Annotated in this window: 52 protein-coding genes, 1 tRNA gene and 1 pseudogene; 42 read left to right on the forward strand and 12 right to left on the reverse strand. The window is 42.6% G+C overall.

Annotated features, from left to right (window positions below; genetic code table 11):
• Positions 1-204: 204 nt before the first annotated feature.
• From deoC to KTE19_RS01695, 20 genes and pseudogenes are all read left to right on the forward strand, one after another.
• Positions 205-906, forward strand: coding sequence for a deoxyribose-phosphate aldolase (deoC, locus tag KTE19_RS01600; protein ID WP_249778454.1), 702 nt, complete (start codon positions 205-207; stop codon positions 904-906).
• 24 nt (positions 907-930) lie between these two features.
• Complete coding sequence (locus KTE19_RS01605; RefSeq protein ID WP_217341460.1) at positions 931-2,124, forward strand: phosphopentomutase; 1,194 nt, start codon at positions 931-933, stop codon at positions 2,122-2,124.
• 14 nt (positions 2,125-2,138) lie between these two features.
• Positions 2,139-2,855: a purine-nucleoside phosphorylase gene (deoD, locus tag KTE19_RS01610; protein WP_217341461.1), complete on the forward strand. Its 717-nt coding sequence runs from the start codon at positions 2,139-2,141 to the stop codon at positions 2,853-2,855.
• 42 nt (positions 2,856-2,897) lie between these two features.
• A complete protein-coding gene (locus tag KTE19_RS01615; RefSeq protein WP_217341462.1) occupies positions 2,898-3,845 on the forward strand; it encodes a sugar-binding transcriptional regulator in 948 nt (315 codons plus the stop codon).
• Positions 3,846-3,940: 95 nt separating this feature from the next.
• Positions 3,941-5,241: pseudogene (locus KTE19_RS01620) on the forward strand (pyrimidine-nucleoside phosphorylase).
• A gap of 378 nt (positions 5,242-5,619) precedes the next feature.
• Entirely contained in the window at positions 5,620-6,066 is a 447-nt protein-coding gene (gene fabZ / locus KTE19_RS01625; RefSeq protein WP_003625233.1) for a 3-hydroxyacyl-ACP dehydratase FabZ, read from the forward strand.
• 29 nt (positions 6,067-6,095) lie between these two features.
• A complete protein-coding gene (locus KTE19_RS01630; RefSeq protein WP_217163640.1) occupies positions 6,096-6,563 on the forward strand; it encodes a MarR family winged helix-turn-helix transcriptional regulator in 468 nt (155 codons plus the stop codon).
• Positions 6,560-7,543, forward strand: coding sequence for a beta-ketoacyl-ACP synthase III (locus KTE19_RS01635; protein ID WP_217163638.1), 984 nt, complete (start codon positions 6,560-6,562; stop codon positions 7,541-7,543). The genes KTE19_RS01630 and KTE19_RS01635 overlap by 4 nt, the downstream gene beginning before the upstream one ends.
• Before the next feature lie 58 nt (positions 7,544-7,601).
• Positions 7,602-7,844 carry an acyl carrier protein gene (locus KTE19_RS01640; protein ID WP_054747143.1) on the forward strand — a complete coding sequence of 81 codons (243 nt, stop codon included), beginning with the start codon at positions 7,602-7,604 and terminating at the stop codon, positions 7,842-7,844.
• A gap of 9 nt (positions 7,845-7,853) precedes the next feature.
• On the forward strand, positions 7,854-8,771 hold the full coding sequence (locus KTE19_RS01645; protein ID WP_217163635.1) for an ACP S-malonyltransferase: 918 nt from the start codon (positions 7,854-7,856) through the stop codon (positions 8,769-8,771).
• Entirely contained in the window at positions 8,771-9,502 is a 732-nt protein-coding gene (fabG, locus tag KTE19_RS01650) for a 3-oxoacyl-ACP reductase FabG (RefSeq protein ID WP_056983178.1), read from the forward strand. The genes KTE19_RS01645 and fabG overlap by 1 nt, the downstream gene beginning before the upstream one ends.
• 21 nt (positions 9,503-9,523) lie before the next feature.
• A complete protein-coding gene (fabF, locus tag KTE19_RS01655) occupies positions 9,524-10,753 on the forward strand; it encodes a beta-ketoacyl-ACP synthase II (RefSeq protein WP_217163633.1) in 1,230 nt (409 codons plus the stop codon).
• Positions 10,754-10,756: 3 nt separating this feature from the next.
• The gene (gene accB, locus KTE19_RS01660) at positions 10,757-11,227 is read left to right on the forward strand and encodes an acetyl-CoA carboxylase biotin carboxyl carrier protein (protein ID WP_217341463.1); all 471 of its coding nucleotides are present in this window, start codon (positions 10,757-10,759) and stop codon (positions 11,225-11,227) included.
• 4 nt (positions 11,228-11,231) lie between these two features.
• Positions 11,232-11,648, forward strand: coding sequence for a 3-hydroxyacyl-ACP dehydratase FabZ family protein (locus KTE19_RS01665; RefSeq protein ID WP_013855209.1), 417 nt, complete (start codon positions 11,232-11,234; stop codon positions 11,646-11,648).
• 13 nt (positions 11,649-11,661) lie between these two features.
• Complete coding sequence (gene accC / locus KTE19_RS01670) at positions 11,662-13,041, forward strand: acetyl-CoA carboxylase biotin carboxylase subunit (protein ID WP_217341464.1); 1,380 nt, start codon at positions 11,662-11,664, stop codon at positions 13,039-13,041.
• Positions 13,022-13,864: an acetyl-CoA carboxylase carboxyltransferase subunit beta gene (locus KTE19_RS01675; protein ID WP_013855211.1), complete on the forward strand. Its 843-nt coding sequence runs from the start codon at positions 13,022-13,024 to the stop codon at positions 13,862-13,864. Before accC ends, KTE19_RS01675 begins: the two co-directional genes overlap by 20 nt.
• The gene (gene accA, locus KTE19_RS01680; protein WP_013855212.1) at positions 13,857-14,627 is read left to right on the forward strand and encodes a carboxyltransferase subunit alpha; all 771 of its coding nucleotides are present in this window, start codon (positions 13,857-13,859) and stop codon (positions 14,625-14,627) included. The genes KTE19_RS01675 and accA overlap by 8 nt, the downstream gene beginning before the upstream one ends.
• 25 nt (positions 14,628-14,652) lie before the next feature.
• Positions 14,653-15,411 (forward strand): enoyl-ACP reductase FabI, encoded by a 759-nt coding sequence (gene fabI / locus KTE19_RS01685; protein ID WP_217341465.1) that lies wholly within the window; start codon positions 14,653-14,655, stop codon positions 15,409-15,411.
• 47 nt (positions 15,412-15,458) lie between these two features.
• Complete coding sequence (locus tag KTE19_RS01690) at positions 15,459-16,448, forward strand: biotin--[acetyl-CoA-carboxylase] ligase (protein WP_003630368.1); 990 nt, start codon at positions 15,459-15,461, stop codon at positions 16,446-16,448.
• Positions 16,449-16,521: 73 nt separating this feature from the next.
• On the forward strand, positions 16,522-17,064 hold the full coding sequence (locus KTE19_RS01695) for a biotin transporter BioY (RefSeq protein ID WP_217341466.1): 543 nt from the start codon (positions 16,522-16,524) through the stop codon (positions 17,062-17,064).
• Positions 17,065-17,228: 164 nt separating this feature from the next.
• Here KTE19_RS01695 and KTE19_RS01700 read toward each other — a convergent pair whose 3' ends face one another.
• A complete protein-coding gene (locus KTE19_RS01700) occupies positions 17,229-18,044 on the reverse strand; it encodes a hypothetical protein (RefSeq protein ID WP_217341467.1) in 816 nt (271 codons plus the stop codon).
• Positions 18,045-18,157: 113 nt separating this feature from the next.
• Complete coding sequence (locus KTE19_RS01705; RefSeq protein ID WP_217341468.1) at positions 18,158-18,763, reverse strand: TMEM175 family protein; 606 nt, start codon at positions 18,761-18,763, stop codon at positions 18,158-18,160.
• Positions 18,764-18,779: 16 nt separating this feature from the next.
• Here KTE19_RS01705 and KTE19_RS01710 point away from each other — a divergent pair, with 16 nt between their 5' ends.
• Positions 18,780-18,968: a hypothetical protein gene (locus KTE19_RS01710; protein ID WP_217163618.1), complete on the forward strand. Its 189-nt coding sequence runs from the start codon at positions 18,780-18,782 to the stop codon at positions 18,966-18,968.
• Here KTE19_RS01710 and KTE19_RS01715 read toward each other — a convergent pair.
• The 3 genes from KTE19_RS01715 to gntK all read right to left on the reverse strand — a co-directional run bounded on the left by KTE19_RS01715 (position 18,965) and on the right by gntK (position 22,681).
• Positions 18,965-19,522, reverse strand: coding sequence for a hypothetical protein (locus KTE19_RS01715; RefSeq protein WP_217341469.1), 558 nt, complete (start codon positions 19,520-19,522; stop codon positions 18,965-18,967). The genes KTE19_RS01710 and KTE19_RS01715 overlap by 4 nt on opposite strands.
• 180 nt (positions 19,523-19,702) lie before the next feature.
• On the reverse strand, positions 19,703-21,064 hold the full coding sequence (locus tag KTE19_RS01720; protein WP_217341470.1) for a gluconate:H+ symporter: 1,362 nt from the start codon (positions 21,062-21,064) through the stop codon (positions 19,703-19,705).
• Positions 21,065-21,118: 54 nt separating this feature from the next.
• Positions 21,119-22,681 carry a gluconokinase gene (gntK, locus tag KTE19_RS01725; RefSeq protein ID WP_217341471.1) on the reverse strand — a complete coding sequence of 521 codons (1,563 nt, stop codon included), beginning with the start codon at positions 22,679-22,681 and terminating at the stop codon, positions 21,119-21,121.
• Between the two features lie 308 nt (positions 22,682-22,989).
• On the opposite strand from gntK, the gene KTE19_RS01730 reads away from it, so the two are divergent.
• Positions 22,990-23,835 (forward strand): MurR/RpiR family transcriptional regulator, encoded by an 846-nt coding sequence (locus KTE19_RS01730; protein WP_217341472.1) that lies wholly within the window; start codon positions 22,990-22,992, stop codon positions 23,833-23,835.
• A 31-nt stretch (positions 23,836-23,866) separates the two neighbouring features.
• The gene (locus KTE19_RS01735; protein ID WP_217341473.1) at positions 23,867-24,625 is read left to right on the forward strand and encodes a GH25 family lysozyme; all 759 of its coding nucleotides are present in this window, start codon (positions 23,867-23,869) and stop codon (positions 24,623-24,625) included.
• Between the two features lie 70 nt (positions 24,626-24,695).
• On the opposite strand, the gene KTE19_RS01740 is transcribed toward KTE19_RS01735, so the two are convergent.
• Positions 24,696-25,043 (reverse strand): DUF4828 domain-containing protein, encoded by a 348-nt coding sequence (locus KTE19_RS01740; RefSeq protein WP_217163608.1) that lies wholly within the window; start codon positions 25,041-25,043, stop codon positions 24,696-24,698.
• A gap of 123 nt (positions 25,044-25,166) precedes the next feature.
• On the opposite strand from KTE19_RS01740, the gene KTE19_RS01745 reads away from it, so the two are divergent.
• From KTE19_RS01745 to KTE19_RS01755, 3 genes are all read left to right on the forward strand, one after another.
• The gene (locus KTE19_RS01745; protein WP_217163606.1) at positions 25,167-26,168 is read left to right on the forward strand and encodes a Gfo/Idh/MocA family protein; all 1,002 of its coding nucleotides are present in this window, start codon (positions 25,167-25,169) and stop codon (positions 26,166-26,168) included.
• 16 nt (positions 26,169-26,184) lie between these two features.
• On the forward strand, positions 26,185-27,480 hold the full coding sequence (locus KTE19_RS01750) for a DEAD/DEAH box helicase (RefSeq protein ID WP_217163604.1): 1,296 nt from the start codon (positions 26,185-26,187) through the stop codon (positions 27,478-27,480).
• Between the two features lie 49 nt (positions 27,481-27,529).
• A tRNA-Arg gene (locus KTE19_RS01755) sits at positions 27,530-27,602 on the forward strand.
• A 566-nt stretch (positions 27,603-28,168) separates the two neighbouring features.
• On the opposite strand, the gene KTE19_RS01760 is transcribed toward KTE19_RS01755, so the two are convergent.
• Genes KTE19_RS01760 through KTE19_RS01770 form a run of 3 tightly spaced genes read right to left on the reverse strand, consistent with a single transcriptional unit; the run spans position 28,169 to position 29,721 of the window.
• Positions 28,169-28,318 carry a hypothetical protein gene (locus KTE19_RS01760; protein ID WP_217163964.1) on the reverse strand — a complete coding sequence of 50 codons (150 nt, stop codon included), beginning with the start codon at positions 28,316-28,318 and terminating at the stop codon, positions 28,169-28,171.
• A gap of 13 nt (positions 28,319-28,331) precedes the next feature.
• Complete coding sequence (locus KTE19_RS01765) at positions 28,332-28,772, reverse strand: GtrA family protein (protein ID WP_217163963.1); 441 nt, start codon at positions 28,770-28,772, stop codon at positions 28,332-28,334.
• A gap of 1 nt (position 28,773) precedes the next feature.
• A complete protein-coding gene (locus tag KTE19_RS01770; RefSeq protein ID WP_054748565.1) occupies positions 28,774-29,721 on the reverse strand; it encodes a glycosyltransferase family 2 protein in 948 nt (315 codons plus the stop codon).
• Positions 29,722-30,021: 300 nt separating this feature from the next.
• On the opposite strand from KTE19_RS01770, the gene wecB reads away from it, so the two are divergent.
• Positions 30,022-31,155: a non-hydrolyzing UDP-N-acetylglucosamine 2-epimerase gene (wecB, locus tag KTE19_RS01775; RefSeq protein WP_217341474.1), complete on the forward strand. Its 1,134-nt coding sequence runs from the start codon at positions 30,022-30,024 to the stop codon at positions 31,153-31,155.
• Between the two features lie 13 nt (positions 31,156-31,168).
• Complete coding sequence (locus tag KTE19_RS01780; RefSeq protein WP_217341475.1) at positions 31,169-32,113, forward strand: YihY/virulence factor BrkB family protein; 945 nt, start codon at positions 31,169-31,171, stop codon at positions 32,111-32,113.
• Positions 32,114-32,152: 39 nt separating this feature from the next.
• Here KTE19_RS01780 and KTE19_RS01785 read toward each other — a convergent pair whose 3' ends face one another.
• Positions 32,153-32,602, reverse strand: a complete 450-nt coding sequence (locus KTE19_RS01785; protein WP_217341476.1) for a flavodoxin — start codon at positions 32,600-32,602, stop codon at positions 32,153-32,155.
• 86 nt (positions 32,603-32,688) lie between these two features.
• Between KTE19_RS01785 and KTE19_RS01790 the strand changes: the two genes are divergently transcribed.
• The 8 genes from KTE19_RS01790 to KTE19_RS01825 all read left to right on the forward strand — a co-directional run bounded on the left by KTE19_RS01790 (position 32,689) and on the right by KTE19_RS01825 (position 42,924).
• Positions 32,689-33,489, forward strand: a complete 801-nt coding sequence (locus tag KTE19_RS01790) for a RecX family transcriptional regulator (protein ID WP_217163955.1) — start codon at positions 32,689-32,691, stop codon at positions 33,487-33,489.
• A gap of 94 nt (positions 33,490-33,583) precedes the next feature.
• Positions 33,584-34,135: a nucleoside tri-diphosphate phosphatase gene (gene ntdP, locus KTE19_RS01795; RefSeq protein WP_217163953.1), complete on the forward strand. Its 552-nt coding sequence runs from the start codon at positions 33,584-33,586 to the stop codon at positions 34,133-34,135.
• A 265-nt stretch (positions 34,136-34,400) separates the two neighbouring features.
• Complete coding sequence (locus KTE19_RS01800) at positions 34,401-35,510, forward strand: AI-2E family transporter (protein WP_430681866.1); 1,110 nt, start codon at positions 34,401-34,403, stop codon at positions 35,508-35,510.
• Between the two features lie 121 nt (positions 35,511-35,631).
• A complete protein-coding gene (tagD, locus tag KTE19_RS01805) occupies positions 35,632-36,042 on the forward strand; it encodes a glycerol-3-phosphate cytidylyltransferase (protein WP_008856956.1) in 411 nt (136 codons plus the stop codon).
• A gap of 454 nt (positions 36,043-36,496) precedes the next feature.
• Entirely contained in the window at positions 36,497-37,345 is an 849-nt protein-coding gene (locus KTE19_RS01810) for a hypothetical protein (protein ID WP_217341477.1), read from the forward strand.
• Positions 37,346-37,357: 12 nt separating this feature from the next.
• Positions 37,358-39,379, forward strand: a complete 2,022-nt coding sequence (locus KTE19_RS01815; protein WP_217163949.1) for a CDP-glycerol glycerophosphotransferase family protein — start codon at positions 37,358-37,360, stop codon at positions 39,377-39,379.
• A 512-nt stretch (positions 39,380-39,891) separates the two neighbouring features.
• Positions 39,892-41,472 carry a peptide chain release factor 3 gene (locus KTE19_RS01820; protein WP_217341478.1) on the forward strand — a complete coding sequence of 527 codons (1,581 nt, stop codon included), beginning with the start codon at positions 39,892-39,894 and terminating at the stop codon, positions 41,470-41,472.
• Between the two features lie 24 nt (positions 41,473-41,496).
• Entirely contained in the window at positions 41,497-42,924 is a 1,428-nt protein-coding gene (locus KTE19_RS01825) for a C69 family dipeptidase (RefSeq protein ID WP_217341479.1), read from the forward strand.
• A 236-nt stretch (positions 42,925-43,160) separates the two neighbouring features.
• On the opposite strand, the gene KTE19_RS01830 is transcribed toward KTE19_RS01825, so the two are convergent.
• Both KTE19_RS01830 and KTE19_RS01835 read right to left on the reverse strand, forming a co-directional pair.
• Positions 43,161-44,303 (reverse strand): MucBP domain-containing protein, encoded by a 1,143-nt coding sequence (locus tag KTE19_RS01830; protein WP_217341480.1) that lies wholly within the window; start codon positions 44,301-44,303, stop codon positions 43,161-43,163.
• 154 nt (positions 44,304-44,457) lie between these two features.
• Positions 44,458-46,704, reverse strand: coding sequence for an ATP-dependent Clp protease ATP-binding subunit (locus tag KTE19_RS01835; protein WP_217163941.1), 2,247 nt, complete (start codon positions 46,702-46,704; stop codon positions 44,458-44,460).
• 149 nt (positions 46,705-46,853) lie between these two features.
• Here KTE19_RS01835 and KTE19_RS01840 point away from each other — a divergent pair, with 149 nt between their 5' ends.
• The 6 genes from KTE19_RS01840 to KTE19_RS01865 all read left to right on the forward strand — a co-directional run bounded on the left by KTE19_RS01840 (position 46,854) and on the right by KTE19_RS01865 (position 53,126).
• Positions 46,854-47,063, forward strand: a complete 210-nt coding sequence (locus tag KTE19_RS01840; RefSeq protein WP_217163938.1) for a hypothetical protein — start codon at positions 46,854-46,856, stop codon at positions 47,061-47,063.
• A 132-nt stretch (positions 47,064-47,195) separates the two neighbouring features.
• A complete protein-coding gene (locus KTE19_RS01845) occupies positions 47,196-47,462 on the forward strand; it encodes a phosphocarrier protein HPr (RefSeq protein WP_217163936.1) in 267 nt (88 codons plus the stop codon).
• Between the two features lie 303 nt (positions 47,463-47,765).
• A complete protein-coding gene (locus KTE19_RS01850) occupies positions 47,766-48,950 on the forward strand; it encodes a glycosyltransferase family 4 protein (RefSeq protein ID WP_217163935.1) in 1,185 nt (394 codons plus the stop codon).
• Positions 48,951-48,973: 23 nt separating this feature from the next.
• A complete protein-coding gene (locus KTE19_RS01855) occupies positions 48,974-49,996 on the forward strand; it encodes a glycosyltransferase family 4 protein (RefSeq protein WP_217163933.1) in 1,023 nt (340 codons plus the stop codon).
• A 2-nt stretch (positions 49,997-49,998) separates the two neighbouring features.
• Entirely contained in the window at positions 49,999-51,027 is a 1,029-nt protein-coding gene (locus tag KTE19_RS01860; RefSeq protein ID WP_217163931.1) for a lysylphosphatidylglycerol synthase transmembrane domain-containing protein, read from the forward strand.
• Positions 51,028-51,062: 35 nt separating this feature from the next.
• Positions 51,063-53,126 carry an LTA synthase family protein gene (locus KTE19_RS01865; protein ID WP_217341481.1) on the forward strand — a complete coding sequence of 688 codons (2,064 nt, stop codon included), beginning with the start codon at positions 51,063-51,065 and terminating at the stop codon, positions 53,124-53,126.
• Positions 53,127-53,467 lie beyond the last annotated feature (341 nt).

A 53,467-nucleotide genomic window follows, 5' to 3' on the forward strand; every position in this document is an offset into this window, starting at 1 on the left:
TTTGTTTCTTTTGAAATCTTAGTCATAAAAAATACCTCCAAAGCTAAAGTTTTTACTTTAACTTTGGGGGTATAGGTCAAAAAACTGCGAATTTCAACCTCTTTTTCTTATCGGGCGAAAATCGGTGAATTATGTACATTTTTTCATAAAAGTGAACATTATTTCACCATATATCTTTACATATGTTCTTGGTTCCTGTAAACTATGCTTGTAATAATAAATGAAAGGGGTTACATTACCGTGACAACAGACTTAACTACTGCCCAATTAGCAAAATACTTGGACCATACCAACCTGAAACCTGACGCTACTGAAGAGAGTATCCGTGAAACCTGTCAGGAGGCGGTGAAATACAACACAGCTTCCGTTTGTGTGAATTCTCACTGGATCCCACTGGTTGCTGAAGAGCTCAAGGATTCAACGGTTAATCCAATCACGGTTGTGGGCTTCCCATTAGGCGCAACCAACACTGAGACTAAAGTATATGAAGCAATTACCGCGATTGACCAAGGTGCTGAAGAAATCGATATGGTTTTAAATGTCGGTGAATTAATTGGCGGTAACGATAAATTTGTGACTGAAGATATTCAAAAAGTTGCCGAAGCCGTTCATACAAAGGGCAAACTGCTTAAAGTAATTCTAGAAACTTCGTATCTTAACAACGACCAAATTGTGATTGGCTGTCAAGATTCCGAAACAGCTAGTGCCGATTATGTTAAAACGTCAACTGGCTTCAGTTCAGCAGGGGCCAAGCTTGATGACGTTGCCTTGATGCGCAAAACCGTTGGTGATCGCCTGGGTGTCAAAGCATCTGGTGGCATTCACTCACGCGAGGAAGCTTTAGCAATGATTGATGCTGGTGCCAGTCGTTTAGGGGTCAGCGCAACCGTTAAAATCTTATCTTAAGAGACTGCATGGGGAGGCTTATCTATGAGTACAAAGAATTATAAACGGGTATTTGGAATTGTAATGGATTCAGTTGGAACCGGTGCCGCACCCGATGCAGCCAAATTTGATGATGTTGGCTCAGACACCTTGGGGCACGTTGGAGAAGCTTATAAAGGCAAGTTACAGATTCCCAACCTGCAGCAATTAGGGATTTCCAACTTGCGGGACCAACCGATTGAAGGGGTTGCCAAAGTTGACCAGCCAATTGGTTATTACGGCAAAATGCAAGAAATCTCAGCAGGCAAAGACAGCATGGACGGTCATTGGGAAATGATGGGGCTGCCCGTCAACAAGCTGCTGAACACATTTCCAAATGGGTTTCCAGCTGATATCTTAGAAAAACTGGCCGCCTTCTCTGGCCGCAAAATTATTGGTAATCGGCCGGAATCAGGAACCAAGATTATCGCGGAGCTTGGCGAACAACAGATGAAGACGGGCGATTTAATTGTCTATACTTCTGGTGATTCGGTTCTGCAAATTGCCGCTCACGAAGATGTGATTCCACTAAAGGAATTGTATCGGATTTGTGAGTATGCCAGAGCATTGGTCAATGGGCCAAAGTACACTGTTGGTCGGATCATTGCCCGCCCATACGTTGGCCCTGATAAAGATCACTTCACCCGAACAGCCAACCGCCATGATTTTACCTTGGAACCAACTGGTAAGACGGACTTGGATTATTTACAAGCTGCTGGCGTTCATACCATTGGAATTGGGAAGATCAATGATATTTTCTCAAGTCATGGAATTGATGAAGGCTACCATAATGAAAGCAACATGGATGGAATGGATCACGTCGATCATGTGATGGCTGAAGACTTCACTGGATTTGCTTTCACTAATTTAGTTGATTTTGACGCAATGTATGGTCACCGCCGTAATCCGATTGGCTTTGGTGAAGCCTTGATGGACTTTGACAAACGACTGGGAACGGTTTTGAAGAACCTAAAGGACGATGATTTACTAATGATTACGGCTGATCATGGGAACGACCCAGGCTTTAAAGGAACTGATCATACCCGTGAGGAAGTGCCACTACTCGTTTATTCACCATCCCTGAAGAATAGTGGTTCATTGGGCGTTCGAAAGACGTTTGCTGATTTTGGCGCAACCGTTCTTGATATTTTTAACGTGACCGGCAACCCAGCTGGAACGAGTTTTCTTAACGAGATTTAAACGGAGGTAATCATATGAGTACACACATTGGCGCCACACCTGGTGAAATCGCCGATACAGTCTTAATGCCCGGTGATCCACTGCGCGCAAAATTTATTGCTGAGACTTATCTGGATAATCCGGTTCAGTATAGTCACGTGCGAAACATGTTTGGCTACACCGGCACCTACAAAGGTAAAAGGCTCTCTGTCCAAGGTTCTGGCATGGGGATTCCATCGCTGGCAATCTACACGACTGAGTTGATCAAGGAATATGGTGTCAAGACCATCTATCGAGTAGGTAGCTGTGGCGGGATGAGCCCAGATGTTAAGATTCGCGACGTCATTTTGGGCCAGGCTGGCACGACTGATTCATCGATTATTCAAAATACGTTTGGCCCTGGCCTATACTATTCACCAATCGCTGACTTTGGGTTGTTGGATTCCGCATACCATACTGCTCAGAAAATGAACATTAAAACGAAGGTTGGCAATATTTTTGCTGCTGATCGTTTCTATAATGATGAGCTGGATATTCATAAACTCATTGACTATGGGGTTTTAGCAACTGAAATGGAAACGTCTGGGCTCTATTTGTTGGCAGCTAAGCACCATATTCGCGCCCTCACGATCCTGACGGTTAGTGATCATTTACTCACTGGCGAGGCATTGTCGGCCAAAGAACGGGAAACGTCATTTGATGAGATGACCAGATTATCATTGGAAACCGCTATTAAGAACATGAACAATTAAACAAATCGATCGAAGTCCAAAACGATTCGGAGAGAAGCGACCATGACAGAGATTAGGGATGTCACCAAATTAAAGCAGAGTTTGCAAGTAGCTGAACTTTACTATCAGGATAATTTAAGTCAGTTACAAATCTCGAAACAATTAGGGGTTTCTCGGCCAACGGTTTCCCGGTTGATTCAGTATGCCAAGGACAACGGGTTGGTGAAAATCCAGATCATTAATCCATTGGTAGATTCTCAGGTGTTAGGCCAACAGTTGGCAGAAAAATACGGGGCCCAGTTTCACGTTGTGCCCAACAACTACGCGGGGATGGCTTCACTTTCTGATAGCGTTGGTAAATTTGCCGCCGATTATTTGACATCAGTGGTTGAACCTGGTGACGTCATTGGAATTGGCTGGGGTCATACCATTCATGCGGTGACCAAACAGGTTGAGGAGCAGAATGCAGCTGGTGTTCAGGTTGTTCAACTCAAAGGGAGTATCAGTCATTCTCAGGAGAAAACTTGGGCGTACGAAAGTGTCAATGAGTTGGCACGGGCTTACCACACCCAGCCTGAATACCTGCCGTTACCCGTCATCTTTGATCATAAAGTGACCAAGGACATGGTCGAAAGCGATCGGCACATCAAAAGCATATTGGACCTCGGCCGCAAAGCCAACGTTGCTTTGTTCACGGTTGGCACGGTTCGATCTGAAGCGTTAATTTTTCAATTGGGGTATTTTAACAAACAGGAAAAAGCTCAATTGCAGAAAGAGGCCATCGGTGACGTATTTTCACGGTTTATTGATCGAGATGGCAAAATTGTCAGCCAGCAAATTGATGATCGCACAATTGGCATTCAGCTTGATGACTTAAAGACAAAGAAGTATGCAATTCTGGTGGCAACTGGGAACCGAAAAGTTGCTGGGGTGCACGCGGTGTTGAAAGCAAATTACACAAATTGTGTCATTATTGATCAAAGCTTGGCACAGTTATTGTTGGATTATTGACTAAGAGTCGGGGGATTATTAAGTGGGGGACTTGATAATTTCCCGGATTTTGATAATAGCAATATGTAAACGGTTACTTGGAAGGAGACTTCGTTATGAGAATGGTTGATATTATTCATGCAAAACGTTCAGGAAAAGAACTCACTGAGGAGCAAATTCAATATTTTGTTGACGGCGTGGTGTCGGGCGAAATTCCTGATTACCAAACCAGCGCCTTATTAATGGCGATCTTCTTTAAGGGAATGACGAGCGAAGAGCAGTCGACCTTAACGATGAAAATGATGGAATCCGGCGATCATCTAGATTTGAGCAGCATTCCTGGTGTCAAAGTCGACAAGCATTCCACTGGTGGGGTGGGAGACAAAACAAGTATTCCTTTGGCAGCGGTGGTGGCCGCTTTAGGGATCCCGGTACCCATGATCTCCGGTCGGGGCCTCGGCCATACCGGTGGGACCCTGGATAAACTGGAAGCCATTCCAGGCTATCAGGTTGAAATGAGTGAACGGGATTTCATCGAACAAGTAAAAAAAGACCATTTAGCCATTATTGGGGCGACGGGAAATATTGCGCCGGCCGATAAGAAGATCTACGCCTTACGTGACGTAACCGATACGGTTGATTCAATTCCACTAATTGCCGGTTCAATTATGAGCAAAAAGATTGCTTCTGGGACCGATGCCTTGGTGATTGATGTTAAAACTGGTGCGGGCGCCTTCATGAAGACATTGGAAGATTCTAAAGCGCTTGCCAGGGCCTTGGTTGACATTGGCAAAGGAGTTGGCATGCAATGTATGGCACTGATTACCGACATGAACCAACCATTGGGGAATGCGATTGGCAACTCACTTGAGATTGAAGAATCAATTGATTTATTGAAAGGTAATGGCCCAGCCGATTTGGAAAAATTAATTGTCACCATTGGCGGTTACATGGCAGTCATGGGTGACAAAGCTAAAACGACTGCTGAAGGGCAGAAAATGTGTGAGGAAGTCATTCATAATGGCCAGGCCTTAGCCAGCTTCGAAGCGATGGTTAGGGATCAGGGTGGTGATCCCAATGTTGTCAACGACCCAAATGGGGTCTTGCTCCAGGCTAAATACCAAATTCAATTACCTGCCAAAACATCAGGTGTGGTTGCTAAAATTGTTGCCGATGAAGTTGGCGTTGCCAGCATGTTACTCGGTGGCGGCCGTCAAAAAGCCGACGATCAGCTCGACTACTCAGTCGGTATTGTACTCAACAAGAAGATTGCGACAAGGTCGAATCGGGTGAGCCGCTGTTAACGATTTATAGTAATCGTGAAGAGGTTGATGATATTAAGAAATTGTTGTATGACAATATTGAAGTGGCAGACACAGCCAAAGTGCCAGAGTTGATTTACACAACGATTGAGTAAGCTGATTTTAGCCAGTAAGTGTCATTAACAATGATGTGATTTTGGACAGTTATCCTCCATTTCCAAAAGCTTCACCTGCTAACGCGAAACAGCGTTTAAAGGGGAAGCTTTTTTACGATTCATTCGAATTGAAGCCACTTTGGCTGTCCGTTCTTCAAAAAAATCTTTACGTGTCCTCGCAACCCGTGTACAATGACGTTTATCGGCATGCCGTTAACCAGAATAGTTTGATATTCAAACTAATATGGTATATGATGTGTTTTGTTCAAAACGAGGGGCTTCATGTTTTTAATTTTAAGGGACGCTTCTCAGTAATTAGTTCGGGTTTCGAACTAATTTAATTGAATGTAAATGTTTGCAACTGAAAGGAAGAAATCAATGAGTGTATTAGATGCAGCTGAAATTATGGATTTGATTCCGAACCGTTACCCAATCCTGTTTATGGATAAGGTCGACGAATTAAATCCTGGTGAGTCAATTGTTTGTACCAAGAACGTGACAATTAATGAAGAATTTTTCCAAGGCCATTTTCCTGGCAATCCAGTCATGCCTGGTGTGTTGATCATTGAGTCACTTGCCCAAGCCGCTTCAATTTTGATTTTAAAGACAGAGAAGTATCAAGGCAAAACGGCTTATCTGGGGGCAATTGACAGTGCCAAATTCAGAAAAGTCGTTCGTCCGGGCGATGTCCTTAAACTACACGTCACCATGGAAAAACAACGTGACAATATGGGCAAAGTCAAGTGTGAAGCAAAGGTCGAAGATAAGGTTGCCTGTTCTGCAGAGTTAACGTTTATCGTCCCTGATCCTAAGAAGAAAATCTAATTTGGACAAATTTGTAGGAGACTAATCTCATGAATGCAATAAGTGATGAAATTAAAGAAGACTACAACTTTATTAGCGATTCTTTGGTGGACATTTATGATCAGATTATGCGAATCGAAGAGAGCGAAATCAAGAAGAGCCGTTTTAAGGACATCACCGCAAAAGAATTGCATTTGGTCCATACAATTGGCTTACATGACCATAAAACGACGTCCGAGGTTGCTCGGATCTTGCGATTGAGCAAGGGAACGCTGACAGCTAATTTAAATAATTTGGAACGCAAAGGGTACATTTCCCGGATAAGTAATCAACGGGATCGGCGAATCATCAATTTGGCGTTAACTAGTAAAGGCCGACTGCTTTACCGAGCCCATTATGCATTCCATCGAAAATTGGTTGAGCAGTGTCTCAAGGGATTCGACGGTTCGGATATCAAAAAAATGAAGCAAGCGTTAATGAACGTGGAAGATTTTATTGGTGAGGTTTCGGGTAGATGAAATTTGAAGATTTCAAAATCATGGCAACAGCCAGTTCGGCACCTGACCACGTTGTGACTAACGATGAGTTAGCGACGATGATGGATACGTCAGATAAGTGGATCACGCAACGGACCGGGATTAAGCGCAGACGGATTGCGACTGAGGAAACGACCAGTTCAATGTGTACTGATGTGGCGACACAATTAATTGCCCAAAGTGACTTAACTGCTAAAGATATTGATTTGATTGCGGTGGCTACGATGTCGCCGGATTATCTCACCCCATCCGTGAGTACGATGGTTCAAGGTAATATTGGGGCGGATCATGCCATTGCCTTTGATATTGACGTAGCCTGTTCAGGATTTGTTTACGGGTTACATTTGGTAAAACAGATGTTGATTGCCAATCAGCAAAAAAATGCCATTTTGATTGGTGGCGAAACCCTCAGCAAATTGTTGGATTGGTCTGATCGATCCACCGCAGTGCTGTTTGGCGATGGTGCTGGCGGCGTTTTGATTCGAAACACAGCTGTGGATAAGGGTTCGTTTATCAGTGAAGATCTGCGGACATTAGGTAATCTGGGTCAATATTTAACTGCTGGCCAAACAGGCAATCCGTCACCATTTGCAACAGATCAACAGCCATTTTCACCGTTCTTCAAGATGAATGGCCGGCGAGTTTATAGCTTCGCCGTTAAGAACGTGCCAGAATCAATTAACGACGCCTTGAAGCAGGCCAATTTAACGGCTGATGAGGTTGACTGTTTTGTTTTACATCAGGCCAACCGACGGATTGTGGAACGGATCGCCGATGAATTGGCGGTCTCGATGGCTAAGTTTCCAATTAATATTGATGAATATGGAAACACCGCTGCGGCCAGCGAACCAATTTTGTTAGATCAATTAGTTAAACAAAAAATCATTAAAAGGGGGGATGTCATCGCCCTATCCGGATTTGGCGGCGGATTAACGGTTGGAACCATGATTATGAAATATTAGCAAGCAATGAACATTGATGAACAAAAAATGAATAACAAAAATTTGGAGGAAATTTATTATGACTAAAGAAGAAGTATTCAACAAGATCAAGGACATTATCGTAGACCAATTGGACGTAGACGCTGACAAGGTTAAAGAAAATACCAATTTCAAGAACGACTTGGATTTAGACAGTTTGGACATCTTTGAAGTGATTGACAAGATCGAAGACACTTACGATATCGAAATCGATACTGACGAAGGTATGGAAACTGTCGGTGAATTAGTTGATTACGTTTTGAAGCAAAAAGCTGACAAGTAGGTCGATAATTTGAAACTAGGTTATTTATTTAGCGGCCAAGGTAAGCAATTTGATGAAATGGGACAGGACTTGTATCAACAAGAACCTGTTTATCGGCAAACAATTGATCAAGCTTCCGAAGCTTTGAATATGGATATGAGTGATGCCACCGTTTTTGATAATCCGGTCAATACCCAAGTGGCGATTGTCGCCATGAGTACAGGGATTGAACGGATTCTCAATCAAGATTTTGGTGATCCAGTTGGTGCCACTGGTTTGAGTCTTGGTGAGTATAGCGCGATTGTCGCTGCTAAGGGATTGGACTTCAGTGATGCCCTTCAATTGGTTCGTGATCGCAGTCACTACATGGATCAAGCCGGTCAGGATCATCCTGGCAAAATGGCGGCTGTCTTAAAAACAACTGCTGCCATGGTCGGCCAAGCGGTAAAAGTCGGTTCGAAGAAGGGTGAAATCTATGCAGCCAATTACAACACAGATTCTCAAATTGTGATTGGTGGTTCCGTTGAGGGGCTTCAGGCAGCTACCGATTATCTGCATGAGCACGGTGTTAAACGGGTTGTCCCGTTGAAAATGACGGTTGCGTCTCACACCCCATTTATGCAGGAGGCCTCTGATTTGTTGGCAAAACGAATTCAAGATGTCTCGTTTAACCAGTTGGCTTTCCCAGTGATCAGTAATACAACGTCTCAACCTTTCGAAGTTAACACGATTAAGCAAACGTTAATCGATCAGCTCATTAATCCAACCCATTTTTATAACTGCATTCAACAGCTTACTCAATTGGGTGTTGATACAGTTGTTGAACTGGGCCCTGGCGATACGCTGATGAAGTTTGCCAAGAATGTGGTGGCGAACGATCATACATTTCATATTGATAGTGTTAAGACGTTAAACGATTTTCGATCAAAAGCAAAGTTGGTGAAATAATGAGTGACACGAAACAAGTTGCATTAGTAACCGGAGCTGCCAAGGGAATTGGCCTGGCAATCGCTAAACGGCTTTCAAGTGATGGGATGACAGTTGTGATTAACTCACACCATCCCTTAACTGACGAAGAGAAACAAAGCTTTTCAGACGCAGGCTTTTCATTTGATAATTTGGTTGGCGATGTGGCTAATGAAGCCGACGCTGAAAAAATGGTCGGCGAAGTTGTTGAAAAATACGGTCAAATTGACGTTCTGGTGAACAATGCCGGCATTACAAAGGACAAGTTGTTAAGCCGGTTAAAGTTAGCTGATTTTAAAGCCGTGATCGACACGAACCTGGTGGGTGCTTTTAACATGACCAAGTTTGCGATGAAATTCATGCAAAAGAGCCGCTCAGGGGCCATTGTGAACCTGTCCAGCATTTCTGGGTTACATGGTAATTTGGGTCAGGCAAATTATTCAGCCAGCAAGGCCGGACTAGTCGGTTTAACGAAGACCGCTGCCAGAGAGGGTGCCCTGAGAAATATTCGGTGTAACGCAGTTGCCCCCGGAATGGTTGCCACTGACATGACTGGTAAAATGAGCGAACGCCGACAAAAAGAATTTACGGATCAGATTCCGTTGAAACGATTTGCCGAACCTGATGAGATTGCCGACGCGGTCGCATTTTTGATTCATAATCAGTACATCACTGGCCAAGTGGTCACGGTCGATGGCGGTTTAACAATTTAGAGTTGTTGAAGGAGTAAATTAATGAGCAGAGTAGTGATTACCGGAATGGGAATTGTTTCCCCAATTGGAAACGATGTTGAAAGTTTTTTGAAGAATTTATTTGCTTCTAAAGTGGGCATTAATCCAATCACCAAATTTGACGCAGAGCCGACTGGCATTACCGTTGCTGGTGAGGTGAAAGACTTTGACCCGTTAAAACGAGTTGATAAGAAGTTTGCCAAGCGAAATGACTTGTTCTGTACTTATGCACTGTATAGTGCCAAAGAAGCAATGGAGATGGCTGGTCTCACCGAAGACAACATTGACCCCGAAGATCTTGGCGTGATTTATGGTTCTGGGATTGGTGGCTTGACCACCATTCAAGAACAGGTCATCAAGATGCATGATAAGAGTCCCAAGCGAGTATCCCCATTGTTTGTTCCGGATTCAATTATTAATATGGCGGCCGGTAACATTTCGATTGCTTTTAATGCGTTGAACACCAGCCAGGGAATTGTCACCGCCTGTTCATCAGGAACTAACGCGATTGGAAATGCGTTTGAGTATATCAAGCAAGGCAAGGCGAAGGCCATTATTGCGGGTGGAACCGAAGCGTCAGTGAATGAAATTGGAATTTCTGGCTTCGCGGCCTTAACGGCATTGTCCAAAGCAACCGATCCGAAGAAAGCTTCAATTCCATTTGACAAGGATCGGAATGGATTTGTGCTTGGTGAAGGTTCTGGAACTGTGATCCTTGAAGATTACGATCACGCCAAAGCCCGCCATGCCAATATTTTAGCTGAAATTGTTGGTTATGGAACCACCAGCGACGCCTATCATATGACTGCCCCGGATCCAGAAGGCAAGGGTGCCATTCGAGCCATGCAACAAGCGGTTGATGAAGCCGGCATCGATGAAACCGAAGTTGATTACATCAATGCTCACGGAACCAGCACCCATGCTAACGACAGCGCCGAATCTAAAGCTATCAAACAAGTCTTTGCCAAGAACGACCACGTTAAAGTCAGCAGTACCAAAGGGATGACTGGCCATGCACTGGGAGCTGCCGGCGCAATTGAAGCCGTTGCAACGATTGGCGCAATCCAGCATAACCAGATGCCCGTAAACGTCGGTGTGGTTAACCAAGACGAAGCCTGTGATATTGAGTTGGTTAACGACGACAATAAAAAAGCCCCCGTAAATTACGCAATTAGTAACTCATTTGGTTTTGGAGGCCATAACGCGGTAATTGCATTTAAGGGATGTGATTAAACAATGAATGAGAAAGAAATTGAACGCTTGCTTGAGAAATTTGATCAATCATCACTGAAAGACTTCGAATTGACTCAGGATGACTTCAAATTAAAGTTGAGTAAACGTGAGCAGAATGACCGAGTTGTTGTTCAGCAGCCGACTAGTTCTAAAACGCCAGTCAGTGAAGTGCCAAAATCTACCAGTGCCAATTCTCAACCTGCTGGCGAGCCGCAACAGTCAGTCAAGGACAATGTTGCCGAAATTAAGGCACCGTTGGTCGGCGTCGTTTACTTTGCACCAAGTCCGGATAAACCGGTTTATAAAAAACAGGGTGACCACGTTGAAAAAGGTGAGGTCGTTTGTGTGATTGAAGCCATGAAGATAATCAACGAGGTCAAGAGCGATGTCACTGGAACAATTTCTAATATTTTAGTTGACGATGGGAGCATGGTCGAATATGACCAGCCGATTTTTCAAGTCACGAAGGGGTAATTAAATGAAACCAGCAGTAAATGATGTCATTCCACAGCGTTATCCCTTTGAAATGATTGATAAGTTTATTGATGTTCAACCAGGAGTTTCAGCCTCAGCCATTAAGCTGATTTCGATTAATGAGTGGTTCTTTGCCAACCAAACGAGTAGTCGATTAGCAGTGCCACGCCCAATTATGATCGAGGCAATGGCTCAAACCGGGGTTGCGGCGATTTTGTCGATTCCTGAAAATAAAGGGAAGAATGTCTTTTTCGGTGGAATCAAGAATGCCACTTTTCAAGATGACTTTCGACCCGGTGACAAGTTGGAATTTGAAGTTGTCATGAAAAAATTGAAACGGAATATTGGCTTGGGTCACGGGACGATTCATCGTGATGGCCAATCAATTTGTGAAGCTGATTTAATTTTTGCAGTTGAATGACGGAGGTGAGCAGATGTTTAAAAAAGTATTAGTGGCTAATCGTGGTGAAATTGCCGTCCAAATTATTCGGGCACTGCACGATATGGGCATCACGGCGGTAGCAGTCTATTCTAGTGCTGATAAAGACAGTTTGTTCGTTCACTTAGCTGATGAGGCAATCTGTATTGGTGGGCCACAACCGACCGAGTCGTATCTCAATATGGCTCAAATCATTAGTGCTGCTAACCTGACTGGGTGTGAAGCAATTCATCCTGGCTACGGATTCTTGTCAGAGAACGCCGAATTTGCGGAACTCTGCGAAACCTGTCATATCAAGTTTGTCGGTCCCAGTCACGAATTGATTTCGCTGATGGGAGATAAATCAAATGCCAGAGAAGCCATGGAAAAAGCTGGCGTGCCAGTAATTCCTGGTAGCCAGGGAGTTGTCAAAACAACCAGTCAAGCAGAAACAGTTGCAGAAAAAATTGGCTTCCCAGTCTTATTGAAGTCAGCTGCAGGTGGCGGTGGTAAGGGAATTCGTGAGGTTGATCGACCAGAAGATCTTCGTAGTGCCTTCGAGCAGACTCAACAAGAAGCCCGGGTATCGTACAACAACGATGATATTTATGTCGAAAAATTGATTCGAAATGCCAAACACGTCGAAATGCAAGTCATTGCCGATGAATTTAACCACGTGGTCTATCTGCCAGAGCGGGATTGTTCCCTTCAGCGGAACCACCAAAAGGTGATCGAGGAAAGCCCCTGTGTCCTGATTTCACCGACTGAACGGAAAAAATTGGGCGAAATTGTTGCCAATGCAACTTTAAAATTAGGCTATACCAATACAGGGACCTATGAATTCTTGATGGCCGAAGACCACCACTTTTACTTCATGGAAATGAACACCAGACTTCAAGTTGAGCACACGATTACCGAAGAAGTGACCGGTATCGAATTGGTTAAAGCCCAGCTGAAGGTTGCTGATGGGCAAGAGTTGCCATTTACGCAAGCAGATGCAGCCGTAAAGGGACATGCCCTTGAGTGTCGCCTCAACGCCGAAGATCCTAGTCATAACTTCGCTCCCCGACCAGGTCGGATTAATCGTTTGTTCTTTCCGGCTGGGTCACTCGGAGTTCGAATTGATTCCGGGGTCGCCCAGGGAAGCTTTATTTCACCATTCTATGATTCAATGATTGCCAAAGTGATCGTTCATTTGAATGATCGGAATACCGTAATTGCCAAGATGAATCGAATTCTAGGGGAACTCGAGATCAATGGGGTAGTGACTAATCAAACCTTCTTAAAGTATTTGATTAACACTGCTGAATTTAATTCCGGCCAGTATTCAACCAACTTTATCGAAAATCAGGTTTTAACGAACAAGGAGGGATTCCATGTTGCAGAGTCGGTTTAAAATGCCCAGTCATGACGAATTAGTCAAACGAATGGATGCAATCCCCGACCATGTACTGCGGGAATGCCCAATTTGTCATGCCAAGTTTTTATCGATGAGGTTGGGCCGTGACCATACGTGTCCAAAGTGTGGGTATGGTTTTCGGATTTTGGCCAAACGGCGTGTCAAGATCACATTTGATAAGTTCACTGAAATTGATCAAAATATCACGGTTCCTGATCGATACACTGATGAGAAGTATCGAGCTAAGATTGCCAAAGCCAAGAAAGTAACTGGTCTTAACGAAAGTGTGCTGACTGGAATTGGGTCGCTGAATAAGCAACAGGTTGCTGTGGGCATTATGGATCCATTTTGGATCATGGGTAGTCTGGGCAGTGCAACCGGTGAAAAAATTACCCGGTTGTTTGAACTGGCCACTCGAAAGGATTTACCAGTGGTCATGTTCACCTCTTCAGGTGGTGCTCGGATGCAGGAAGGCCTACACTCCTTGATGCAAATGGCAAAGGTTTCCAGTGCCGTTGCGGAACATAGTGCGGCTGGGTTATTGTACATCGTGGTTCTTTGCGATCCAACGACTGGTGGGGTGACTGCCAGTTTTGCAATGGACGGGGACATCATTTTAGCTGAACCACATGCTTTAGTGGGATTTGCCGGTCGTCGTGTAATCGAACAAACAATCATGCAAACACCCCCAAAAGATTTTCAAAGCGCTGAAACCGTCATGAAACATGGCTTCATTGATCAGATTGTAAAACGGTCCGACATGAAGAAAACACTGACCCAACTCCTCCGCTTACATACAAAGGAGAATGCATATGGTTAATAAAACAGCCTATCAGCGGGTTCAAGGTGCTCGTAGAAAAGATAAAATTTCGACTGCAGAGCTGATTCATGGTTTGACAACTGACTTCTTTGAGCTCCATGGCGATCGATTAGAGGCGGATGATCACGCGTTGATTGGTGGAGTTGGTTTGTTGAACAACCGGCCAATCACGGTTGTGGGTATCCAAAAGGGCGCTGATACTGACGAGAATATTGACCGTCATTTTGGGAGTTCGACGCCACAAGGTTATCGCAAAGCACTACGCTTAATGAAGCAAGCTGAAAAATTCCACCGGCCCATTTTGGCGTTGGTTAATACACCAGGCGCCTGGCCAGACGTGGAATCCGAATATCATGGTCAGGGCTCAGCAGTTGCTCAATGTATCATTCAGGGGATGCAGCTCAAGGTACCTTATATCAGTATCATTGTTGGCGAAGGTGGGAGCGGGGGAGCTCTCGCCTTGGCATGTGGTGATCAGGTGTTGATGTTTGAGGACAGTATTTACTCCGTTCTCTCGCCCGAAGGCTATGCAAGTATTATGTGGAAAGATTCTTCAAAGGTGCAACAGGCTGCCGAAGAACTTGGGTTAACTCCAGAGAGTTTACTGAAAGATGGTATTATTAATCAAATTATTCATGAATATAAACCTGGTGATGATTTAAGTGATTTGCGCGACTTCTTGGACAAACAGTTTACCGAACTCGAGAATTTGCCAATGAGCGAATTAATTGAACAGAGACAACGACGGTTTAGAAATTATTAATTAAAAATAAAATGGAGGCCCAATCATGAGTGGCTTTTTAGATGGTAAAACAATCGTAATCATGGGGGTTGCGAATAAGCGAAGCATTGCTTGGGGATGTACTCAGGCAATTATGAACCAGGGCGCAAAAGTTGTCCTGACGTATCAAAATGATCGGATCAAGAAGAGTCTGAAGCGCTTTGTTCCCGAAGACCTGGACTTACTTGAATGTGACGTTTCAGAAGATGAAAACATTGAAAAGGCGTTCGCTGAAATTGGCGACCGCTATGGTAAGATTGACGGTGTCATTCATGCCATTGCTTATGCTGACAAGGATACATTGACTTCTGGATTGGTTAATACCACTAAAGATGGGTATGATTTAGCCCAAAATATCAGTGCTTATTCATTAATCGCAGTTGCCAGATATGCTCAACCAGTGCTGAACAATCCAGCCAGCATCTTGACGTTGACTTACTTTGGTTCCACTCGGACAATCCCTAATTACAATATGATGGGCGTTGCCAAAGCCGCTTTGGAAGCCAACGTCCGTTATTTGGCATCAGATTTAGGTGCGACTGGTATTCGAGTGAACGCAATTTCTGCTGGGGCCGTTAAGACATTGGCAGTTACTGGGATTAAACATCATGGCGAGTTATTAAAAGAATCCGAATCACGGACAGTTGATCAAAAGAGTGTTACAACTGATGAAATTGGTAACGTTGCTGCCTTTTTGATGAGTGATTTGTCAACTGGAATGACCGGCGATGTGGTATATGTTGATAAGGGCGTTCATCTGATTTAATCAGGACGGTCAATTGTCAAAGCCGGCGAGGAAAATGAGGTAATAAAATGGCGGATCATCAATCACAGATTTTACGAGCATTATTGGAACTGGATAACCGTTATATTTCCGGAAATGAACTTGCTCGGCACTTCAACATCAGTCGGCCGGCCGTTTATAATAACATTCAAAAGCTTAAGCAAAAGGGGCATCTGATTGAGACGAAGAAGGGCTTGGGATACAGCTATCAGAAGTCAAAATGTTTTGATGCTCAAGTGATCGATCATTATCGAGTGACAACTTACCCGGTCAGAACGCACGTGTTTGATCGGCTAACTTCAACCAATGATTACGCTAAGCAGTACGGCACCGAAAAAACGGTGTACAAGCCCCAGATCTTCGTGACGGATACCCAGACGAAAGGGCGTGGGCGCTTGGGTCGGCGATTTTATTCACCAGCCAAGACCGGTATCTATATGAGCCTGCTGATTCCGATTCAAACTCGCCAAACGTTGCATTCCGGGTTAATCACAACTGGCACAGCCGTCTGTGTAGTTCGTTCACTTCAACCCTTTTTTCCACAGGTCGATTTTCGCGTGAAATGGGTCAATGATATTCTTGCTCATGACAAAAAATGTGGTGGGATTTTGACTGAGACAACTGCCAGTCTTGAAGATGGCTCTCATGAAAATGTGATCGTGGGGATTGGTCTCAACGTTGATTCAGATGACTTTCCGGATCCGATTAAACACAAAGCCGGCGCAATTGTTGCTCATAGCCAAATTGACCGCAATAAGATTGTGGCCAAGATTATCGACAATTTCTTTTACATGTATCAAACTTACCAAACTGGCAATTTTTTGTCGGAATATGCGCAATTATCAGATATCCTGGGTCGAAAGATTCGGGTCGAAATGGGCAGCCGGGTCTATCTGGGCATTGCTGATCATTTCGATAATGAAGGGGCATTGGTGATGAACACTGATTCAGGGCAGCTGACAGTTTCTAGTGGTGAAGTGACGAAAGTTTATTTACCAGAGAATGGTTATACTGGCTGAGCTAATCCATTACATTTATGGTTAACTTGGATTGGGGTTCACTTAACCGTTAACAACTCATAGGAGCGTTTAGATGAAAATCAGAGAAATTGTTCAAACGGCACTGATTACTGCAACCATTATTATTTTGGGAATGATCCCACCGTTACCACTTGGTTTCATTCCGGTTCCAATTGTGATGCAGAATTTGGGAATCATGTTAGCAGCCGTGATTTTAGGACCCAAAAAAGGAACCCTGGCGATTTTCGGGTTCCTCTTGCTGGCGTTGATTGGTTTTCCAGTGCTCAGTGGTGGTCAGGCAGGGCCTGCAGTTTTTGCCGGACCAACTGGCGGCTATTTGCTCGGGTGGTTATTAACGCCACTCATGATCGGCTATGGTCTTTCCCGGCCATTTATTAACCGTCGTTGGAGTCGATTAAGTATTATCTGGTTCGCCGGCGTCTTATTGGTCGATGTTATCGGCTCAGTCTGGTTATGGCTGGTCAGCCCGATTTCATTGATTGGGTCACTCGTGTCAAATTTGGCATTTATTCCGGCGGATACATTGAAAGCAGTGGCTGTTTATTTGGTGGCCGGGAGAATGCGGATTTGGAATAAAGAAACCACTCGTTTATAAGAATACAAAAATTGATAGTGTCCGACAGATAAGGCTCATCATTCGAAATTCGAGAATTTGAATTTCGGATGATGGGCCTTATCTAGTAACGGACGATTTTAAAGTGGCTTTATTCAGAATTTCAAGGGAACTGAGAAGTCGCTTGATTGTTGACGAGGTTGAATTTAACGGGTGCGTTTTTGACTCCAAAATTGAATCGCTTTTTCGAGATGATCCAGATCAATAGAAGTCACGCTGCCATCACCATTTGTTATCGTCAGACTGGGCAAGGCGGTAATGCCAATCCGGTTAAAAAGGGATTGGTAGTCATCTGGGTCAGCATCAGTAAAATCGAAATAATAAGCCTGTATCGAATTTAATTTCAGCGCGTATTTCAATTTAGGAACAATGAGGCGACTCAGTCGATCGCGAGGGCTGCCAATAAAAATCAATTTGAACTGAGATTCTTGAATCAGGGCGGTTAGTTTCTGCAGATCGACTGGGGAAATAAGCTTGGAAGGTTTCATCTCTTTGCGGTAGCGATGGCTTTCGAATGCTAAAATGATGGTTTCAAATAAGTGCCAGTTAAATATTTTTGAAAGGATCATCAAAATTAATAACGGCAGAGAAAAGATGTACAATGTCAAATCAATACAGAAAAGTAATAGGATTTTAAATATAATCGAATCATAGCCACCCGGGATAAGCACTGTCGCATTACTGGTCTGAACCGCTAAAAAATAGGCAGAACTATCCACCCCACGATTCAAAGCGCTCTCGCTTGTGGCCCCGGGGTTGTCTCGAGTATTCCGAATAAGGGCTCGAAACCAAATTAATGAAACCGGAAAAAAGAGCAACCCGGTTAAACTATTAATGAGATCAAAGGGTGTGATCGTGGTTCTTAAAGCATATGTATTTGTCAAATGGCTCAAAAATAAAATCATGACAAAATAGATGAAACTCAGCAGGTAAATGCCGATGATTGAGAGGATTTTCCGCATGTTGAGGCCTCCAATTGGTGAATGATTGAGAACCGGATAGCAGATAGCACTTTGTCAAGAATGGATGAGTTGAAAAATCTATCGGCAGGGCCCATAAATTTCACCGCGTCAATTTAATGGTGAATTCTCGGAACTCTATTGATCAAACGTGCAATCTGGGTAACCGTTGTTCGTAATAAAAGCCCCATGATGATAACAATCAGTAAATACTTTGGCAAAAAGTAAGCGAAGCCGAGGTAAATAATGCTAACGCCAAGCATGACTTGAGCTGAACGGATTTCCTCACGATCGTGGGTCGTTACTTCAGTACCGTTTTTCTCGGCCAAGTTGGCAACTTCTCTGAACATTAATGATTGAGTAAAATTTACTAAAATGATCACGACAGAATAAGCGATGGCACTGTCACGACTAAGAAAGCTGTCGTTAAGCCATGATGTTGCAAACGGGGTTAAGCTGATGAAGCATAAGTAGTAGATGTTAGTGATCGTTAACATGGGGGTTGCCTGCTTAACTCCACTGAGTAATTCTTGATGATAAACCCAGTACTGGGAGACAATTGCGAAACTAATAAAGTAAATGACCAAATGTTTAAACAGTTCAGTCAGCGGCCCGACTGATTCGCTGATGGGTGATTTGATATCCAAGACCATGATTGTCAGGACCACAACAAAGATTCCGTCAGAAATGCCGACTAAGCGCGATTTTGAGTAGTGAAACATAAGAATTCCCCCTCAGATGATTCCATTATGGTCATCATTTTACACCAGAATCAATCAGGTGGTTGATAGTGATGGCCTAATTTGGAAGTTGGTATTGGAAATGCAAAAGGGCCGAGGCAAAACGGTTCGTTTTGTCCCGGCCCTTGAAAAGTTTCCACTAAGTCAAGTCGTTAAAATGTATGGAAACAATATCGTCATTACCTAAACTTCTTCAATTTTGCCCGTTGCAATTGGTAAGGTGGTGTGTTGATCATACTGACCGACAGCCCCTTGAATTGTGTCTGGCAAAACCATTGAATCGGGAACACCATGGATGTAAATGACCCGTTTTTCTAACTGTAGGTTATGATCATGAAAGACTTCATTAAATTTATCACTAATTTCCTTTAGCGGCACTTCCTTTTTGTAGTGGAAATGGCCGTTTGCGTCAGAGACTGGGTAAGTATCCGTTGGAATTGCCATCTTTTCAGGTTGGTCGTTAAACGGCACCATGGTTGTTCCCGAAACTGGTTCGGTTTCTGGTAGGTCAACATAGCCATCATGATTGGTATCCTGGGCAATTGTTGCTGGTTGAGCATCTTTACCGTCGGGGAACCCATGAAAATGCATCCAATGCTGGGTATTAGGTGAAGTATGATCCATTGTGATTTCAACTGTTAATGTATCCTTGTCAACCGTAAAAGTGGCTTCACCAGTTGGATTAATCCCAATTTTGTCGCCATTCAGTGCAGTGATCTTTGCTTGATACTGTTTTGCCACTATAACCACGCTCCTTAAATAATTTAATGATCTAAGTTCAATATAGCACCTAATTAGGTTGTGGACAATTGATATTTCCAATTTATGGTGAAAAAAGGCTTCTCATTTACAATCTATAATCAAGATTGTAAATGAGAAGCCTTGTAGATACGGTAACCGGTTGGTTTTCGCACGCTCATTTTAGTGGAACAACAAATTCAATCCCATGACCATGACGATACCAACAACAGAAATCACGGATTCAAGCACCGTCCATGTCTGTAATGTTTGCTTGATTGTCAAATCGAAATATTCTCTGAACATCCAGAAGCCGGCATCGTTAACATGTGATGCGGCAAGGGAACCGGCACCAATTGCCAAAACCATCAGTGCTGGATCAACGCCTGCTTGAGCCATCAATGGGGCAACAATTCCTGCGGCGGTTAATGAAGCAACTGTGGCGGATCCTAAAGCAACCCGGAGCACAACGGCGACTAACCAGCCTAAGATTAATGGCGAGATAGATGAGCCTAAGAACAATTGAGCAACGGCTTTACCAACACCACCGTCAATCAGAACTTGTTTGAAAGCACCACCACCACCAATAACCAAGAGCAGCATGGCAATTGATTTGACGGCATTTTCCAAGGATTCCATGATTTGAGCTGTCGTTCGTTTCCGAGCCCAACCCATGGTATACATTGCGAAGAATAATGAAATTAACATTGCGATACTTGGTGAGCCGATGAAGGCAATGATCGAATCCAATAAGCTCGGATTCTTTGGATCGACCCCACCGTTGACCGTCATTTTATAAATTGTAGAAATAGCTAGCAAAATAACTGGGAATAAGGCGGTTAAAACGGAAAGGCCAAACGAAGGTGATTCTTCAGGGGTGAACTCTTTTACTTCACCGATTGAAGAAAGGTTACCTTTACGTTCAAAGGCAGCTGGCGCATATTTTCTGGCGATCTTTGAGAACAGAGGACCAGCAATATATGCGGCAACAATGGCAATGAAGAATCCAAACAACAGAACTTTACCATCATTGGCACCCAAAACTTGCGCAATGGCAACTGGTGCTGGATGAGGTGGCAAGAAGCCGTGGGTAACTGACAAAGCAGCTGCCATTGGAATTCCTAAATAAAGGATTGGCACACCGGCTTCAACGGCAATTGCGAAGACGATTGGAACCAGTAAAACCATCCCGACTTCAAAGAACAAGGCAATCCCTAGGATGAATGACGCAATCATCACGGCAACTTGCAGCCAGGCTTTACCAAATCGTTTAATCAAGGTTTCGGCGATCATATAGGCACCACCGGAATCCGATACCAGTCGACCAAGCATGGCACCAAACCCAAAGACCATTGACAATTCACCAAGTTGGCTACCGATACCATTTGATACCGAATCGGCAACTGTCCCGAGTGGCATTCCCAACATGACAGCTGTAATAACGGCTGTTAGAATCAACGAAACGAATGTATTAATTTTGAACTTGATAATCAAGACCAGCAAAATAATGATCCCGATTAACAGAGCAAGTAATTTAAGTAACATGATTTTTCCCCTTTTCTATCATTACTTGGAGCGACTGGGCTCATTGTTTACCAACTATCCCTCTTTGTTGGCATCAGTGTCTTCGTGCTCATGGCGGCGCTGATAATCTGCAATATGCTTGTATTCAGTTTCCAAGGAGCGGCTTAATCGGATATAAATTGGAATCAATTCTCGATAAGCGTTGAAGTTCTTCGGTTCTGGGTGATGGACAACCGTTGTACCGACAAAGTTTGAAACGTCGCTCAAACTGTCAATTAAGCCTAAGCTATACATCCCAAGGGTTGCGGCTCCTAAGGCTGTGCTTTCAAAGCTTTCTGGAATGGCAACATCTTGTTCAAAAATGTCAGTTAACATTTGGCGCCAAAGGGCAGAACGGGCGAAACCGCCACTTGCTTGAATACTCTTCGGCCGGCCAACGACTTCTTCCAAGGCCAACATGACGGTGTACAAGTTATAAACAATACCTTCCAAGACCGCTCGAATCATGTGAGCCCGAGTATGGGTGCGATTCAGGCCAAAGAATGAACCGCGGGCATTGGCATCCCAAATAGGGGCCCGTTCACCGCCCAAGAATGGGAAGAACAAGAGTCCATCGGAGCCTGCAGGGATCTTAGCGGCAATTTCTGTCAATAAATCATATGGATCGATGTGCATTTGTTCGGCAGTGACTTTTTCTGGTGCACAGAGTTGATCACGGACCCAACGGAAGACGACACCACCGTTATTAACCGGTCCGCCGACAACCCACATATTCTTAGCTAGGTAATAACAGAATACCCGGGCTTTTGGATCCGTTTTTGGCTTGTCAGTGACAACTCGAACCGCTCCTGAAGTCCCAATTGTAACGGCAACAACTCCTGGCTGAATGGCGTTCACACCAAGGTTAGCCAATGGGCCATCGGAAGCCCCAATGATAAATGGTGTGTCTATGTCAATCCCCAACACCTTTGCATATTCTTCGTGCATGCCAGTTAGCTGGTAAGTTGTATCGACAAGCTCAGGCAGTTGATCCCGGGTGACGCCGGCAATCTTGAGTGCTTGGTTGTCCCAATCCAAGTTATAAATATTGAACATCCCAGTGGCGTTAGCGATGGAATAATCTTCCTTTAACACCCCAAATAATTTGTAGAGAATGTACTCTTTAATTCCAACGAACCAACGAGCTTTTTTGAAAAGATCCAGATGATCATTCCGAAGCCAAATCAACTTGGTTAGTGGCGTCATTGGATGAATTGGCGTTCCAGTATGCTGGTAAATTTCCATTCCTTCAGGACTGTGCTTCAACTCATCAGCGTACTTAACTGCTCGGTTGTCTCCCCAAGTAATTGCTCGGGTGAGGGGGTTGTGGTCTTCGTCCAATAGAATCAGGCTATGCATTGCACAAGAAAAAGCAACCCCTTTCAATTCTCCTTTCTTTAAATTCGCTTTCCGCAGGATTTCGGTGATCCCATCCGACATTGCGGAAAAAATTTCTTCAGGGTCTTCTTCGGCCATGTCAGGCGTATCCTGATAAAGGGGATAGCCATCGTTTGAGTAGCCGTGAACTTTGCCGTGGATATCGTACAAAACAGTTTTGACACTGGTTGTTCCAATATCGACACCTAGTGTATAATCCATATGAATAACTTCCTTTCGATTATGAAGTAAAGCAGTTGGTTATTGTGCTGAATTAATATAAAATAATAGCGGAGTCATCATTGTCCTTATAAATGATGGGTTCTAAAACCAGCACCACCTCGCAATAAACTTAGCATTTTCACTGCTATACTTCAAATAAAGTGTCTGTTAATTTTCAGATGGGTGTAAACGCCACCAAGTTATTATATGGAAATCAATTTCACAATGCAACTATTTTGATGTAAAATATTTACAATAGAAAACTATGGATTTATCAGCTGAACAGCTAGAAACGAAAGGTGATCAAAATGAGCTCGCCAGTTCAATTATTAAAACAATCATTTGAGGATTTAAGTCGGACAAACAAGAAAATTGCCCGCTATGTGATCGACAATCCACAGGCAGCCTCTGAAGCAAATATTGAAGACTTAGCAGCGAAGACCGAAACGTCGACGGCTTCGGTTTCTCGTCTGGTTAAAACGTTAGGCTATGGGAACTTCCGTGAATTTACGTTATCGTTGGCCTATACACAGCTGCGTCCCCAGAACCTACCAATTTTTAAGGATATTGATGCGAACGACTCGCTTTCAACCATCGCTGACAAGATTTTTACCAGTTCGCAACGGGCCATCCGGGATACCCGCAATCGGATTGATGAAAATGATTTTGCCCGCGCCGTATTGAGGATCATCCACTGTCGGCGCCTTGGCTTATTTGGCCTTGGTGGTTCGTCTGTGATCGCCCTTGATGGTTATCATAAGTTCCTGCGTACCTCAATTGACTGCTTTTACTATCCAGACTTTGACGTTCAACTTATGCAAGCAGTAAAATTAGGTGAAGATGACTGTGGCATTGTTGTGTCACATTCCGGCAAGAACCGGCAAACATTGAAGATTGCTGAAACCCTCAAGCAGCGCAAAGTCCCTGTAATCGGCATTACCGGTTATCAGGATTCACCGCTTGCCAACCATAGTGACATTACTTTCGTTTCATCCAGTGATGAGTCTAATTACCGCTCCGAAGGGATGTACTCGCTGATCGCCCAAATGACGATTATCGATACGTTGTTTATGATGGCAACTGTTCGAATGGGGCCGGCAACTGAAGATACCATTCAAAATGTTCAAAATATTATTGAAAGTACTCGCAGCTAAATTTTGCTGTGTTAACTGAGATGACTATTTTATGAAGCGTAGAGATATTCAACAAATATATGCAGAAACATACCGAAGACGCAAGGCGACAAAAAAGGTTCTATTCGGCATTTTTCTATTAGTGGTTGTGATTGCTCTGGGCTTTTTTGTTGTCCGTTCACATGAAAAGCATGAACTTGAGAAGTACCCAATTCGTGGGGTGACCATCAACCAAACCAATGGCTATATTGATTTTGAGAGTTTGAAAAGTGATGGGATCAGCTTTGTTTATTTGAAGGCTACACAGGGCGCAACGTTTACCGATGACAGTTTTCAGAGTAACTTCGAACGCAGTCAGGGCTCCCAGTTACCAGTAGGGGTCTACCACTATTTCAGCTTTAGTAGCTCACCAACTGCGCAATTCAAAAACTTTGTCCGTGCTGTTCAGGATAATACCGGGAGTTTGCCGATCTGTATTGCGATTCAATATTACGGCACCTATGGGGAAAACAGTCTGCAATGGAAAACAGTTCGAAAAGATGTGGCCAGTTTGAGCGATCGCCTGAGAGCCTACTATAAGCGCCCAATCGTGATTTCAGCGACCCGAAGTATCATTGACCATCTTCACGTTCAAGCGACTGGGAAGCGTCAATTTTGGCCCACAGATGCCCAAATAGGGAAACCAAATGGGGATGCCACCTTTATTCAAGTCAATCAGAAGGAAGATTTTAAAATGGATAAGCAAATTGTCTTTCTCCCAATGTCTGTGTTTAACGGTGGAAAAGGGAAGTGGCATCGGTATCTGAATTAGCGTGCGCAGAGAGCAAAAAAGGCAACCCAGGTCATCCTGAGGTTGCCAATTGCGATATCTTTAATTTTGTTTAACCGTTTGTTAAATCGTACGTAAAGTTTTCTGATTCATCATAGAATTTGACTGGCCTGGCTTCATTCCCCCGAATTTCTAGTTTATAGCCAAACTTGTCAATGTATGACAGTTCATACTTCGTCATTGATGAAACCTTTGCGGACATGTCCTGACCATCAATTGTCAATTTTAAATCTGGCTCAATGACAATTTCATGCTCTCGATTTCTGCGATCTTTAAAGAACCAGCTGCCCACAAAGAAACGTGGATCGACGGCTGGCAATTCTTTCTTTGATGCTTTTGGTGTGTGAAACAGACCAAACCCCAGTGAAATTAAAAATAAAAAAATGCTTCTTTTCCGCATGGTAAACCATCCCCTAGCTTGTATTCATCTCAGATTATAACTGATTAATATAACAGACCTGCTGAAATTCGTTTTCATTGTATTAAAACCTTGTTACAATCTAATTAAGAAAGGGTGGATAAGATGATTAAATTAGGAACGATTGGAACTAATTGGATTACACAGCAGTTTGTTGAGGCTGTGAAGCTGTCCAAATCATATGATCTAACCAGCGTTTATTCACGTCATGAGGATACTGCAAAAAAATTTGCAGAAAAAAATGGCGCGGCAGAAATCTTTACGGATTTAGATGCCTTCTTTGATGATGGTGTTTTTGATACAGTCTATATTGCTTCACCAAACAGCCTCCATTTTGAACAGGCTAAGCTTGCAATTTTGCATGGCAAAAATGTGATCGTTGAAAAGCCGGCATTTATGAATCAGAAACAAATGGCTCAAATTCAAGAGATGTTGGCCGACCATCCAGATGTGTTGTATTTTGAAGCAGCTCGAAATATTCATACCCCGAACTTTCATGCCATTGAAGCGCAACTCGCCAACCTGGACACCGTTCAGGGAGCGGAGTTTACGTATTCAAAATACTCATCCCGTTATGATCAAGTTCTGGCCGGAAAAGAACCAAATGTCTTTTCATTGAAATATGCCGGTGGTGCCTTGCAGGACCTTGGCGTTTACACAGTCTATGATGCGGTTGCCCTGTTTGGGATGCCGCAGGAAGTGGCCTATTTTCCCCAACTGATTCGAACCGGGGTTGACGGTAAGGGAACGGCAATTCTGTCTTATCCTGAATACAGCGTTACCCTCAATTTCTCTAAGGTTTCAAATTCTCATATGACGTCTGAAATATATGGTCTTAAGGATTTGATTTCAATTGACGATGCCGGTGAACTAAGATCAGTCACCTATGTCGATGAAGACAATAATAAGCAGGTGATCGCCAATACAATCGATGAGAATCCAATGCTGCCAGAGGCTGAGGACTTTGCCCGAGTGATCAATGATCCAACGGCCAAACAGAATCACGAAGATTATGAGAATTGGCGCCAATTGAGCATGTATGTGAATAAACTAATGTTTAATCTGCGACAAGATGCGCACCTGTATTTTGTTGGTGAAGAAGCATAATGAACGGAGAAAAGCTTTGATAAGAGAGTTTGAAGAACACGCACGACAATTAGGCTACAAGGAGCAGACAGCTATCCAGAAAGCTGTTTATCAACCATTAAAAGATGGTAAAAGTGTCCTCGGGCTGGCACCTACTGGATCGGGAAAGACGGTTGCTTTTGCCGTTCCATTGTTGGAGAATATTCACCCAGAAGATGGTTTGTCATTGTTGGTGGTGGAACCGTCTGCTGAACTGGCGATGCAAACCCAGCAAGTCTTAAGTGACTGGGGGAAATTGATCGGCTTAAATGTCGAAGGAATTGTCGGTGGTGCCAATATTAAACGACAGATGGATAAGCTGAAAACTCATCCAAACGTCATCGTCGGGACCACCGGGCGAATCATGAACCTAATTGACCTCGGTAAGCTGAAGCTGGATTCATTAAAAGCGATTGTGATCGATGAAGCTGACAATTTATTGAGTGAGGATACGTTAGATTCCATTCGGTCGCTGGTAGACTTGTCACCACAGACGGTGTCACTTGGCTTTTTCTCGGCTACCAGGAGTGACTTGCTGGATCATCTCAATCGTTGGTTTGTCCAAGAGATTGAGACGTTTGATGTGTCTGATATTGACGATACCAGAGGTGAAGTGAGTCATACACTGTTAGAAGTATCCAACCACAAGAAGGAACAGATGCTCCTGCGCTTTTTGCATATGAAGGACTTCAAGGCGTTGGTTTTCTTTGATAAAATGGATACTTTAAAAAAAGTCGGTGGCTTTTTATCTCATCGTCATATCAAAGAGGCAGCGGAGTTGACGTCTGAGCAGCGACAAACCAGCAGACAAAAGGCGCTCAAGGATTTTCGCCTCGGACGGGTCCGATTACTTCTGACGACGGATGTTGCTGCGCGAGGAATTGATATTCCTAAATTGCCAGCGGTTATTAATTTTGATCTCCCCAAAGACCCGAAGACTTACATTCACCGGGTGGGGCGAACTGGTCGGATGCATGAAACCGGTTTGGTTATTAACATGGGTGATGATCATGACCTGCGTAATTTGAAGAAGCTGGTTCGAACTGACGGTTATGAATTGACTAACATCTACTTTGACGGGAATCAATTATCGGCGACTAGACCAAAAGACCCAGTCAAATTGTCCAACGAAAAAAATGGATCTTCAGAAAAGACTGATGCGCAAGCTTCGAAATCGAAGTCGAGAAAGAACAATCAAAACAAAGTCAATCAGTCGATTAAATCACATTCGGGCAAGAAGAAGCATAAGCATTCCAAACGAAAAGGGATGCACCATAAGCGCACTGAAAAATAATGTCTTTACACAACACGCTTAAAATGAGAAAATTAAGTCGTGTTGTTTTGGCCCCATAGCACAACTGGATAGGGCACCCGCCTCCTAAGCGGTTGATCCCGGTTCGAGTCCGGGTGGGGTCATCAATAGGTAACAAAAACGTAGCAAACTGGAATTAGGCAAGTTAATTCCAGAATTTAACGACAAAGGACAAGCATTCTTGAGGTTGGAATGGTTGTCCTTTGTCGTTAAATGGTTGAAGGCAGCAGTTGGCGTAGCTCTCAGTTTAGGCGCATCAGTAAATAAAACGGTGGTCATCATTAGAGGATTGGTTGATGATTAACCCCTTACTTTTAGTTACCATAAATCCTTGGAGGACGGCGTTCTTCGAAATCTTGCCGCATTTAAACACACTGTTGACAGTGGATTTGAGCCGATTATTCGACTTGCTAATTTAACGGTTATGTCTATAATTATTATTAATTGAGTATTATCATATCATTTTAGTTATCTAAATCGTTCATCATAAAAGTTGAGTAGGTAGAAACTTTTGATTTCTGGTATAAAAAGATTAACAAAGTTCATTTCACCAGCGTTGCTTGCCACAATTTTGTGTGCAGTCATCGTTGGTTATTTGGGCTCTTCGTCAACTGTTGTTGGTGAAGAGCCGGAAAATCCCCTTGAGCCTCTATTTGTTTATCCATAAAATTCACATCAACGTTCGGGCACATACCACCAGAATAACAATCATGATTGCTGCCATGGCCAGTAATTTGAAGCCATCATTTCTGGTATAATATCCATCTGGAAATTCTTCCCGTTTTTTGCGTAATATTTGTCGGTTAATATGTTGATTCATTTAGTTGACCACCTTATTGACTTGATGACTTATGATTTTCGCTATTCCGAAAGACCAGCCATTTGGACCAGAAATAATTGATTGCGATCACGATAATGTTTTCCATAATCTTAACCAAAATTTGATTTTGATGCATCAGCGTAATCCCAATCCAGAGCATCAAGAACTCTAAGAACAACGTTGCCAGACGACCGCTGAAAAACGAGACCATTTCCACTAAGTCACCCATTAATGATTTGGAGGGCGAGTGGAAGACGAATGCTTTATTGGTTAAGTAAGAAAAGAGAACACTTAAGATCCAAGCAATTGTCGCGTTAATGATATAGTTCCAACTGGTAAATTGGTGAAGGAACCAAAAGACCGCAACGTTGATAACAGTGGTTGCCACGCCCCAAAAAGCATAGGCAATCAGTTCCTCGTACTTATAATACAGTAATTTGAATTTCTCGATCATGTTAACGTTTCTCCGCGATCACAAATTTTGGTCGGTGCTTGGTTTCTAAGTAAATTTTGCCGATGTAGGTTCCAAGAATTCCCAGACTGAACAGTTGAACTCCACTGAGTAGCAGGATAATTGAGACCATTGATGCCCAACCATTGACTGAGCCACCAAAGAACATTGCCCGAATCACAACAAAAATCAGGCCCAAGATTGAGAGAAAACTGATAAAGCCACCAACAACTGTTGCAAGTTTTAAGGGAACATCTGAAAAGTCCACGATTGCTTCCATCGAATATTCAAAGAGTTGGAATAGTGACCAGGATGTTTTGCCAGCTGCTCTTGGGACGCCTTCGTATTCTAAGTATTTGGTTTTAAATCCGACCCAGGAAAAGATCCCCTTGCTGAAACGATTGTACTCAGGCAATTCCAGAACGGCATCGACATATTTGCGACTCATGAGTCGATAGTCACGGACATTTTGCTTCATTTCAACCTTTGACATTTTGTTGATGATTTTGTAGAAGCTAGCGGAAAGAAATGCCCTGATGAAATTCTGCTTTCGACTGGTCTGCACGCAACCAACCACATCATAATCTTGCTTGGGATCTTCTAAGATGTCGACCATCTGTAGCAACAATTCAGGTGGATCTTGAAGGTCAACGTCCATGACAGCCACATAGTCACCGTGGGCATTTTTGAGTCCGGCTGCAAATGCCGATTCCTTACCGAAGTTACGGGAGAATGAAATGTAATGAACTTCGTCTGGATGGGCGGCATTTAATTTGCGCATAACATCAAGGGTGCCATCGGCTGACCCATCGTTGATGAACAGATAGTCGGGCTTGTACTGTTCGTCGCGGGTTGCGTTTAGCTTGGCAAACACCTTTTCGGTCGTATCGTAAAAGAGTTCAACGGTTGGTTCTTCATTAAAACAAGGGACAATTAGACTGATCGTCTTCAAAATAAACCTCCAAAAATATGTCTAGTTTCATGCTAAAAGTGCTGGACTTATTTACAGCCAGCTTTGATTTCGTGTAAGATTGTTGGTAAGCTTAAATTTGCTTGGAATCAATCCGGCTCCGAAAATGATGAGCAGTGAACGACTTATGTAAAGATAATTTTAAACGTGATCCACTTTTTTTCATCAATACTCAATATTACATCAACAGATTATAACATATGCAAAACTGATAAAAAATAAGCGAATGTTAAGATTTAAACGGATTTGTTATAATAAAAGTCGAATAAGGGGAGTTTAAAAATGAAGCCAATCAAGGTTATGACCATCTTTGGGACACGTCCTGAAGCAATCAAAATGGCACCAATTATTTTATTAATGCAACAGCACCAAAATGAATTTCAGCCAATTACCGTTGTTTCAGCCCAACACAGAGAGATGCTGGATCAAGTCATGGCCGTTTTCCACATCAAGCCCGATTACGATCTGAATATCATGAAGCAAAATCAAACATTGAGTGACATTACGACTCGGGTCATTACCGCGCTGGACGCAATCATCACCAAAGTTCAACCGGATATCATTTTAGTCCATGGCGACACCACAACGACTTTTGCCGCCAGCATTAGTGCCTTTTACCATAAGATCAAGATTGGTCACGTTGAAGCGGGATTGCGGACATGGAATAAATTGTCGCCATACCCAGAAGAGATGAATCGACAGCTGACCGATGTTCTGGCAGACTTATATTTTGCACCCACTGAACTTAGTCGGCATAATTTGCTTAAGGAAAATCATCCCGATAATGAGATCTTTGTGACCGGGAATACCGCAATCGATGCTTTGAAACAAACAGTGACCCCAGATTACAAGCATTCAGTTCTCGATGAACTTCAGTCAAACTCGAAAATGATCCTGTTGACGATGCATCGGCGAGAAAATCAGGGTGAACCCATGCTGCGGACGTTTAAAGCCATCAGAGAAGTCGTCCAGACGCATCCAGGCGTTGAAGTTGTCTACCCGGTCCATTTAAGCCCAACCGTTCAAAAAGCCGCTCACGAAGCATTTGATGGGGTTGACGCCGTTCATTTGATTGCGCCACTTGATGTTTTGGACTTCCATAACATGGCTGCCCGTAGTTACTTCATTATGAGTGATTCAGGGGGTGTGCAGGAAGAGGCACCATCACTTGGCAAGCCAGTGTTAGTGTTGCGGGATACGACGGAACGCCCAGAAGGAATCAAGGCCGGTACTTTGCGGCTTGTTGGAACAGATCCGAACGAAGTCAAAAAGCAAATGATCATGTTGTTGGATGACCCGAAGGAATATAAACGAATGGCAGAGGCCAAGAACCCCTATGGGGACGGTGAAGCGTCTGTAAGAATTTTAGCCGCTATCAAACAGGAATTAAAAGCCAAACAGGAATTACAATCGTAAAAGTGGGTTTGATATGAAATCAATGTATGAAAAAATTAAAAATTTCATCACAGTCCTCATCGGCAGATATTCATCCGGAAACGTATCGGATTCAGCTGCCGTTTTGGCGTTTTATTCACTTTTATCGATTTTCCCAATCTTCTTTGTGGCCGGCAGTTTGTTAAACCTCTTTCATATTCACATCCAAGAGGTTTCGGTGTATTTAGAGCCGATCTTTCCAGAGCGGGTGTACGCCTTGTTGGAGCCAGTGATTGACTCCACCTTACAAAGCGGGGGTGCCAGTCAATTATCTGTTGGTTTGATTGTGACAATTTGGTCTGCGAGTCGAGCGGTTGCGGCATTTCAACGAAGCATTAATAAAACTTACGACGTTGCTGAAAATCAGACGGCAATTGCCAACCGGATCATTTCGTTTATCTGGATGTTGGTGTTGATCTTGGCTGTTATGGTGATGATGCTGCTCTTTGCGTTTAGCCAAATGATCTTTAACTGGCTGAACCCAATCATCCACACGCCTGGTTGGATCATGCAATTAATTGCAACGGTTAAGTGGCCGATTACCATCGCAGTTGCCTGGTTTCTCTTGAGTCTGCTATTTTATTTCGTACCGACTGCCAAAGTGAAGTTTCGTTATGTTTGGGTAGGAGCCTTAGTGGCAACAATTGGCTTAATGTTATTGGCCCAAGGGTTTACTTATTATTTGAGATTCTTTGCCCGACGGATTGATACCTATAAAACGATTGGAACCTTCATTGTTTTAATGTTCTGGCTGGACTTTTCAGGGGTCATCATGTTATTTGGCGGGGTTTTAAACGCCACAATTCAGCAAATTTTTCTTGGGGATATTCAGGAGCAGCCGGATGCATTTGAACAGGTAATGAAACAAGCTCGGCGGATTGGTCGTCGCGGTGGTAAACGTCATCGACGGCACAAAAAAAGTGGCCGCACAAAAGGTTAGTTTTGTGCAGTCACTTACTGTCAAGTCGAATAATCGTCGTTAGGCTTGAACCTTGGCAATCAATTCTTTGGCAAAGGTATCCAGCTTGTTGATGTCGTCTTCGTCAGGTTCCAAGTTGATTTTGACATTCTCAGATCCCTTGGTGGCACCGGCTTGCTTGAAAGCTTCATCAAATTTGTCAACTGAGGTGTTGTAGTATTCTTCGTAGAAGGTATCACCCGAACCGGCCACCCCATAGATTTTACCTTTTAAGTCTAAGTCGGATAGGTCGTCGTAAAAGTCCGCGCCTTCTTCGGGTAGGGCACCTTCATCGTAGGTATAGGGACAGACAACACAAATATCAACATTTTCAAATGCGGATGGATCTGTTTGTGAAATTTCAGTTTCTTTAACGTCAACGCCATTATTTTCGAAATATTCAGTCACAATGTCAGCGATGTCTTCGTTGTTTCCGGTAATTGTTGCATAAACTACGTGAGCAGTAATCATAGCACGTCATCCTTTGTTTTAATTTAACCTTAGTATATCAAATTGAAATGGCAAAGTGAATTTAACATCGAAAGGCAGGGATTCCGATGGTTGAAAAAATTACCAAAATTGAAGCTCAAAAACGTGAGGGCCGCTTTAATATTTATGTTGATGGTCAATACGCGCTGCCAATGAGTGAGGAAGTTTTAATCAAATTTCGTGTGTTCAAAGGCATGGAAGTCGATAAAGATCTCATTGAGAAATTCAAGCACGCAGATGATCTGTCAAAATTACATAGCAAGGCGCTGAATTATCTGGCCCATAATCTGCGGACGGAATACGAAGTCCGAACGAAGCTGGCCGAGATTTCCGAGGATCCGGATGCCATTGACCGCGTGATTGATCAGCTAATTGACCAACGGTTGGTGAACGATGCCAAGTATGCGGAAAGCTACGTGCGGACCGTTGTGAGAGAAGAAAAGAACGGTCCGGATTGGATTCGTCGCCATCTAAAGGAAAAACGGGTCGCGAGTGACGCGATTGAAACGGCAATTGACCATGAATTCCCGGAAGATGAGGTTCTTCGAATCGGCGTTGAAGTGGCTAAAAAGCAACTGAAAATTCACCACCAAGACGCTGCCAAGATGGCGATTAACAAAACGAAAAATTTATTGATCCGGCGGGGATTCCCGTATGGCGATCTGGATCAGATTATGGATCAACTAGATACTGATACATTAGTTGGTGATGATTCTGAATTAATCGATCGATTTGCGGAAAAGTATTGGCAGAAATACGCAAAATTTGATGATTATGAACAAAGCCAAAAAACCAAACAAGCCCTGTTTCGAAAGGGATTTACCATGGATGATATTACGATTGCTTTGGAGAAGTTGGCTCGAAGTTAATTTCATTCGGAAAATACCCCCTATTCTGATATAATCATAATTGGATTGGTAACAATCGATGCTAATAGCTTAAATCAGAAAGTGGGTAGCACAAATGCCACGGATGCAAAGACTACCAAAAGAAGGGGACTTCATTGCGATTCAAAGCTATAAGCATGATGGAAGCTTGCATCGTATTTGGCGAGATACGATGGTATTAAAAACTGGTGAAGATTCACTAATCGGTTGTAATAATCATACTCTGGTTACTGAAGACGATGGACGTCATTGGGTGACGAGGGAACCGGCATTGGTATATTTTCACAAACATTATTGGTTCAATGTTGTGGCGATGATTCGCGATGATGGCATCGCGTATTATTGTAACTTGGCCTCTCCTTATGTCTTGGATAAGGAAGCACTCAAATATATTGACTACGACTTGGACGTGAAAGTTTTCCCAGACGGTCGACGCAAGTTATTGGATGCGGATGAATATTTGGAATTCAGTAAGCGCTGGAATTATGGTCCAGAAATTGATCATATTCTAAAGCGCAATGTCCGGATTTTAGTTGACTGGATCAATAATGAAAAGGGACCTTTTTCAAAGGAGTTTGTTGCCATTTGGTACGAGCGCTATTTGGAACTGTCTCGTCAATATAAATGAAGATGACCTCAGAATGTAGATGATCACTGGTTGGCAATGGCTGACTGGTGATCATTTTTGATTGGGGATGTCAGGATGAATTACGTTCGTGCGGATTCTGGTAACCAAGGTGGAACGGTATTTGACTAAGTGGAAAACAGCCTATGGATCACTTGCCAGGCTAATGGGTCTATCGGTAACACCTGATATCCTGATTTCTACCGCTTGTCCGAGCACTCTATGGTACAATGGTTTCACACACAAAAATGAGTGAGGAGTCGATAATTTGCTTGAACGACTTAAAAATTCTTCCTTGATGTTTTGGTCAGCCGAAATTTTGGTCGTCGTGGCCATCATTTGGGTTTGCACCAAAATCAGCTTTTTCTTTTCCCCAATTGGGGTTTTCTTCTCGACAATTTTTATTCCACTGTTATTGGCAGGCATTCTTTTTTATATGCTGAATCCAATTGTTAATTTGATTACTAAAATGAGGCTGGGGAAACATCGAATTTCTCGGACCTGGGCAACGACTTTAGTCTTTTTACTGCTGCTTGGTGTTATTGCTTTGATTGCGACAGTCTTTATTCCCAAAATTGTAGATCAGTTAGTTACATTGGCAAATCAGGTTCCTGGGGCGGTGAATGACGGTCAGCACTTGCTTGAAAAAATTTTTAAGCAAATGAATTCTCAAACTTATCTTAAACAGATTGATTTCACCCAAATTACTGATAAATTTTCCAAGAATATCAGCGGTTATGTGAACACCATTTTTAATGGGTTGACGACGGGGATCGGTGGCATTATTTCCGCTGCGGCTAATGTGGTGATCATTGCCGTTACTGTGCCGGTTGTGCTGTTTTACATGTTAAAAGACGGCTATCGACTGGCCCCGACGCTTAAAAAGCTGTTCCCAGAAAAGCATCAGGATCAAACAATGGCGCTTTTGTATGAGATGAGCCACACGATTTCCAAGTACATTTCAGGCCAAATGATTGAGTGTTTGTTTGTTGGAACCTTCACGGCAATCGGGTATCTGATCATTGGCACCCCATATGCTTTGTTATTAGGGGTAGTCGCCGGGATTTGCAATATTATTCCTTATTTGGGACCCTACATTGGAATTGCGCCAGCATTGATCGTTTCTTTCTCACATGGCGGTTTCTGGGGCGTTATCTACAACATTATCGTGGTTTTGATTGTCCAACAAATTGATGGTAACTTGGTTTATCCAAACGTTATTGGTAAGTCGTTGGAGATTCATCCACTCACAATTATTATTATTTTGTTGGCTGCTGGAAATATTGCCGGCTTAATGGGAATGATTTTGGCAATTCCCCTTTACGCCGTCGTTAAAGTGGTTGTCGTCCATCTGTGGAACATTTATCAGTTGGATTGACCCGTCAAAAGGATTAATAATATTTAATAAATATTGACGTTGACGTGGTTTATGCTACTATTTAAGATGTGTTTATTTTCAGTTTGACTAATATTAGAGTAATGATTAAGTAGGAGATTTTATGAAAAAAGTAATTACGTATGGAACGTTTGATTTGCTTCACAAGGGTCACGTTCGTTTATTAAAACGTGCTAAGGCACTTGGTGACCACCTCACCGTTTGCTTGTCATCAGATGAATTCAACGCTGAAAAAGGTAAGAAAGCATACACGTCATACGAAGATCGAAAATACATCCTGGAAGCAATCAAGTATGTTGATGAAGTGATTCCTGAAACCAACTGGGATCAAAAAATTCACGATGTCCAAGATCGTGATATTGACATTTTTGTTATGGGTGACGATTGGAAGGGAAAGTTTGACTTCCTAAAGGATTACTGTGAAGTTGTTTATTTGCCAAGAACAGAAGGCATCTCAACCACAAAGATCAAAGAAGACTTAGGCCTTACGGATACCAAAGACTGGCAAGCTTAATTTAAATGACTTATGACGAGGCTGTTAACAAAACGATGTGTTTTGTACCAGCCCCATTTTATTATGAGGGTAATTAGGACAGCTGCTCCAGGCAGAAGTCTGCAGGTAAGCACCTCAAACAAAAATTCCCCAAACCGGAATTTCCGTTCGAGGAGACTTACGCTCCGACTTCTAACCGCCTGGATCCGCTCACTTTATTAGGATAGCTCCGTAAAGCAAAAACTTCCACCTAAGCACCTTTTACAAAAGTCCCAGGACCGGGGCCTTCTGAAAAAGGAGACTTAGGTTCCAGTTTCTAACCTGCGCTCACTTTATTAGGACAGCTGCACAAAGCAGGGATCTGCAGGTAAGCACCTCAGAGAAAAATTCCAAGACCCGGAATTTCTCTCTGAGGAGACTTACCTTCCAATCCCTAACCGCTTTGTTCCGCTCACTTATTTTTTAGGAGGATAAAATGCAACGAGCAATTTTTTTGGTCAGGTCAATTCAAGGTATCAGAAAGACAACGTTCCGAAGCCGTTTGATGGCCTTGGCCAACAGTAATTACCAAGTTGTTGTGTTACTTGCAATGACGAATTTTGATGAAATCTGGCAAGCCAAGCGCGAATTTGAATTGATCAAATTGCCGGCTGAGACGCAGAACATCAGGTTGATTAATTTGGCTGATATTTATGCAGATCATGACGGGATTGCGTTGACTAATGACGATTATTTAACACCAGACCTCACCCAATTGAAGAGTTATGAGTCGCACGCCGGTAAGTTGCCGGTGACCCGCTTTGTGGGGGCCGATGGTAATATTGTAGCTGAAACCTTATTTGGTGAGGATTCAACCAGACTACATACAATTTTGTTTGATAAAAACAGCCGCATTGTTCAGATTAATAATTATGATAGCGCTGATAAACTCTTTGGGATTGAAAAGTATACCAATAATTCATTGGATGAAAGTTTATTGTTGAATGCCAAGGGACAATTAGTCTTTAGATTTACCAACTATTTGCAACCACAAAAAACGACGTATGATCTCACGGATTCATCAGTGATTCCGCTGCCAGCTGAGTTAACGGCGCTTCCAGGCCAAAAAGACGATGACATGTTGAAAAGCTACGAAGCCCAGGGAGTGTCAACAATTACCAAAGCTGTTTCGTACACGAATTATCGCCGTTACGATGATATCAATGCATTCTACCATCAAGTGCTGCTTAACATGGACCTTGAAAATGCACAAACATACGTCGACATTGATCACCTGGTTGAAGCTGCCAAATATTTGCCGGGTAAACGAATCTTTAACTATTAAGGGGACATAAAATTGCGAGCGATACTTTCCGGAGTTCATCAAAAAAAGGGACTTCAAGTTTTAGAATTTGAATTACTGGATGTGACCGGCTCTTTGGAGCAGGCCTATATGTTATTTGTTGAAAAGAACAGTTTGGCCTCCATCATGAAGCCGATCACTAAGGTTCTCAATCATAATATTGTCCGGGTTAATATTGATGCCCAGGACTTTCATTTTGACATGGCCGACCAAACTGAATTTGAATGGCAAATTTTTATGGTCAACAATGGCATCGATCATACCAATGTGATTCAAGTTGAAAGTGAATATTTGAGTGATCGTCACCAGTTGGAACTGACCAGTTACTATCAATTCAACAGCGATGCGCAAGGGATGGCACTGTTTAACATTCGGACTCACCAGTCTGATGAAGATTTCATGATTAACTCGGTTAACTTGACGGATACTGACCTGGAGTTGACGGGTTACAACAAGATTAATGGAATCAAGATTAAGAACCAACGGATTATTTTGAGAAACCAAACCAATAACGGCAAATTGGAATATCCGGTTTCTAAAAAGATGTTCCAAGGGATGTTCACCGTCTCGATTCCGCTCACAGATATTCCTCAGAATTCAGTGGGCGAATTGTATATCAAATACAATCTTGAGGGCAACGAGATTACTCAAAGATTGATCATTTCGAAATCACTGAGTGGCCAGTCCACCATTGCCCAATTACCTGGTAACCGGATGATCACCTTAGAGAAACGGTTTGATAACGGTATTTTGGTTAAAGAATTTCTTGGTGCATCCTTGCTGCAAAAGATTAGCGCTGCCGGTGGCAAGGCCCATGGTATCATCGATGTCATCCGAATGGTTCAAGATAAATTAAATCTTGCCCGAATGCGGTTCTTATTTAGATCAGGCCATTCGCCATACGAAAATACGACAATTATTTTTGAAAGTTTTGGCGGCCGGCAAGTGAGTGACAGTCCGTATGCAATCTATAAAGTGTTTAAGACACTTTATCCCGGGATAAATATGATCTGGTCGATTGACCGCTCACAGAAATCATTCTGTAAACAAAACGGAATTGCTTACGTGGTTCGCCGGACTAACAAGTGGGTACGAATACTTGAAAAGTCTCAATTCTGGATCAGTAATGCCCGGTTCCCAACTTGGGTCAAGAAGCCAAACTATGTCACTTATATTCAAACTTGGCACGGGACACCATTGAAGAAGTTGGGGCTGGATATCGAAAATGTTTCGATGCCAGGAACAACAACCGCGAAATATCATAAGAATTTTGTCAGGGAAGCTAATCGTTGGGATGCTTTAGTATCACCTAACGATTACTCGACTCAAATTTTCCGGTCGGCCTTTGGTTTTAACAACCAAATTTTGAAGATTGGGTATCCTCGAAACGATGAATTAATTAATACAAATCCCGATGAGATTGTCGCAATCAAAGAACAACTTGGAATCCCGCTGGACAAAAAGGTTGTGATGTATGCGCCAACTTATCGAGACAATCAATTTGCTGAGAAGGGCAAGTATACATTTGAACTCCCATTTGATTTGGACGATTTCCGTAAATCATTTGGGGATGATACGGTCTTGATTTTGAGAATGCACTATTTGATTTCGAACGCTTTAGACATTTCGAATTATTCTGATTTTGTGTATGACTTCTCAAATTATCCAAACATCAGTGACTTGTATTTGGTATCAGACCTATTAATTACTGATTACTCTTCGGTGTTCTTCGATTATGCCTATTTGAAGCGGCCAATCCTATTCTATCCATACGATTACCACTTGTATAAGGAGGAACTTCGCGGATTTTACCTCAACTACGAAAAGGATTTACCCGGTAAGATTGCTGGAAATTCAAAAGAATTGTTAGCAGAAATTAATCATGCTTTGGCGCATCCAGATATGAGTGCCAACCAAAAATTCATGAACTTCTATAATCGTTTCTGTGCAATTAACGATGGTTTAAGTTCACTGAAAGTGGTTAATTATGTGATGCACCAAATCGAAAGTGTCTAGACGGGTGTGTTGAGTAGACAAGACGGGCTTGAACGAGCTATTAAGCAGCAATTGAGCGTTATTTAATTAGAAGGGTACGCCAGTGTGATTGCCGCCAAGGGAACTCTTTATGTCGGCGACGCGCAATAAACGGTTGATCCTTGCTATTTAATCGAAAACAGACTGGGATAATCGTTGCTTTGATCCCAGAATTGAACGAAATGGATCAATTATTCCTGGTGGGATAGTTGGTCCTTTTTGTTAAATGACCAGAATCAATCATTTTGGCCGCTTTTCTACTAATAACAGAGACGATCCACGCGAATGATTACTGATCGGAAATTGACATATGGTCTAGCCTCTTTCGCATGGATTCTAAGAACAAGTTGCTTTTTGTGACAATTTCAGTCTCAAAAGTATCCAACTATTCACTGTTCAACACTTATGCTGGCAAAATCATAACCACAACTAGGAGCGTGGTCGAAAACGTGTTAAAATTAATGAGTTATTGACTCGTCTGAAAGGAAGTTAACATGAATACCCAACAATTAAAAAAGGAAGACAGCACCCGGCGCACATTTGCGATCATTTCTCACCCCGATGCCGGAAAAACGACTATCACTGAACAATTGCTTTTGTTTGGTGGAGTTGTTCGTACTGCAGGTACCGTTAAGGGCCGAAAGACCGGCAACTTTGCTAAATCCGACTGGATGGAAATTGAGCAGAAGCGTGGAATTTCCGTTACCAGTTCTGTGATGCGGTTTGATTATGCCGGCAAACGGATTAATATTTTGGATACCCCTGGGCATGAGGATTTCTCCGAGGATACTTATCGGACTTTGATGGCCGTTGATTCAGCCGTAATGGTGATTGATTCGGCTAAAGGAATTGAGCCGCAAACTAAAAAATTGTTCCAAATTTGTAAGATGCGGGGAATCCCCATTTTCACATTTATGAACAAGCTTGACCGGGATGGCCGTGAACCCATGGATTTGATTGATGAATTGGAAAATGTTTTAGGCATTGACGCTTACCCGATGAATTGGCCGATCGGAATGGGAAAGACCCTCGATGGGATTTATGATCGTTATAATCATCAAGTTGAGCTATATAATCATGATCATGATAAGGACAGCACAATTGTCAAATTGGATGATCACAACAATCCGATCAATGATCCAGAACTGGCTGAAAATGATCAATTTCAAGAAACTAAAGATAATATTGACTTACTGGATATGGCCGGTAATAAATTTGACGAAGCTAAAATTGCCACGGGAGATTTAACACCGGTATTCTTCGGTTCAGCCTTGGTAAACTTTGGGGTTAAGACGTTCTTTGACGCTTATTTGAAATATGCGCCAGCTCCAAGTGCCCATAAGACCGAGGAAGGCGATGTGGTTTCCCCAGATGCTGATCGTTTCTCTGGATTTGTTTTCAAGATTCAGGCTAATATGAACCCTAATCACCGGGATCGAATCGCTTTTGTCAGAGTTTGTTCCGGTGAATTCGAAAAGGGGATGGATGTGAACCTCTATCGGACCAAGAAGAAGTTGCGGCTGTCAAACGTGACTGAGTTTATGGCAAATACGCGTGAAAATGTTAAGACGGCTGTTGCCGGTGATATTATCGGTCTTTATGATACCGGAAACTTTCAAATTGGTGACACGATTTATACGGGTAAATCGCCGATCGAATTCGAAAAGCTCCCACAATTTACACCGGAGCTGTTCGTGCGGGTTTCTGCAAAAAATGTCATGAAGCAAAAATCATTTCATAAAGGAATTGATCAACTCGTCCAAGAAGGGGCTGTTCAGATCTATACTTCTTATACGACCAATGATTACATTCTGGGAGCCGTTGGTCAGCTGCAATTTGAAGTGTTCCAGTTCAGAATGAAAAATGAATATAACTCTGAAGTTAATATGGAATCCCTTGGTCATAAGATTGCCAGGTGGATTGATCCAGACCAACTTGATGAAAGAATGTCATCCTCGCGAAATCTATTGGTGAAAGATCGGGCTGGCAATCCATTATTCTTGTTTGAGAATGAATTTGCCTTGCGATGGTTCAAAGATAAGTATCCAGATGTAAAATTAACTTCTAAACTATAATTTTTGGAAAGAAGAGATTCACACATGGCTACAAAACATTTATCAGCTTGTACCACAATTTTGGTAGGTAAGAAGGCCTCGATCGACGGGTCGACAATGGTTGCTAGAAATGATGACACATTTTTGCCACTGACACCCCAACGTTTCTACGTTGAACCGGCCGTTTCTAATCGTGACGAAGTTTGGGTATCTAACCAAAATGGGTTTAAAGCCCCACTACCCAAAAATGGCTACCGGTATTCATTGACCCCCAATGCAGACGTTGCTAAAGAAGGCGTTTACGCTGAAAGTGGATTTAACGAAAAAAATGTTGCAATGAGTGCGACCGAAAGTGTTTATGGTAACGAACGGGCCCTCGCCTATGATCCGTTGGTCAAAAATGGCTTGGCAGAAGACTCTCTTCAGTCAATGGTTTTGCCATACATTGACTCAGCTCGAGATGGCGTCAAATATCTTGGCAATTTGATTAAAAAGTATGGGTCACCAGAAGGCAACGGTGTGATTTTTAGTGATCATAACGAAGTTTGGTATATGGAAATTGTAACGGGACATCATTGGGTTGCTCAACGAATTCCAGATGATGCTTATGCAGTAGCAGCTAACCAAGTTGCGATTCAACAAGTTGATTTTAATGATTCTGATAATTTTATGTCTTCTGACGGGATTCAAGAGTTTGTTGAAAAATATCATTTAAATAATCACAAAACAGGTTTTGATTTCCGGCGGATTTTTGGAACGGATAACGAAAAAGATCGTCACTATAACACGCCTCGGGTTTGGTATGGTCAGCACTATTTCAACCCTGAAATTGAGCAAGATCCAACTTCATCTGACTTACCTTTTATTTGTCATACAGATAAGAAGATCACGGTTGAGGATATTGAATTTGTCTTGGGGTCTCATTTCAATGAAACTAAGTATGATCCTTTAGCACCAGGCAACGAAGACACGAAGACGCTGTTCCGACCAATTGCGATGAATCGGACGCAAAACTCCCATGTTTTGCAGATTCGTAATGACGTGACGGGCGGCTGTTCTGCAATTATGTGGCTCTGCTTTGGGGTACCCGCATTTTCACCATACGTGCCATTCTTTGCTAATGCTAATGATACGGACGAAAGCTATGCCAACACACCATTGCACTGTGATGATGAAAGTGCGTACTGGATGTATCGAAAGTTGTCAATGTTAGTTGAAACCCACTATTCAGAGTTTGCTCAAGATGATGTTGATTTCTTGACGGATTCCAAGGAAAAGCTTCGTCGCCATGTTCAAGATACGATTGATGAAGCAAAGGGCTTGAAGGGATCTGAATTGACGAATTATTTGACAGAGCAGAATCATCAAGTTGTTAAAATGATGAGAATTGCCACGGAGCATTTTAATCATCAGCTGATTGAAAAGGGATTAAACCTTTCGAAGTTAACCTTTGAGTATGATAAGAACCTGTAGTCTGAAAAAATAGCAGCCTACGTTCACCTTCAAAGAGTGGCTGCTTGCAGTTTGGCCTTTGAAGGCATCATCGTGCTAGCAGCCTAGCAATTTAATGCAATGAAATAAGGGCCCCCGACCAAAATCCAGTGTGGATTGATGGTCAGGGGCCCTTTGTGGTGGACAATTTTTTGAGACATTTGCTAAAGTATTTTCAATTACTTGGATCAAAACGGCTATTTGTTACGCTCACAATTTCATTCATCAACAGCCACATAATTTCTAGGGATCACCGAATGATCGGCTAATTCATACCAAATTAAATCCTGATCGTCCACAATTGTTGCGACAATCGAGACTCTGCTGCCATCAAGTAATTCATTAGTTTGAGTTCCATAAGGTTGGTCAAACACCGCAACCGAACGCCCTGGGACAAAACTAATGGTTCCAAACAACCGAACTGGATTGCGGGATGTTTCAGTAATTGGTCCAGCAACTTCTTGAACTGGTGGGTCACTTGGTTCAAGCAGATGATTTTTAATCCATTCAAAGCCGCCAATATTTAACCAGCTGGTACCGTTCGAAGTAATGACGCTACCAAAGACTTTTAAAACCAGGTTCTTTGGCAACCCAGTTCGCAGGATGTGACCATTGGGCTCATCAAACACATCATGGTGGCGCGTTAACTTGACGTAATACTCAACTTGTTGAACCGTTTTCCAGTCGGCCCGCCGATAGGCAAAAATGACTTTTTGAATGTCAGTGTTGAAATGGCCCAAAGTATTGCCTGTACTGGTGATCAATCGATAATTAGCTACATTTGGGCAATCAATTCGATACTTCTTCCCCAATTTGTCACTCAAAATATTGACAGATTGAAGAATGTTGCTAGTATCCGTATCCACAGAATAGATGAGGACCGGCTGACCTTGGCGCAACTCGTAATGAACGGTGATTTCTTGGTCATCATCTTCAAAATAACTTGTGAAGTTATCAATGGCAGTGATGAAATAGTCCGCAAACGTTGGAAATCGAAAATGCAGACGATCACCGCTAAAGCCATTTAAAATGTCTGCCGGGCGAATTTCGTGTTGATTTTCATCCAAATAAAAAATGGAAATTTGTGATTGTTGCCGGCTTTCGTAACTGAAGTCGGTTTTGGCTGGCGCTTGATCAACTGGTTGCGGTTCTTTAACCTGATGATCAGCAGGGGCTGGTTGCACTTCTTTATTTTGGCGGCTATCGGCGGACTGAATTGAGTCAGATCCAGGATCTACGTTAACCGTTTCCCGTTTGTGTCGCCGGTAATGATTGCGACGATTAATGCGATTTTGCCGCGCTTGGGGACGAATGGGGGGAGAACTATTCAATTTTCGTCTAAGCCAATCAATCAGCGTCATTTCGTATCTCCTAAAAGGTTCTATATAAAATTATATCATAATCTAAGGGACTGCGAAATCAAGCGCTTCATAATTGGTGAACAATTCTTTATGGCAAATTCTATGTACTAAAAAAGTGGTCCGAACAATTTGCTCGAATCACTTTTTTGATCAATTATTGATCACTTTTAGTTGAACCATTTGATTTAGTGGCAGGCTTTGCTTCACTGTCAGTCTTAATGACGATGTTTCCTTTACGATCAACATCGGCAGTTAAGCGAGCGGCACCTTCATGGTCAAGATAGTAATCAGCGACTTTATCTTCAACCTGCTCTTGGATCACTCGACGAAGTGGTCGGGCACCCATTGCCGGATTGAATCCTAATTCAACCAACTTAGCCTTGGCTTTATCAGTCACATTAATGAACAATCCTTGTTGGGCAAGCATGTTGTTAACATCATCGATCATCAGCGAAACAATCTTCTGGAGATTTTCCTTTGAGAGTGGGCTGAATTCAACAACATCATCGAAACGGTTTAATAGTTCTGGTTTGAAGTAGTTGGTCAACTTGTCAATGATTGAGTGGGTCTTGCCGGTAGCGGCAGCACCAAAACCAACGTTGGCTTCTGAATCACCTTGGCCGGCGTTACTCGTCATGATAATGATGGTATCCTTAAATGAAACCGTCCGTCCTTGGCTATCCGTCAAACGACCATCGTCAAGGATCTGAAGGAACATGTGAAGAACATCAGGATGGGCTTTTTCAACTTCATCCAACAAAATCAGACTGTATGGGTGACGACGAACTTGTTCAGTTAACTGACCAGCTTCTTCGTACCCAACGTAGCCAGGAGGTGAACCAATCAACTTAGCCACTGAGTGCGGCTCCATGTACTCAGACATGTCAAACCGGATCATGGAATCCTTTGAACCAAATAGTTCATAGGCGAGTTGTTTAGCTAATTCAGTTTTCCCAACGCCGGTAGGGCCGACAAATAGGAATGAACCGATTGGCCGGCCGGTTCCATTGAAACCAACCCGGTTACGACGAATAGCCCGAGCAACCTTTTCAACAGCTTCGTTTTGACCAACGACGTGCTTTTCAAGGTTAGGAGCTAAGTTGCGAAGTTGTTGCTGTTCCTTGGCTTGTAATTCACCAACTGGAATTTCAGTCTTCTCTTCGACAATCTTTTCCATGTCTTCTGCAGTTACTTGCGGGGTATCTGCGGAATTAACGCTGCCGTTTTCCTTGGTCTTTTCAAGCTTACTTACTTGATCACGATAGTAAGCGGCTTTTTCATAATCTTCACTCTTCAAAGCAGCTTGTTTCTGCTTCTCGGCATTTTGAATCTTTTCGTCAACCGTGTGAGGATCAACCGCATTAATGGTCAAATTCTTTCGAGAGCCGGCTTCATCGAGTAAATCGATGGCCTTATCAGGTAAGAATCGATCTTGAATGTAACGGTCGGACAACTTAACTGCTGCCTTAATCGCATCATCCGTGTACTTAACGTGGTGGTAATCTTCATAACGTTTCTGGATACCCTTCAAAATCTTGATCGATTCCTCTGGTGAAGGTTCTTCAACTGTCACTGGTTGAAGTCGACGAGCCAAAGCTGAATCTTTTTCGATATCACGATATTCTTTTAACGTTGTGGCACCGATTAACTGGAATTCGCCACGGGCAAGTGCGGGCTTTAAGACGTTACCAGCGTCCATGCCACCCTCGGCATTTCCGGCACCAACAATTTCATGGATTTCATCGATGAATAGGATGATGTCTGGATTGTCTTGAACTTCCTTGATTAATTGCTGCATTCTCTGTTCAAATTGGCCCCGGATCCCGGTTCCTTGAACAAGTGAAACGACGTCAAGGCGAATAATTTGTTTGTTTTGCAGCTTTGAAGGCACGTTGCCAGAAACAATTTCCTGGGCTAATCCTTCAACAACAGCTGTTTTACCAACTCCAGCTTCTCCAATGAGAACTGGATTATTCTTGGTTCGACGGTTTAAGATTTCGACGACTCGACGGATTTCATTATCACGACCGATAACTGGATCAACTTTCCCATCTCTGGCAAGTTGGGTTAAATTGATACCATATTGGCCGAGAAGTGAGTTGCCATTTTGTTGAGGACCTCTTGGACCGCCACCGTTATTTGGTCCCATTGGTTGGGTAGGCGGAATTTCTTGTTGGGAGTTTGGATTAACATTTCCGTTTTGCATTGCGCGGAAAATGTCGTCTAAGCCACCAAATCCAAATGGATCTTGAGCCATATTTTGAGCACCTCCTGTGTTACGTTGTTTGTTCGATAGGAGTTGATAGCAATTTTGGCAAAGGTTAATTGTTTGCTTTTGACCATTCACACTCGCATAAAGATGAATGGTTGCTGGATTCTTATGGCAATTTTGGCATAGCATTAATTGCTTTCCTCCTTTAATATAGAAAATAAAAGGACAACGAAGGATGAAGTTACTGACCAACTTTGACCTTTGAAATTATTATACAACAACATATGATGTAATCAAGTAATTGGACTGAACAGATCATTTAAGGAGATGATTAACCATTGGCAGAAGACGTAAATTATGAGGAACAACTGAAGAAGCTAGAATCCGGAGAGCTTGATAGGATTGAAGTGCACCCAGACCACTTCATGGATTTCCAGGTGGCCTACATGAATTTTGACAAGCGCAAGCGGGTGATTGGGACCGCAAATCAAGGTGGTGTGGTGACATATGTTTTTGAACGCGACGAAGATGACAAAAAAACGCAATAAATGCTGTAAGCGGTTGAGGTTAAGCTTGTATTTTGGTTGATATATTGCTATTCTAAGATGAGTAAGGAATAATTTTAACTTTAAAATTATTTTTCGGAGTTTATAAAACTGATCAGAGGAGAATGATTTATAATGGAAAAACGTGAATATAACATTGTGGCAGAAACAGGAATTCATGCTCGCCCAGCTACTTTATTAGTCCAGACGGCAAGCAAGTTTAACTCAGATATTACCCTTGAATATCAAGAAAAGTCCGTTAACTTGAAATCAATCATGGGTGTGATGTCATTGGGTGTTGGCCAAAGTGCATCAGTAACAATTACTGCTGACGGCGACGACGAAAAGCAGGCAATTGCTGCAATCAGTGAAGCAATGAAGTCTGAAGGACTCACTGACTAATTCATGTTCATTGTGATGAATACTAGACTTATAAATAACTTAAAAAACAAGTTGCTAACGGCTATAAACGGTTGATTAGCAGCTTGTTTTTTTAGTTTGACTCGTTTGCAATACTAGAACTAAACCAATATAATTATAACGATTGTTACACTACAGTGCCGTCTGCAATGGGTGAAGCGGTCACTTTGGCACAGTGTGCAGATCTGGGCGCACATTTTAACGACACGGTCCAGATACTACCGTTAGTGGTGTTGCTGCTGCCTTCGAAATACTAAATTGTACCACCAGAAAGGGGAATTAGTCGTGAACATTGGAATTTTTACTGATACCTATTTCCCACAAGTCAGTGGGGTCGCCACCTCGATTCGAACGCTTAAGAACGAGTTGGAACGGCAAGGAAACCAGGTTTACATTTTTACGACGACTGATCCTCACGTTGATAAAGATACATATGAACGAAACATATTCAGATTTTCCAGTATTCCATTCATTTCCTTTACAGATCGGCGGATCGCAGTTCGGGGGCTTTTTCAAGCTTATGAAATTGCTAAAGAGCTGAATTTAGATATCGTCCATACCCAAACGGAATTTTCAATGGGTGTGATTGGAAAATTTGTAGCCAAGAATTTGAATATTCCCTGTGTTCATACTTATCACACAATGTATGAAGATTATTTGCATTACGTTGCCAATGGTAAGCTGCTCAAACCTGTCCATGTTAAGGAAGGTACTTTGGCATTCTGCTATCACTTATCTGGCGTAATTGCCCCAAGTGATCGCGTGCTCGACAAATTAACGGACTATGGGGTTAAAAGTCAGATGCGGATCATCCCAACCGGAATCGATATTGGCATGTATGCCAAAGAACTTCATACCGATATTCGAACCAAGTATCACATTTCAAGGGATACGCCGTTGATGTTATCTATCAGCCGGTTAGCTTATGAAAAGAATTTAGCCCAAGTCATTGACTGGGTGCCGGATATTCTTACTAAGGTTCCCGATGCAAAATTAATGATTGTCGGCGATGGTCCGGCCAAACAAGATTTGATGGATCAGGCTGATAAGCTCGGGTTAGCTGATCACGTGATCTTTACTGGCGAAATCAGTAATGACCACGTGAACGCATTTTATCGGGCTGCGGATGTGTTTGTTTCTGCCTCTGAATCTGAATCTCAAGGACTGACCTATATTGAAGCGATGGCTGCTGGGTTGCCCGTTGTCGTGACAACAAGCGACTACACGGATGCGCTGTTAAACAACCGGACGTTGGGGCAAACCTATCACGATGCTTCAGGATATGTGGATGCGGTTGTTAACTATCTCACGGAACCTGTCCAAAATAACACAGGGAAAGCCAAAGGAATTTTACAGAAAAAGCTCAAGACGATTTCTGCTGAAACATTTGCCGATCGGGTTGTCGATTTTTATCATAACGTGACGGTTGAACAGGAGTTGCCAAAAGATCCAACGATTAATATCGAATAATTACTGTTTCTGAAGGAGTTTCTATGCTTAAGATCAACATGTTCTCGACTGCCGACAAGGTTAAGGGCCAAGGTGTGGGTAGTGCTTATGATGAATTAATTGCGATGTTAAAGCAGCGCTTTCCAAAGGACTTTCAGATTACAATTAATAGTTATGCCAAAGCGGATATCAGTCACTATCACACGATTAATCCCAGTTTTTACCTTTCTACCTTCTCCAAGAAGCGGGGCCGAAAAATTGGCTACGTTCATTTCATTCCAGAGACTTTGGAAGGTAGTTTAAAAATTCCTCAACCGTTTAAGGGAGTCTTTTACAAATACGTGATTGCGTTTTACAAACGGATGGATCATATTGTTGTCGTGAATCCATCGTTTATTCCCAAGTTGGAGAAGTATGGCATTCCAAGTGACAACATTACGTATATTCCAAATTTTGTGAGTCCAACTGAGTTCTATCCTGCTGACAATCAGCGTAAACGCGAATTGAGAGCGACTCATGGGTACAAGCAAGATCGGTTTACGGTGTTAGGCAGTGGTCAAATTCAAACTCGAAAAGGCGTTTTGGACTTTGTTGAACTTGCCAAACGCAATCCAAGTGTCCAATTTATCTGGACGGGTGGCTTTTCGTTTGGCAAGATCACTGAAGGGTACGCGGAACTCGAGAAAATTGTGAAGGACCCGCCCAGCAATTTAGCTTTCCCGGGGATCATCGATCGTCAAAAGATGGTTGATTATTATAACCTGGCCGATTTATTTATCTTACCATCATACAATGAGCTATTTCCAATGTCTGTCTTAGAGGCATTTGCGACCAATACACCAGTCATGTTGCGTGACCTGGACTTGTATAAGTCGATCATTGACGGCTATTATTTGCCCGCAAAAGATGTCAATGAGATGAATGACCAACTAGTAGGGCTTATCACCGATGACGCCAAGCTGAATGAATTGAAGCAAGTAACGAAAACGGCTAGTGAGCGATACTCAGAATCTCACTTGGCAAAAGTTTGGTATGATTTTTACAGGAAACAAGCTGAGGAAGGGTAACAATGTCACGAAATAATAAAATCACCCTATTTGTAATGGTGATCATTGGTGCTGCCATTCTTGCGTACTCGATGAAGGACATCAAGTTAAGTGTATTGATTCATGATTTTTTCACCCTTGATCCGTGGTGGTTGCTGGTGGCATTTCTATGTATTTGTGCCTATCTAGTGATTGAAGGTTTCGTCACCAAGGTGTTGGTTTCAAACCGCGTTGAGAATTTTACCCTCAAAGATGCGTTACGAGTGCCATTAGTCGAACAATTATTTAATGGAATTACGCCGTTTTCGTCTGGTGGCCAACCTGGGCAACTCATTGTGATGCTCCAAACCGGGATTGACGGCGGTCGTGCGAGTTCGGTTCTACTAATGAAATTCGTTGTTTATCAGGCGATGATTGTTATCAATTTTTTTATTAGTTTAATTATTGGGTTTCATTTTGTTGCCAGTAAGCTGCATTTTTTGGCATTGTTCGTGCTATTTGGTTTTTTGATCCATTTTTTTGTGATCGTTGGCCTCTTAATGATTATGTATTGGCCAAGATTCACTAAAAAAGTAACCAAAATCCTTTTTCATCCGGTAAAATGGTTTACAAAAGACGAAAAATATTATGCCATGCGGGTTACTCTCTATGAAAAAATCGACAACTTATATGAGGAAAGCATTCGGATTGGTCGTCAGCCAAAGCTGTTATTAAAGGTTGTCGTGCTCACTTTCTTCCAATTATTGTTCTATTACCTGATTCCATATTTCATTATGCTCTCACTTGGCTATTACAGTGCCAATATTTTCATGGTAACCAGTCTCCACATTATGATTGTCATGATTATTTCACTCTTTCCGATTCCTGGTGGGTCAGGTGGTGCTGAGTTTAGTTTCGAATCATTGTTTCATAGTTTTATTTCAAGCAATAGTAAGTTGGTACTTGCCATGATTCTCTGGCGTTTATTGACATACTACTTCGGAATGGCTGCTGGGGCCTTTGCTTTATTAACCAAACCAGATAAAGTTGATGATTCTGATAAACCAGCTTGAATGGCTGCTTATCGGATATTTTTGGAGGAACAAAGATGATATCTGATAAAAAATATCGTTTTTCGAATATTTTGAATACTCGGTTGGGATTTTTCTTCCTGATCGTCATACTTTTTTGTATTAAAACGTATATTGTTTACCTAACCAAGTTCTCGCTTGGTGTTAAGGGTGGGATGCAGGAGTTCCTGCTGGCAGTGAATCCAATCCCAGCTGCCTTACTGACGTTTGGAATTGCTTTATACTTTAGTGGTCGACTTTCATACTGGCTGATGATGATTATCGATTTCTTGGAGACTATCTGGATCTTTGCTAACATTGTCTACTATCGGGAATTCTCCGACTTTTTGTCAATGGGAATCATTAAGGGAAGTGGGAACGTTCAGAACAATCTCGGAAAGAGCCTCGTCGAAATTGTTCGATTTAGTGACTTCTTTATTTTCCTGGATATTTTAATTCTGATTGGATTACTTGTTTTCCATGGGATTAAGACAGATGCCCAACCGTTCAAAAAGCGTTATGCCCTTTTGATTTCGTTCATTTCCCTATTGTTAATGGGGGGTGAGTACGGACTGGCCAATTCTGATCGGACCGGTCTATTAACTCGGACTTTTGATAATAACTATATTGTTAAATACTTAGGACTAAATGAATACGCAGCATTTAATGCGTACCAAACTCAAAAGGAATCGGCTACCCGGTCGCATGCAAAGGCGAGTGACATGGATAGTATTTTGAAATACTTAAAGCACACCAGAGCCAAACCCAATCCAGCGTATTTTGGTAAGGAAAAGGGGAAGAATGTCTTTATCATTCATTTGGAAAGTTTCCAACAATTTTTGATTAATTACAAAGTGGATGGTAAGGAAGTCACACCACACATTAACAAGTTTTTCCGTAACAAGAATACTGTCAGTTTTGATAATTTTTATCATCAAGTTGCCCAAGGGAAAACTTCAGATGCTGAAATGATGTTGGAGAACTCACTTTATGGCTTGCCGCAAGGTTCAGCAATGGTGACCTATGGCGCACAAAATACGTATCAGGCAGCTCCTGCGATCCTCGATCAGCGGGGTTATACGACTGCTGCCTTTCATGGTGATGTTCCCAGTTTTTGGAACCGGGATAGTACATACAAGTCCTGGGGCTATCAGTATTTCTTTAGTTCACAGTATTACAAGATCAAGCCTTCATACAGTGTTGGTTATGGCTTGAAAGATAAGATCTTCTTTAGAGATGCCGCTAACTATATTCAACAATTACCCCAACCGTTCTATGCAAAGCTGATTACGCTTACCAATCATTATCCGTATGAATTGGATAAGAAGAATACCGATTTTCCTGCAACGACAACGGGTGATAAGACGGTCGATCCATACGTTCAGACCGCCCATTACCTTGACCAGGCATTTGCAGAATTTTTGAATTATCTTCGTAAGACTGGCTTGATGAAAAATAGTGTCATTGTGGTTTATGGTGACCATTATGGGATTTCCAATAATCATCGGCCGGCGATTGCCCAGCTCCTACACAAGAAATCGATTAATAATTATGATCTTGCTCAGTTCCAGAAGGTACCCTTTATGATCCATGCAGATGGCCTAAAAGGGAAAGTTGATCATAGTTATGGTGGTGAAATCGATGTGCTGCCTACTTTGCTACATCTACTGGGTGATAAGAATAACAATACGATTCAATTCGGTACTGACTTGTTATCCAAGCAGCATGATCAGCGGGTTGCCTTTAGAAACGGAGATTTTGTTACTCCTGAGTATACAAAGGTTGGTAGCACGGTGTACCTGACTAAAACGGGTCAGGCAATCACCCCCAATGCCAAGCAAAAGAAGGAAATTGCCAGCATCCAAAACCACGTAACAACCGAATTATCGCTTTCAGATCGAGTGATTTATGGTGATTTGCTACGCTTCTATACACCAAAGGGATTCAAGAAAGTGAACCGTAAGGACTTTACCTATCAATACACTAAAGGGATTGATAATTTAAAGAAGGCCCAAGAAAAACATCTAACAAGTATTGAAGCCAAGAATGGCGGTAAGTCGACCATGAGTTTATATAAGACGGATGCGCCAGAATTAAAATAAGGTGATGGCTCTGAAAGACCAATTTATATTGATCTTTTGGGGCTTTTCTTGTTTTTAAAACCCACTAGAAGCATTTTATAAAATTGTTTTGAATTTATGCTTGACGGGAGCCCGAATTTTCGGTATATTTATAGATGCTGTTTCGAAGGTATGTCATTTCAACTTAAAAGTGATTTAAAAAAGTTTGTTGACATATTGATAGCAGCGTGGTATATTTAAATAGTTGTCGCGGAGGACATATGAGCCTTTTAAAACAACGTTGTAGACCTTTGAAAACTGAACAAAATTTTCGACAAACAAATGTGCAGGGCGTTCCGATTCATTTCGGAACCAAACATTTG

Origin of the sequence: Lentilactobacillus dabitei, from assembly GCF_019061365.1 — a bacterium.
Lineage (GTDB): Bacteria > Bacillota > Bacilli > Lactobacillales > Lactobacillaceae > Lentilactobacillus > Lentilactobacillus dabitei.

Excerpts from the sequence above, each read along its gene's own strand:
- deoC (WP_249778454.1), top strand. The coding sequence starts at position 205 with ATGCTTGTAATAATAAATGAAAGGGGTTACATTACCGTGACAACAGAC.
- KTE19_RS01605 (WP_217341460.1), top strand. The coding sequence starts at position 931 with ATGAGTACAAAGAATTATAAACGGGTATTTGGAATTGTAATGGATTCA.
- deoD (WP_217341461.1), top strand. The coding sequence starts at position 2,139 with ATGAGTACACACATTGGCGCCACACCTGGTGAAATCGCCGATACAGTC.
- KTE19_RS01615 (WP_217341462.1), top strand. The coding sequence starts at position 2,898 with ATGACAGAGATTAGGGATGTCACCAAATTAAAGCAGAGTTTGCAAGTA.
- fabZ (WP_003625233.1), top strand. The coding sequence starts at position 5,620 with ATGAGTGTATTAGATGCAGCTGAAATTATGGATTTGATTCCGAACCGT.
- KTE19_RS01630 (WP_217163640.1), top strand. The coding sequence starts at position 6,096 with ATGAATGCAATAAGTGATGAAATTAAAGAAGACTACAACTTTATTAGC.
- KTE19_RS01635 (WP_217163638.1), top strand. The coding sequence starts at position 6,560 with ATGAAATTTGAAGATTTCAAAATCATGGCAACAGCCAGTTCGGCACCT.
- KTE19_RS01640 (WP_054747143.1), top strand. The coding sequence starts at position 7,602 with ATGACTAAAGAAGAAGTATTCAACAAGATCAAGGACATTATCGTAGAC.
- fabG (WP_056983178.1), top strand. The coding sequence starts at position 8,771 with ATGAGTGACACGAAACAAGTTGCATTAGTAACCGGAGCTGCCAAGGGA.
- fabF (WP_217163633.1), top strand. The coding sequence starts at position 9,524 with ATGAGCAGAGTAGTGATTACCGGAATGGGAATTGTTTCCCCAATTGGA.
- accB (WP_217341463.1), top strand. The coding sequence starts at position 10,757 with ATGAATGAGAAAGAAATTGAACGCTTGCTTGAGAAATTTGATCAATCA.
- KTE19_RS01665 (WP_013855209.1), top strand. The coding sequence starts at position 11,232 with ATGAAACCAGCAGTAAATGATGTCATTCCACAGCGTTATCCCTTTGAA.
- accC (WP_217341464.1), top strand. The coding sequence starts at position 11,662 with ATGTTTAAAAAAGTATTAGTGGCTAATCGTGGTGAAATTGCCGTCCAA.
- KTE19_RS01675 (WP_013855211.1), top strand. The coding sequence starts at position 13,022 with ATGTTGCAGAGTCGGTTTAAAATGCCCAGTCATGACGAATTAGTCAAA.
- accA (WP_013855212.1), top strand. The coding sequence starts at position 13,857 with ATGGTTAATAAAACAGCCTATCAGCGGGTTCAAGGTGCTCGTAGAAAA.
- fabI (WP_217341465.1), top strand. The coding sequence starts at position 14,653 with ATGAGTGGCTTTTTAGATGGTAAAACAATCGTAATCATGGGGGTTGCG.
- KTE19_RS01690 (WP_003630368.1), top strand. The coding sequence starts at position 15,459 with ATGGCGGATCATCAATCACAGATTTTACGAGCATTATTGGAACTGGAT.
- KTE19_RS01695 (WP_217341466.1), top strand. The coding sequence starts at position 16,522 with ATGAAAATCAGAGAAATTGTTCAAACGGCACTGATTACTGCAACCATT.
- KTE19_RS01700 (WP_217341467.1), bottom strand. The coding sequence starts at position 18,044 with ATGCGGAAAATCCTCTCAATCATCGGCATTTACCTGCTGAGTTTCATC.
- KTE19_RS01705 (WP_217341468.1), bottom strand. The coding sequence starts at position 18,763 with ATGTTTCACTACTCAAAATCGCGCTTAGTCGGCATTTCTGACGGAATC.
- KTE19_RS01710 (WP_217163618.1), top strand. The coding sequence starts at position 18,780 with ATGATTCCATTATGGTCATCATTTTACACCAGAATCAATCAGGTGGTT.
- KTE19_RS01720 (WP_217341470.1), bottom strand. The coding sequence starts at position 21,064 with ATGTTACTTAAATTACTTGCTCTGTTAATCGGGATCATTATTTTGCTG.
- gntK (WP_217341471.1), bottom strand. The coding sequence starts at position 22,681 with ATGGATTATACACTAGGTGTCGATATTGGAACAACCAGTGTCAAAACT.
- KTE19_RS01730 (WP_217341472.1), top strand. The coding sequence starts at position 22,990 with ATGAGCTCGCCAGTTCAATTATTAAAACAATCATTTGAGGATTTAAGT.
- KTE19_RS01735 (WP_217341473.1), top strand. The coding sequence starts at position 23,867 with ATGAAGCGTAGAGATATTCAACAAATATATGCAGAAACATACCGAAGA.
- KTE19_RS01740 (WP_217163608.1), bottom strand. The coding sequence starts at position 25,043 with ATGCGGAAAAGAAGCATTTTTTTATTTTTAATTTCACTGGGGTTTGGT.
- KTE19_RS01745 (WP_217163606.1), top strand. The coding sequence starts at position 25,167 with ATGATTAAATTAGGAACGATTGGAACTAATTGGATTACACAGCAGTTT.
- KTE19_RS01760 (WP_217163964.1), bottom strand. The coding sequence starts at position 28,318 with ATGAATCAACATATTAACCGACAAATATTACGCAAAAAACGGGAAGAA.
- KTE19_RS01765 (WP_217163963.1), bottom strand. The coding sequence starts at position 28,772 with ATGATCGAGAAATTCAAATTACTGTATTATAAGTACGAGGAACTGATT.
- wecB (WP_217341474.1), top strand. The coding sequence starts at position 30,022 with ATGAAGCCAATCAAGGTTATGACCATCTTTGGGACACGTCCTGAAGCA.
- KTE19_RS01780 (WP_217341475.1), top strand. The coding sequence starts at position 31,169 with ATGAAATCAATGTATGAAAAAATTAAAAATTTCATCACAGTCCTCATC.
- KTE19_RS01785 (WP_217341476.1), bottom strand. The coding sequence starts at position 32,602 with ATGATTACTGCTCACGTAGTTTATGCAACAATTACCGGAAACAACGAA.
- KTE19_RS01790 (WP_217163955.1), top strand. The coding sequence starts at position 32,689 with ATGGTTGAAAAAATTACCAAAATTGAAGCTCAAAAACGTGAGGGCCGC.
- ntdP (WP_217163953.1), top strand. The coding sequence starts at position 33,584 with ATGCCACGGATGCAAAGACTACCAAAAGAAGGGGACTTCATTGCGATT.
- tagD (WP_008856956.1), top strand. The coding sequence starts at position 35,632 with ATGAAAAAAGTAATTACGTATGGAACGTTTGATTTGCTTCACAAGGGT.
- KTE19_RS01810 (WP_217341477.1), top strand. The coding sequence starts at position 36,497 with ATGCAACGAGCAATTTTTTTGGTCAGGTCAATTCAAGGTATCAGAAAG.
- KTE19_RS01820 (WP_217341478.1), top strand. The coding sequence starts at position 39,892 with ATGAATACCCAACAATTAAAAAAGGAAGACAGCACCCGGCGCACATTT.
- KTE19_RS01825 (WP_217341479.1), top strand. The coding sequence starts at position 41,497 with ATGGCTACAAAACATTTATCAGCTTGTACCACAATTTTGGTAGGTAAG.
- KTE19_RS01830 (WP_217341480.1), bottom strand. The coding sequence starts at position 44,303 with ATGACGCTGATTGATTGGCTTAGACGAAAATTGAATAGTTCTCCCCCC.
- KTE19_RS01835 (WP_217163941.1), bottom strand. The coding sequence starts at position 46,704 with ATGCTATGCCAAAATTGCCATAAGAATCCAGCAACCATTCATCTTTAT.
- KTE19_RS01845 (WP_217163936.1), top strand. The coding sequence starts at position 47,196 with ATGGAAAAACGTGAATATAACATTGTGGCAGAAACAGGAATTCATGCT.
- KTE19_RS01855 (WP_217163933.1), top strand. The coding sequence starts at position 48,974 with ATGCTTAAGATCAACATGTTCTCGACTGCCGACAAGGTTAAGGGCCAA.
- KTE19_RS01860 (WP_217163931.1), top strand. The coding sequence starts at position 49,999 with ATGTCACGAAATAATAAAATCACCCTATTTGTAATGGTGATCATTGGT.
- KTE19_RS01865 (WP_217341481.1), top strand. The coding sequence starts at position 51,063 with ATGATATCTGATAAAAAATATCGTTTTTCGAATATTTTGAATACTCGG.